Origin of the sequence: Umbribacter vaginalis (genome assembly GCA_001552935.1) — a bacterium.
Classification (GTDB): Bacteria; Actinomycetota; Coriobacteriia; order Coriobacteriales; family Eggerthellaceae; genus Berryella; species Berryella vaginalis.
In genome coordinates this window covers 1-57,671 of sequence record KQ959685.1, presented here as the reverse complement: position 1 = coordinate 57,671, position 57,671 = coordinate 1, and the positions used below count along the sequence as shown (strand labels likewise).

General features: G+C 46.0%; 43 protein-coding genes and 1 tRNA gene (1 of these 44 running past the window's edge). 19 read left to right on the top strand and 25 right to left on the bottom strand.

The genetic code is table 11. The features are described from left to right. Positions 1-31, top strand: partial view of an aldolase gene (locus HMPREF3190_RS03440; protein ID WP_066780414.1) — the 3' portion only. The gene continues 914 nt to the left of window position 1, outside the view; 31 of the gene's 945 nt are visible here — the last part of the coding sequence; its start codon lies beyond the left edge, outside the window; the stop codon is at positions 29-31. Positions 32-94: 63 nt separating this feature from the next. Here HMPREF3190_RS03440 and HMPREF3190_RS03435 read toward each other — a convergent pair. Both HMPREF3190_RS03435 and HMPREF3190_RS03430 read right to left on the bottom strand, forming a co-directional pair. Next, positions 95-178, bottom strand: a tRNA-Leu gene (locus tag HMPREF3190_RS03435). A 55-nt stretch (positions 179-233) separates the two neighbouring features. After that, positions 234-1,211: a 3'-5' exonuclease gene (locus tag HMPREF3190_RS03430; RefSeq protein WP_066780412.1), complete on the bottom strand. Its 978-nt coding sequence runs from the start codon at positions 1,209-1,211 to the stop codon at positions 234-236. Positions 1,212-1,681: 470 nt separating this feature from the next. Between HMPREF3190_RS03430 and HMPREF3190_RS03425 the strand changes: the two genes are divergently transcribed. The 6 genes from HMPREF3190_RS03425 (at position 1,682) to hypD (ending at position 10,246) form a co-directional block, all read left to right on the top strand. Continuing rightward, positions 1,682-3,118, top strand: a complete 1,437-nt coding sequence (locus HMPREF3190_RS03425; RefSeq protein WP_066780409.1) for a Sapep family Mn(2+)-dependent dipeptidase — start codon at positions 1,682-1,684, stop codon at positions 3,116-3,118. A 201-nt stretch (positions 3,119-3,319) separates the two neighbouring features. Then, positions 3,320-4,033: a LytR/AlgR family response regulator transcription factor gene (locus HMPREF3190_RS03420; RefSeq protein WP_066780407.1), complete on the top strand. Its 714-nt coding sequence runs from the start codon at positions 3,320-3,322 to the stop codon at positions 4,031-4,033. Between the two features lie 42 nt (positions 4,034-4,075). Beyond that, positions 4,076-6,079 (top strand): glucose-6-phosphate isomerase, encoded by a 2,004-nt coding sequence (locus HMPREF3190_RS03415; RefSeq protein ID WP_082715127.1) that lies wholly within the window; start codon positions 4,076-4,078, stop codon positions 6,077-6,079. Positions 6,080-6,097: 18 nt separating this feature from the next. Beyond that, positions 6,098-8,806, top strand: coding sequence for a carbamoyltransferase HypF (locus tag HMPREF3190_RS07585; RefSeq protein ID WP_066780405.1), 2,709 nt, complete (start codon positions 6,098-6,100; stop codon positions 8,804-8,806). Positions 8,807-8,855: 49 nt separating this feature from the next. Beyond that, positions 8,856-9,116 (top strand): HypC/HybG/HupF family hydrogenase formation chaperone, encoded by a 261-nt coding sequence (locus HMPREF3190_RS03405; RefSeq protein WP_066780403.1) that lies wholly within the window; start codon positions 8,856-8,858, stop codon positions 9,114-9,116. Further along, positions 9,116-10,246, top strand: a complete 1,131-nt coding sequence (gene hypD / locus HMPREF3190_RS03400; protein WP_066780401.1) for a hydrogenase formation protein HypD — start codon at positions 9,116-9,118, stop codon at positions 10,244-10,246. Before HMPREF3190_RS03405 ends, hypD begins: the two co-directional genes overlap by 1 nt. A gap of 258 nt (positions 10,247-10,504) precedes the next feature. Here the strand turns inward: hypD and HMPREF3190_RS07580 are convergent, their stop codons facing one another. Continuing rightward, entirely contained in the window at positions 10,505-10,708 is a 204-nt protein-coding gene (locus HMPREF3190_RS07580; protein WP_449676121.1) for a hypothetical protein, read from the bottom strand. Positions 10,709-10,935: 227 nt separating this feature from the next. Continuing rightward, the gene (pdxR, locus tag HMPREF3190_RS03390; protein ID WP_066780396.1) at positions 10,936-12,570 is read right to left on the bottom strand and encodes a MocR-like pyridoxine biosynthesis transcription factor PdxR; all 1,635 of its coding nucleotides are present in this window, start codon (positions 12,568-12,570) and stop codon (positions 10,936-10,938) included. 341 nt (positions 12,571-12,911) lie between these two features. On the opposite strand from pdxR, the gene HMPREF3190_RS07575 reads away from it, so the two are divergent. The 6 genes from HMPREF3190_RS07575 (at position 12,912) to HMPREF3190_RS03360 (ending at position 24,491) form a co-directional block, all read left to right on the top strand. After that, entirely contained in the window at positions 12,912-13,718 is an 807-nt protein-coding gene (locus HMPREF3190_RS07575) for a response regulator transcription factor (protein WP_066780394.1), read from the top strand. A gap of 205 nt (positions 13,719-13,923) precedes the next feature. Continuing rightward, the gene (locus tag HMPREF3190_RS03380; protein WP_066780393.1) at positions 13,924-15,072 is read left to right on the top strand and encodes a sensor histidine kinase; all 1,149 of its coding nucleotides are present in this window, start codon (positions 13,924-13,926) and stop codon (positions 15,070-15,072) included. 273 nt (positions 15,073-15,345) lie between these two features. Further along, the gene (locus HMPREF3190_RS03375) at positions 15,346-16,161 is read left to right on the top strand and encodes an ABC transporter ATP-binding protein (RefSeq protein ID WP_066780392.1); all 816 of its coding nucleotides are present in this window, start codon (positions 15,346-15,348) and stop codon (positions 16,159-16,161) included. Then, a complete protein-coding gene (locus HMPREF3190_RS03370) occupies positions 16,151-18,388 on the top strand; it encodes an ABC transporter permease (protein ID WP_066780391.1) in 2,238 nt (745 codons plus the stop codon). Before HMPREF3190_RS03375 ends, HMPREF3190_RS03370 begins: the two co-directional genes overlap by 11 nt. 402 nt (positions 18,389-18,790) lie before the next feature. Continuing rightward, positions 18,791-23,452: a GA module-containing protein gene (locus HMPREF3190_RS03365; RefSeq protein ID WP_156425703.1), complete on the top strand. Its 4,662-nt coding sequence runs from the start codon at positions 18,791-18,793 to the stop codon at positions 23,450-23,452. A gap of 244 nt (positions 23,453-23,696) precedes the next feature. Further along, on the top strand, positions 23,697-24,491 hold the full coding sequence (locus tag HMPREF3190_RS03360; protein WP_066780387.1) for an IMPACT family protein: 795 nt from the start codon (positions 23,697-23,699) through the stop codon (positions 24,489-24,491). 97 nt (positions 24,492-24,588) lie between these two features. On the opposite strand, the gene HMPREF3190_RS03355 is transcribed toward HMPREF3190_RS03360, so the two are convergent. From HMPREF3190_RS03355 to HMPREF3190_RS03295, 11 genes are all read right to left on the bottom strand, one after another. After that, the gene (locus HMPREF3190_RS03355) at positions 24,589-25,140 is read right to left on the bottom strand and encodes a glutathione peroxidase (protein WP_066780385.1); all 552 of its coding nucleotides are present in this window, start codon (positions 25,138-25,140) and stop codon (positions 24,589-24,591) included. Positions 25,141-25,194: 54 nt separating this feature from the next. Next, positions 25,195-26,694, bottom strand: a complete 1,500-nt coding sequence (locus tag HMPREF3190_RS03350; protein WP_066780383.1) for an ABC transporter ATP-binding protein — start codon at positions 26,692-26,694, stop codon at positions 25,195-25,197. Continuing rightward, positions 26,673-27,512: an energy-coupling factor transporter transmembrane component T gene (locus HMPREF3190_RS03345; RefSeq protein WP_082715143.1), complete on the bottom strand. Its 840-nt coding sequence runs from the start codon at positions 27,510-27,512 to the stop codon at positions 26,673-26,675. The genes HMPREF3190_RS03350 and HMPREF3190_RS03345 overlap by 22 nt, the downstream gene beginning before the upstream one ends. Before the next feature lie 14 nt (positions 27,513-27,526). After that, complete coding sequence (locus HMPREF3190_RS03340) at positions 27,527-28,135, bottom strand: MptD family putative ECF transporter S component (RefSeq protein ID WP_066780381.1); 609 nt, start codon at positions 28,133-28,135, stop codon at positions 27,527-27,529. A 218-nt stretch (positions 28,136-28,353) separates the two neighbouring features. Continuing rightward, on the bottom strand, positions 28,354-30,072 hold the full coding sequence (locus tag HMPREF3190_RS03330; protein ID WP_066780377.1) for an ABC transporter ATP-binding protein: 1,719 nt from the start codon (positions 30,070-30,072) through the stop codon (positions 28,354-28,356). Continuing rightward, positions 30,065-31,810, bottom strand: a complete 1,746-nt coding sequence (locus HMPREF3190_RS03325) for an ABC transporter ATP-binding protein (RefSeq protein WP_066780375.1) — start codon at positions 31,808-31,810, stop codon at positions 30,065-30,067. Before HMPREF3190_RS03325 ends, HMPREF3190_RS03330 begins: the two co-directional genes overlap by 8 nt. After that, positions 31,807-32,589, bottom strand: a complete 783-nt coding sequence (locus tag HMPREF3190_RS03320) for a TetR/AcrR family transcriptional regulator (protein WP_082715124.1) — start codon at positions 32,587-32,589, stop codon at positions 31,807-31,809. The genes HMPREF3190_RS03325 and HMPREF3190_RS03320 overlap by 4 nt, the downstream gene beginning before the upstream one ends. Positions 32,590-33,042: 453 nt before the next feature. Further along, on the bottom strand, positions 33,043-33,753 hold the full coding sequence (locus tag HMPREF3190_RS03310; protein WP_055348290.1) for an SWIM zinc finger family protein: 711 nt from the start codon (positions 33,751-33,753) through the stop codon (positions 33,043-33,045). A gap of 5 nt (positions 33,754-33,758) precedes the next feature. Next, positions 33,759-36,083 (bottom strand): DEAD/DEAH box helicase, encoded by a 2,325-nt coding sequence (locus HMPREF3190_RS03305; RefSeq protein ID WP_449676114.1) that lies wholly within the window; start codon positions 36,081-36,083, stop codon positions 33,759-33,761. Between the two features lie 290 nt (positions 36,084-36,373). Beyond that, a complete protein-coding gene (locus HMPREF3190_RS03300; protein WP_066780369.1) occupies positions 36,374-37,690 on the bottom strand; it encodes an ATP-binding protein in 1,317 nt (438 codons plus the stop codon). A gap of 274 nt (positions 37,691-37,964) precedes the next feature. After that, positions 37,965-40,283 carry an SHIRT domain-containing protein gene (locus tag HMPREF3190_RS03295; RefSeq protein ID WP_156425702.1) on the bottom strand — a complete coding sequence of 773 codons (2,319 nt, stop codon included), beginning with the start codon at positions 40,281-40,283 and terminating at the stop codon, positions 37,965-37,967. A gap of 885 nt (positions 40,284-41,168) precedes the next feature. Between HMPREF3190_RS03295 and HMPREF3190_RS03290 the strand changes: the two genes are divergently transcribed. Further along, entirely contained in the window at positions 41,169-42,113 is a 945-nt protein-coding gene (locus HMPREF3190_RS03290) for a D-alanyl-D-alanine carboxypeptidase family protein (RefSeq protein WP_066780365.1), read from the top strand. Between the two features lie 163 nt (positions 42,114-42,276). Here the strand turns inward: HMPREF3190_RS03290 and HMPREF3190_RS03285 are convergent, their stop codons facing one another. Next, entirely contained in the window at positions 42,277-43,488 is a 1,212-nt protein-coding gene (locus HMPREF3190_RS03285) for a sensor histidine kinase (RefSeq protein ID WP_449676111.1), read from the bottom strand. A gap of 24 nt (positions 43,489-43,512) precedes the next feature. Here HMPREF3190_RS03285 and HMPREF3190_RS07570 point away from each other — a divergent pair, with 24 nt between their 5' ends. After that, the gene (locus tag HMPREF3190_RS07570) at positions 43,513-43,734 is read left to right on the top strand and encodes a hypothetical protein (RefSeq protein WP_449676109.1); all 222 of its coding nucleotides are present in this window, start codon (positions 43,513-43,515) and stop codon (positions 43,732-43,734) included. Here the strand turns inward: HMPREF3190_RS07570 and HMPREF3190_RS03280 are convergent. Further along, positions 43,715-44,422, bottom strand: a complete 708-nt coding sequence (locus HMPREF3190_RS03280) for a response regulator transcription factor (protein ID WP_066780363.1) — start codon at positions 44,420-44,422, stop codon at positions 43,715-43,717. The two genes, HMPREF3190_RS07570 and HMPREF3190_RS03280, sit on opposite strands and share 20 nt — an antisense overlap. Before the next feature lie 142 nt (positions 44,423-44,564). On the opposite strand from HMPREF3190_RS03280, the gene HMPREF3190_RS03275 reads away from it, so the two are divergent. The 3 genes from HMPREF3190_RS03275 to HMPREF3190_RS03265 all read left to right on the top strand — a co-directional run bounded on the left by HMPREF3190_RS03275 (position 44,565) and on the right by HMPREF3190_RS03265 (position 46,977). Next, positions 44,565-45,329, top strand: coding sequence for an ABC transporter ATP-binding protein (locus HMPREF3190_RS03275; protein ID WP_066780359.1), 765 nt, complete (start codon positions 44,565-44,567; stop codon positions 45,327-45,329). Further along, positions 45,326-46,051 carry an ABC transporter permease gene (locus HMPREF3190_RS03270; protein WP_066780355.1) on the top strand — a complete coding sequence of 242 codons (726 nt, stop codon included), beginning with the start codon at positions 45,326-45,328 and terminating at the stop codon, positions 46,049-46,051. The genes HMPREF3190_RS03275 and HMPREF3190_RS03270 overlap by 4 nt, the downstream gene beginning before the upstream one ends. Before the next feature lie 161 nt (positions 46,052-46,212). Next, positions 46,213-46,977: an ABC transporter permease gene (locus HMPREF3190_RS03265; protein WP_066780354.1), complete on the top strand. Its 765-nt coding sequence runs from the start codon at positions 46,213-46,215 to the stop codon at positions 46,975-46,977. Positions 46,978-47,211: 234 nt separating this feature from the next. On the opposite strand, the gene HMPREF3190_RS03255 is transcribed toward HMPREF3190_RS03265, so the two are convergent. From HMPREF3190_RS03255 to HMPREF3190_RS03230, 5 genes are all read right to left on the bottom strand, one after another. Next, positions 47,212-47,895, bottom strand: coding sequence for a DNA alkylation repair protein (locus tag HMPREF3190_RS03255; protein ID WP_066780350.1), 684 nt, complete (start codon positions 47,893-47,895; stop codon positions 47,212-47,214). Between the two features lie 597 nt (positions 47,896-48,492). Beyond that, the gene (locus HMPREF3190_RS03250) at positions 48,493-49,173 is read right to left on the bottom strand and encodes a tetratricopeptide repeat protein (RefSeq protein WP_066780348.1); all 681 of its coding nucleotides are present in this window, start codon (positions 49,171-49,173) and stop codon (positions 48,493-48,495) included. Between the two features lie 567 nt (positions 49,174-49,740). After that, a complete protein-coding gene (locus tag HMPREF3190_RS03240; RefSeq protein WP_449674626.1) occupies positions 49,741-50,139 on the bottom strand; it encodes a hypothetical protein in 399 nt (132 codons plus the stop codon). Between the two features lie 17 nt (positions 50,140-50,156). After that, positions 50,157-50,375: a helix-turn-helix transcriptional regulator gene (locus HMPREF3190_RS03235; RefSeq protein ID WP_055348202.1), complete on the bottom strand. Its 219-nt coding sequence runs from the start codon at positions 50,373-50,375 to the stop codon at positions 50,157-50,159. 430 nt (positions 50,376-50,805) lie between these two features. Next, a complete protein-coding gene (locus HMPREF3190_RS03230) occupies positions 50,806-54,246 on the bottom strand; it encodes a G5 domain-containing protein (RefSeq protein ID WP_066780339.1) in 3,441 nt (1,146 codons plus the stop codon). Positions 54,247-55,080: 834 nt separating this feature from the next. Between HMPREF3190_RS03230 and HMPREF3190_RS03220 the strand changes: the two genes are divergently transcribed. Continuing rightward, on the top strand, positions 55,081-56,403 hold the full coding sequence (locus HMPREF3190_RS03220; protein WP_449676105.1) for a hypothetical protein: 1,323 nt from the start codon (positions 55,081-55,083) through the stop codon (positions 56,401-56,403). 70 nt (positions 56,404-56,473) lie between these two features. On the opposite strand, the gene HMPREF3190_RS03215 is transcribed toward HMPREF3190_RS03220, so the two are convergent. The 3 genes from HMPREF3190_RS03215 to HMPREF3190_RS03210 form a co-directional block, all read right to left on the bottom strand. Further along, the gene (locus HMPREF3190_RS03215) at positions 56,474-56,635 is read right to left on the bottom strand and encodes a hypothetical protein (RefSeq protein WP_156425700.1); all 162 of its coding nucleotides are present in this window, start codon (positions 56,633-56,635) and stop codon (positions 56,474-56,476) included. Between the two features lie 82 nt (positions 56,636-56,717). Further along, on the bottom strand, positions 56,718-56,999 hold the full coding sequence (locus tag HMPREF3190_RS07260) for a type II toxin-antitoxin system YafQ family toxin (protein WP_082715142.1): 282 nt from the start codon (positions 56,997-56,999) through the stop codon (positions 56,718-56,720). Continuing rightward, entirely contained in the window at positions 56,996-57,268 is a 273-nt protein-coding gene (locus HMPREF3190_RS03210; RefSeq protein WP_066780333.1) for a type II toxin-antitoxin system RelB/DinJ family antitoxin, read from the bottom strand. The genes HMPREF3190_RS07260 and HMPREF3190_RS03210 overlap by 4 nt, the downstream gene beginning before the upstream one ends. Positions 57,269-57,671 lie beyond the last annotated feature (403 nt).

Here is a 57,671-nt window from a genome sequence, read left to right as displayed (position 1 = left end):
TGAAGGAAGAAAAGAATTTAGCATTGAATAGATAGTGATGTAAGGGAGATGTGCAGTTCATAAGAGCTGTACATCACTTATATCAGCATAAAAGTGGTGCCCGAGGCGAGAGTCGAACTCGCACGAGTTTCCTCAACGGTTTTTGAGACCGCCGCGTCTGCCATTTCGCCACTCGGGCACGATCGAATTGCAATTATAACCTATCAGCGTGTGCGTGTATAGGTAGGAACACGTTATTTTTCTTTGAAAAGGTCGCACACTGCTAATTGTGCCTGAACGCACCGCAGCATTAAATCGGTATCGTCTAATCCTTGGTGCACTTCATTTTCATGTTCAGCAAGCACGCCACGTCTGCGCGCCCAATTTTCAAGTGCTGCTGGCTTATCGCGATACGACATACGCGCTACTTCTGAATCGAGTGCACGGCATATATCACGCGTATCAATGATGATAATCTTGCCCTTAAGACGCTCTTCTAAATACCCTGGTAAATGAAGAGAAAACCACGAATCTTCAAAAGCAGCATTGTGCGCTAATACGGGATATTTCTTGAACAGCGAAAGCAAGGTTTTGTGAAGCGCAGTATTTTCGCGAAATGGAAGTGTACCATTAAGATTTTGCCACGTAATATGGTGGATATGTGATAATGGCACAGGACGATTGCGATAGCATGCTGGCAAGTTACAAAATTCGGTACAACCATCAAAGGGTGTAGCGGTGGGCGTTAGTTCCATAAGCTCCCAACCCACATTAAGAATGTAGCCGCGTTCAGGGCGAAGTGAGCTTGTTTCAATGTCGATACCAAGCACACATCCTTTCATCGGCGCAAGTGAAAATCCTGATGCCGCTGAGCGGCTACGTTCGATAGTTTCTTTGTGAATTGTTTCTTTACGTCTGTTCTGCAGTTTTGCTACACCAGCAATGACATCGTTTTCAGTAAGCCATTCAAGGCGCTTAGGAAGCAGTTTTCGCAGTTCAAATTCGGGAACACTATCGCAATCTGCTCGGTTGCGGTCGCATAAATCAAGGAGATCGCGTGTTGCTTCGTTTACAGGAACAGGTAATTCAGCACCTACTTTCATCGCATGAATAATTTCAAACAGTGCATTTTCGTTTTGTACAATTTGCCCCATAAAATGCGATGGATTGTTGATAAACATTGACGGGAGAGGAATAGAATGTGCGTGATTGAGTGCTTCTACAAGATTCATTGCTTGTTCCTTTTCTTACGATGTATGCGGTATATCTGCTATGTATGTACCGTGTACGTGCGTAATGTTCGCGTGCTACAGAAACTTTGATAGGTGTCAGGATGATTATAGTGCATTCTCGTATGAAAGTGATGAACTTTGCGCACGGTGGCTGTATGCACAATGAATCGTGAACGACATATACCCATGCATACGGCGCCTTCATACGGTATACATGACACGAAAAGCTTATATGACATACATTCATGTACACGGCGCCTCCATACCGCATTTATCGCTCAATACTTACTTCTTTACATTTTTTAGTAGCAGATTTTTTCAATTTCATTACAATGGAACATGTTAGGTTGTAGGAGCTGAAGGGGAAAACGTTTCTGCAACGTATATGTTTTTGTTCTCTTTTTGCAAGAACATAAGGGTTATTCGGGTGATCGTGCTTTCTGTTACAGGAGCACAGTGGAGGAGTAACAATGGCAGATTTTTGTATCAACGAACGTAAATTAGCATTTCAGCTGCGTAAATTTATCGATCGAAATTGGGAATCAATGCTTGATGAGGTAGCTGCACTTGTCGCTATTCCCAGTTATGCTGAGCCTGACAAAGCAGCGCCAGGTGCGCCGTTTGGCCCTGGTCCTGCTCGTGCGCTCGATTATGTGCTAAAGCTTGCGTATAAGTTTGGTATGGAGCCGCACAATTGTAACGGCTATATTGGGTATGCTGATTTATACGGAGCACAAGCTGAGGATAGTTTTCATACTAAAGAAGTAGGAATTATAGCTCATCTTGATGTTGTGCCTGCTGGTTCAGGTTGGGATTTCCCTCCGTATGAAATGACGCGCAAGGAAGGTTATCTGGTTGGTCGCGGTGTTGCTGACGATAAAGGGCCGCTTGTTATGGCGTTGTTTGCTATGAAATTTTGGCGCGAATTTACACCTACGCTTCCATTCCGCACTCGTTTTATCTTCGGCTGTGATGAGGAAACAAAAATGCGCGATGTCGATTATTATCGTAAGCGCTTCTCTGATCCGCTGTTTTTATTTACACCCGATGCTGCGTTTCCTGTTGCATACGGTGAGGCGGGTATTCTATCGGCATCATTTGCACTACCTGCGCAAACAGGGAGCGTTGTGCAATCCATTGAGGCAGGGGTTGCAAGCAATGCCGTTCCTGCGTCTGCGTGTGCACGCATTCTCGATTTAGGGCAAGAATTTGAGGCTGCTGAGGGCATTAGCGTTACGCGTGATGGCGGTTGCTTCCTCATTCAAGCACAGGGCAAAAGTGCGCATGCATCTCAGCCTGAACAGGGAGTAAACGCGTTGGGTATCCTTGTGCGTTACTTGCTTGATAATGAAGTGGGAAGCAAAGCTGAAAGCGCGTTTTTTGAGCTTATTGAAAAACTTACCGAGTCGACTGATGGAGCAGCTGTTGGTATTGCTGCAAGCGACGAAAGCTTTGGCTCGTTGGTAAGTAGTGCAACCTTATTACGCAAGGAAGATAATGCGCTTAAAGTATACGTTGACGTGCGCTATCCTTCATCAACGAATGCTGAGGCTATCAGCAAGACGTTTGAAGCGCTTGCCGAGAAATTTGGCGCGCATTTTACGCTTGAACAAAATAAAAATCCTTATCGCATCGACCCTGATTCTCCGTATGTAAAAGCACTGAACGATGCGTATAAAAAAGCTGCTGAATTGGAAGACACTCCTAAACCTTTCACTATTAAAGGTGGTACGTATGCACGTAAGTTCCCACGTGCTGTTAGCTTTGGTGCGGAAGTTGAAGGCGAAGCATTGCCTGAATGGGCAGGTACAATGCATGGAGCTAATGAAGCAATTTCTGAAGAGTCGCTTAAGCGTGCATTTAAGGCGTACGTCTATGGCTTGTGCAATTTAGGCTCAGTTGTGTAGTGTATTTCCGCGAGGCGTGCATCGTATTTTTCATAAGGAGTGCGTCGTCTGTTTACGAGGAGTGCATCGTGTAATGGCGGCGCTCCTCATTGCAGTGCTGTCACAGCAGCGCGCAATGCTTTGTTATATAATAGAGAACACGTTGTTAGTGCTACCTTGCGTGCTACGTGTACGTTTTGTAGGCTTTAAAAGGAGTTTTGTGTGTTAAAGGCTATGATCGTTGATGACGAGGCACCTGCGCGCTCTGAACTGCGGTTTCTTCTTGATGAAGAAGGAAATACTGAGGTTGTTGCTGAAGCAGCAAGTGTGAGCGAAGCTATTGAGAAATTGAAGGAATATCCGTGTGATGTGGTATTTCTTGATATCAATATGCCAGAGGTTAATGGTTTGAAATTTGCTGCTGGTTTGCAGTGCCTTACCAGCCCGCCTGCGGTGGTTTTTGTAAGTGCATACAGCGAATATGCTCTCGAAGCGTTTCAGGTGAAAGCCGTTGATTACCTGGTAAAACCTGTTGAAACCGATCGTCTTGCTCAGGCGCTTACTCACGTGCGTGATAATGTAAATTTGCGTATAGCGGCACAAAAATCACAGCGCATTGCTGTTGAAAAAAATGGTGGCAAGATTTTTATTCCCATTGATAGTATTCGCTACGTAATGGCACGAGATGATTATTCGCTGCTTCAAACTGAAACCGAGCGTTTCTATTCGCCTATGAGTTTAACGCTGTTTGAAAAACGCTACGAATCACATGGATTTTTTCGCGTGCATCGTGGCTATTTAATTAACGTTTCGCATGTAGAGTCGGTTTCCACGCAGCAAGGTGGTACGCTTCTTGTAAACATGCGTGGCTTTGATGAGCCTATTCCTGTTTCACGACGTCGAGCGTCTGCCCTCAAACGCGCCCTTGGTATGTAATGCTATGACGTGCGTTTTTCTTTAGAGAGGAATTTCGTATACATGATTTCAGTAGAAATGGAGAAGTTATATCCTTCGGGCAAGCTTCTCGTAAAAGAACATATTGCAAGTCGCATACATGCTCAAGATGCAACAGTATATAATTTCTCCCCTGAAGCGCAAGCAATCGCGCAGGAATATATGGGTTGGACGACGCTTGCATCAAATCCACCGTATCCTCTTGAGCGCATTATGGCGTTTGCGCAGGAAGCACGCCGCAGTAACGTAACTGACGTGGTGCTTATTGGCCAGGGTGGTTCTACACAGGCATCGATGACAATCACCAAATACAATAAACCCAATTCTGGCTCCATACGGTTTCGTACGCTCGATTCCGATTCTCCCGTGCGCTTGCGTGAAGTGATGGGTAGTATTAAACCTGCCTCTACGCTGGTAATTATCTCGTCAAAAAGCGGTGGAACGATCGAGCCGCGTCTTATGTTGCAGGCATTTCGTGAAGCGCTGAAAGAGTTTTTGCCTGAAGAAGATATTGTGCGGCATTTAGTAGCTATTACCGATCCAGGCTCAGAATTAGAAGCGCAAGCACAACGCGAGGGGTGGCTTGCTATTTTCCCAGGAGAACCAAGTGTTGGTGGGCGGTATTCTGCACTTTCAATCTTTGGTTTATTGCCTGCTGCGCTTGTGGGAATTGACATTGCGGAACTGATGGAACGCGCTGCGCAGGCTGAACGTGCATGCAGCGAAGATTCCATTGATAATCCCGCTATCGGCTTAGCGTCGTTTCTCTTTGACAATTATCTGGCAAATCGCAATAAGTTTTCTCTGCTTACACAAAAGCGTGGACGTGTGTTGGGCTTGTGGATCGAGCAACTTGTTGCTGAAAGTTTAGGTAAAGAAGGCAAGGGAATTTTGCCAAATATCGAGGTTGATTCCTTGTTGTTGTCGCGCGACCCAGGCGATCGTTGCGTTGTGATGTATAAAACAAAAAACGATTCGTGGGATGAAACATGCAATTTTGAGATGAGCTTGTCGTATGTTGATCCCAATATTCCGCGTTCAATTTTTCGCATTGATACGGTACAAGATTTGGCTGAGCACTTTGTGATGTGGGAATACGCCATTGCTATGTGCGGTTACCTTATGAAAATTTGTCCGTTTGATCAGCCTGATGTCGCATCTGCAAAAGCTGAAGTGTTAGAAATTCTTCACAAGGGTGCTCCTGCCCCCGACCTTGTTGACTCGTATATTGGGCCGTGGAATATGGGCGAAGTTGAAGTGCGTATGGGTTCTACCTTTCAGCAGCAAACATCCGTTATTGAAGCTCTAAAAGCGCTGTTTGGAAGCATTCAGCAAGGAGATTTCTTTGCGCTGAACGCGTTTTTGCCGTTTACAGGTGAAGGACGTCGCGAAGCGCTTGAAAGCATTCGTTTTTTTGTAGCGCAAACCTTTGATATTGCTTCGTGTTTGGAAGTAGGGCCACGTTATTTGCATTCAACAGGTCAGTTGCAAAAAGGTGGTCAGAACAACGGCGTGTTCCTTATTTTATCGGCTGACGAGCTGAAGGATATTCCGCTGAAAGAAGGCGCACCGAGTTTAGGCGAGCTTGCAAAAGCGCAAGCTATGGGCGATTTAGTAACGCTGTCTGCACGTGGACGACGCGTTATGCATCTGCATTTACCCGATAATTCTGGCGTTACCTTAGGTGCGCTTGCAAAAGTAATTCAACAGAATGTTGTGAAACACGCTACCGATGCTGCGACTGGGGTTGCGGTTGGAGCTGCGACTGATACGGCACATGATGCTGCATCTGGAGTTGTACCTGTTTCCGCGCCAGCGCACAACGCTGAATCAGCAGTTGTCGCTGATATGGTACGTGACAACGTATGTGACGTTACCTGTTCTGCCGACGTATCTTCGCCCGCACCTGTTCCCGTGCAAGCAGTTGTATCTGAACCTGCACCTGTTCTCGCGCAAGAGGCTACCACCAACGTTCCAGCTGCCATACCCGTTTCCGCTTCTGCACTTGAACATGAAGCCAAAAACTAGGCATGTAGTGGGGTTTTTATGATCGAGGCACAGCGCGTTAAAGTAACAGGAGTGGTACAAGGTGTCGGTTTTCGACCATTTATTTATCGCCTTGCACACACCTACCAACTTACAGGTTGGGTTTTGAACGCGATTGATGGCGTGACGATTCACTGTGAGGGAAGTGCTGAGCATCTTGATGCGTTCGTGCTAGCGATTGCAAATGAAGCGCCACCTGCGGCTTTGGTGCAACATATTACTATCGAGCCGTGTGCGCTTCAGCATTTTACGAGCTTTGAGATTCGTCATTCCGATAAAGAAGACGCACGTGAAACGACACTTGTTTCACCTGATCTTGCAACGTGTGACGATTGCACGCGTGAGTTGTTTGACCCTATGAACAGGCGCTATCGCTACCCCTTTATTAACTGCACCAATTGCGGGCCGCGTTATACCATTATTGAGAAGCTGCCTTACGACAGGCCGAATACCTCGATGAAGGTGTTTCCGCTGTGTGATGCGTGCGAGTATGAGTACGAAAACCCTCTTGACAGGCGCTTTCATGCGCAGCCAAACGCATGCTTCGAGTGTGGGCCGCATATCAGTTGGTATGAAGTGCCTCGCGTCACTTCCGCATCATCTTCCGCACATGAGCCCACCACCAGTGCATCCGTTTCCTGGAGTTGGGGAACAACGCGCGAAGAAAGCGACGCTATTCTTGCACGTGCTGTGCAGCTGCTTGCTGCGGGCGGTATTGTAGCTGTTAAGGGTTTAGGTGGCTTTCATTTGGCAGTTGATGCGTTGAATGCACGTGCTCTTGCAACTTTGCGTGCGCGTAAACATCGCAAGGGGAAAGCATTTGCGGTGATGATGCCGTCGCTTGAAAGCGTTCAGCGTGTGTGCGACGTAAGCGCTGAAGAGGCGAAAGTGCTTTTGTCGCCGGCGCGCCCTATTGTGCTTCTGAAAAAAAAGCCGCACGTGCAATTTGCTCAAGGACTTGCCGATGCATTGCCTGAACTGGGTGTTATGCTTCCGCAAACACCACTTCACCATTTGCTGCTGCATGATTTTTGTGCGGTATCGGGGCGTGATATGTTGGTTATGACGTCGGGAAATGTGCACAATAATCCGCTTGTTATTACCGATGAAGAAGCATTGCGCGAACTTGGAGTCATTGCTGATGCGTTTGTGAGCAACAATCGTGACATTCGCGTTCGTATTGACGATTCGGTGGTGCGCGTTTTATCGTTTACGCACGTCACACCCTCTGAATGTGCCCCCACAGTCACTGCGTCTGCGGCGTCCACGGGGTCTGCGGCATCGATTGCCGATGAAGGGGAGGAAGCTGCTTCGCTTCCCAATGCAGAAGAAGAAACGGCGTCGCGTGCGTCAACTGCGCCTGTTTCCGAACCCGCAACCGCAAACGCCACTGCGCCTGCGTCCGTGTCCGCCAAACCCGAGCCCGCAATCGCCAACGCCACCGCGCCTGCGCCTGTTCCCGAACCAGAACCCGCGCAATCTGCCTATTCACCAGCGCAAACAACCACCGCCGTGCAGTTCATCCGCCGCGCACGCGGGTACGCGCCACTGCCCCTTTCTCTTAAACACGAGCATCACGCCAACGAAACACTCTTGGCGCTGGGAGCTGAGCAGAAAAACACCATCACATTGGTTAGCGGCACGCGCGCATTCGTATCGCAGCACATTGGAGATGTTGAAAACGCAGCAACATACGATTCATGGCTTGCGGCTTCTTCGCGCTATGAACAGCTATTTTCCATGCACCCCACCGCTTTCGCCTGCGACAAACACCCCGAGTATCTTCCCTCGAAATGGGCGCGCGATGAACACCGCGCAAGCCAGCTTCCGCTTGTTGAGGTTCAGCATCACCACGCGCATATAGCCTCTGTACTGGGAGAACACAACATCACGCACGCGGTGTGCGGCATCGCGTACGACGGTACAGGCTACGGTACCGATGGCCGCATTTGGGGTGGCGAAATTTTGGTAGCAACACAGCAGGCCTTCGAGCGCTTTGCCAACTTCGCGTACGTTCCGCTGCCTGGTGGCGCCAAGGCCATTCGCGAACCGCTGCGCTGTGCCTATGGTGTATTGTGGGCATTTGACTTGCTTGAACATCCAGCAGCCAAGCGCATCGTGCAAGCGATGGGTGCGCAATCGCGCATTTGTGCAGAAATGATAGAGAAAGACATCAACTGTCCGTATACGTCATCAGTTGGACGGCTTTTTGACGCTGCAGCTGCGATAACAGGAGTTTGTTGCCACCCCTCGTATGAGGGCGAGCCAGCTATTTTGTTTGACGCTGCACGCGGTACCCTTGAACCTGATTTCGATAAGCGGTATCGTATGGAAGTAGTAAAAAATACCGCTTCAGCGCAAGCAACCGCGCAGGATACCTCGGTTGTGGTAATCGATGCTGCTCCTGCATTTCGTGCTTTGCTCGACGATATGGAAGCTGGGGTTGAGCTTTCCGTTATCGCAACGCGTTTCCACACGGCGCTTCTTGAGGTAAGTGTGCTGATTGCACGTATGGTAGCAAATGTGTATCAGCTTTCAACAGTGGCGTTATCAGGTGGCGTGTTTATGAATCGCTTTCTGGTGGAATACCTGGTTGAATATCTCAATAATGCAGGGCTTACGGTTGCGCTTAATGCAAATCTTCCACCAAATGACGGCTGTATTTCATTTGGACAGGCGGTTGTTGCATTACGTAAACAGAAGTGGTAATACAAACATAGTTGCAGCACGTTTGCACTCGCCGGGAGGGGGCTTAATTATGTGCTTAGCAATTCCAGCAAAGATTCTAGAACTTCTAGATGATCACATGGCGCAAGTTTCCATTATGGGTACTACGCGCGAAATTTCGCTTGATTTAACACCAAGCGCTCATCAGGGCGATTATGTGTTAGTACATGCAGGCTTTGCCATCGAGATTGTCGATGAGCAGTATGCGCGTGAAACTTTGGCAGTTATTCAAGAAATGGGCGATGTGGTTGATACTGAAGAGCTTATGAGTGCGTCAGGGGTGGCGCTGTAATGAGCATTTTGGTTGAACCGAAAATACAGCCTGTTCAGCAACTTTCGATGGAAAGTGAACTGGCGCAGTTTAAGAATCCGCAGCTTGCAAAAAAAGAGCTTGAGATTATTCGTTATTATGCGCCACCTGAGGCTGTGCTGATGGAAGTATGTGGAACGCATACCGTATCCATCGCGCGTAACGGCATTCGTGATCTTATGCCGAAAGGTATTCGCTTGGCGTCTGGACCAGGGTGTCCAGTATGTGTTACCGCTAATAAAGACATCGATACTGTTATTGCGCTTGCGCGTATACCAGAAGTGACAATTGCTACCTTTGGCGATATGACACGTGTACCTGGTTCAACGTCAAGTTTGTTGAAAGAACAAGCGAAGGGCAAGTCGGTTCGCATTGTGTATTCGCCGCTTGACGCGCTTACGCTTGCTCGTAAAAATCCTGATAGACAGATTGTTTTCGTGGGTGTTGGTTTTGAAACTACCACACCGCTTGTTGCAATGGCCGTGAAACGCGCCGCCGACATGAAACTGAAAAACTTCAGCGTATTTGCCGCTCATAAGAACATGCCCGGCGCGCTTGAAGCGATTATCTCCGACCCGCGCCTGAAGGTGTCGGCACTTATTTTGCCTGGTCATGTAAGCACGATCATCGGTGCGCAGCCGTATCAGTTCCTTGCGAAGAAATACGGCATTCCTGGCGTTATTACAGGGTTCGAGCCTGTTGACATGCTGCAAGGCATTGCCATGATCATGAAGCAGCTGCACGATAAAACGGCGTCTATCGAAATTGCGTATGCGCGTGGCGTTATGCCTGAGGGAAATCCTGTTGCGCGTGCTGCGATTGACGAAGTGTTTGAAACCTGCACGTCAACGTGGCGTGGACTAGGACCTATTCCTGGTTCGGGCTATAAGTTGCGCGAAAAGTACGCGGCTTTCGATGCATTGAAGCGCTTTCATCCTGATGTTGAACCCACGCAAAATCCGCACGGGTGCCGCTGCGGCGATGTGTTACGCGGTATTATGGCACCTAATCAGTGTCCGCATTTTAGACGCCTGTGCACGCCGGAAAATCCTGTTGGTCCGTGCATGGTTTCCAGCGAAGGCAGTTGCGCTGCGTATTATCGCTACTATTAGACGCAGCGTTGCGATTGGACGCAGTGGACACAGTGCCGCGCATGGGTACAGCGTTACTATCAGGAACAATGTTGCTCGTGCGTGTAACGGTATCGCTCTTATACACAGCATCGTTACTATGGGATGCGTTCCTAGCTGGTTTTATGTTTCCATTGAATGCGGTATTGCGATTGGACGCAGCATAGCGATGAGGGATAAGGTTGCTAAAAGGCGCGGTGTTTCTATTTCGCGCCCCGTTCTTGCATACTAGCGTTACCATCAGGCATTACGCTTATACCTTGTTCCGCGTCCATTTCCAAATTTAGTGATGTAGCCTTTTTCTGTAAGCTGCCCAAGTAGTTTCAGCGTTTTATTTTTGCCAAAAAAAAACGAAAAAGAATACGTTTGCTTTTGCGTTTGTTTTCGTTTGCTGTTCGCTTGTTTGCAGTGCGTGCCATGCTCGTTTTCGCAGGTAATTTGCATGGTGACGTAAAAATTTGCGTTTGCTTTTGCGTTTGTTTTCGTTTGCTTTTCGTTTGCTTTTCGTGGATGTTTCGTACCTTGCGTGTGATGCTACACGTATTTTCGTTCTCGTTTCTGCGTATTGTTCCGCTACATGCTACATGATATTCCGTTATTGCCAGTATTATTCCGCTAAAATGAAGCCTCATGCACGCTGCACGTTGCACGACATATGCAACACACGCGCCTTACGTAGTGTGCAAAAATATCTGCTCAAGTGCGGAAATGTAATTTTGTATCCCTTGTGTTGGGATGCTTGCAAAGTTAATCACAATGTTGCAATATCCGTTTGCGTCAGAGCTTGCGCCGCGCTCATCTGCCATGTAGTCTTCCAGAAAAACAAGTGGCACGCCGTAGCTTCGCGCGTGCAGTTTTGCATTTTCTACCTGCTGTTTTGTATGGATGCGTACCAGCAGATGCGTTCCTGCTTCACACGGTTCAACGCGCATGACGCTCGCCAACGCCGAGTGATGCAACGCGTATTCCCATTGCTCGTACACTTTGCGATAGTATTTGCGCAGGCGAAACACGTGGCGTTCGAAAAACCCCTGTTCAATGAAGCGCGCCAGAGCATATTGCTCGAAACTCGACACTGTGCTGGAAAATTCCGCAAATAAGCATTCGTAGCGTTTAAGCAAATCATCAGGCAAAATCATATAGCTAATGCGAAACGACGGCGCCAGCGTTTTGCTGAACGTGTTCATGTACACCACGCGCCCGCGCACATCTTCGGCAAACAGCGGCGCAAAGGGTTTTGAGCCGTAACGCAGTTCACTGTCGTAGTCGTCTTCGATAATGATGCGTGATGGCTGCTTATTTGCCCAGTTGAACAGCTTAATTCTCTCCTTGATGGGCATCACGGCACCGCTGGGGAACAAATTGGCGGGCGTTACGCGCACCGCGTTTGCGTGCATGCGTTCCAGTTGCTCGATGTCAAGCGCATTTTCTCGCGCCTCGATACCTTCCCACGACACGCCGCGCCCGCGCGCAATGGCGGCAAGTTTGGTGTAGCCCGGCTTTTGAAACACCAGGCGCGTGTTTGCTCCAAGAACCCATAACAGCTGGTCAAACTGCAATTCGCTGCCCGCGCCGATGACGATATTGTGCGGCGATACGCTTAGCGCGCGCGTTTCATACAGCGAACGTGCCAGCGCTTCTCGCAGCGCAAGCAGGCCCTTGAAGGGAAGCGCTTGCAGCAATTTATTGTTCGGAAGCATAAGCGCCTCGCGCATGCATTTGTGCCAAACGCTTACGGGGAACAGTTCCAAGCTGGTTTTTTGCTGCTGTTGCTGCTTGTGTGGAACGGGTGCGTGCGTCGTTGCGCGTGGCGTTTCGCGCGGTGTGTGGAGCGCGGGTGCACACGCGGCTGTGTGCGGCGTGTGGAGTGCGGTTGCGAGCGGTTTGTCTGTTGTTTGTGCCCGTTGCGCTGTTTGTGCTGCTACCTGCGATGACGCGTGCGTGTGCGCTTCCAGAGGTGTCAGCTTCGTTGCGTTGCGTGCGGCTCGTGCGTCGCGTGTAGCCAATGCGTCATATGCGTCAAGTGCGTCATGTTCCCCGCGTATATCAGGCTTTATGTGGTAATCGAGCGCCTCTACAAAATACCCTTTGCGCTCTGAGGAATAGACGAAGCCTTCCGCAAGCAACAGCTCAAGCGCGCGCTGCACCGTGTTCACGCTCACGCCCAAATTCGCAGCTAAACGGCGCTTTCCGGGAAGGCGCGTGTGCGCAGGAAGCACGCCGTGCGCAATGTCGCGGCGGATACAGTGGTACAAGTATTCGTATAAGGGCAGTTTGCCTGCGTTATGTAAGTCGTACGTTAGCACTGCATATCCCTTTTGCTGGTGAAACGCGCGTATCAAGGCTCACGTTTTTTGCTGAGGCATGCCTCATGGCTGATTGATGCGGTGAACTGGGGGAACGTTCATGTTGCTCGCGCTTATTCCATGCTCGCGCGCATACAACCACGCTGCTCGCACGCGTTCCGCATCCAAACCCGCCACCAACGGCGCTGCTCGCTTGCGTTCCCGTGGGGAATTTGACCTTGCGCGTTTATCATTCGTACCTGTATACTCCCACATATAAGTGCGTATGTCGATACTTTTATGCGCTGGTCGCGAAGACGTTTCGTACGCGAACGGCAAATTCCCTGTTGAACGGTGGTGTTATGTATAAGCTGTGCATCGTTGAGGACAATTCAGAAGTTGCGTTTCAGTTGCAGCATTTGCTTGTTTCGCAAGGTTATCAGGCGTATGTAGTGCGCGCGTTGCATAGCTTGGATGCGGCGCTCGATGAAATTTTTGCACAGCAACCGCATTTATTGCTGCTTGACTTAGGGCTTCCTGGTGTTGATGGGCAGGTGCTCTGCCGTGCCCTGCGCGAAAAGTCGAGCGTACCTATTATTGTGGTTACCAGCAGAAACTCTCAACTTGACGAGCTCATGTTGCTTACGATGGGGGCGGATGATTTTGTTGCCAAACCTTACAATCCGCAGTTGTTGCTTGCGCGTATCGAACGCGTCTTAAATCGCGTGTATGCCAATTCATCAGGTACTTCATCGATTCTGCGTCATAAATCGCTGGTGTTGAATTTAAGTACCTGCACTATTTCGCATCATGAAAACGCGCCCGTGACCAGCCCAACTGCGCTCTCTGCCACTTCGGCATTGACATCTGCGAACGGTGGCGCTTCGGAGTTGGCATCGGCATCCGCCGCCAACACGTCCGAGCGCAACGCGGCGTGTTCTACGGCAACGCTCACCAAAAACGAGATGAAAATTCTTGCCTTACTGATGCGCAATGCAGGGGTTGTTGTCCCACGTCAGCGCATACAAGAGGAGCTGTGGCAAACCGACGAGTTCATCGACGACAACACGCTAACGGTTAATATCAGCCACGTTCGCCAGATACTCGATCGCATCGGAGCGCAGGGAGCAATTGTGACGCATCGCGGTATTGGCTATTGTCTGGTGTAGCGTTGGCATGCAGAAATGATGGATCAAGGAACCATGGCGGCGTAGTTTTGGTATAAGGTAATGCGGTAATGTAGGAACGCAGCAATGTGATGGCGCTTGAACGCGAGCGCACTTCATGTGCAAACGCTTTCGTTCAGCGCGAAGTGAACACTCTTGTTTGTTAGCACGCTTCTCATCTGCACGTATTGGTTCAAAGGAGTACCGTATGACGTTTGCAAACTACGTCATTGATCGCTTAGCATGGCTGTTGCTGCTGTGTTTTGCGCTGCTGTTATCGGTGCTGGGGATGCTTATTGCCCGCGTGGCGCTTGGCGTGCTGATTTTGATTCTTGGAGTAATTGCACTGGTAACAGTGCTGGTGCTTGTGGCCGATTACCTGCGCATTCGTTCTTTTTATCGCGAACTAAGCGACCTTTCGCGCTCACTGAGTTCGCAGGCGTATTTGTGCAGTACGCTTACATCAAGTCCACACACGCGTGAGCAGGCTTTTGTGCTTTCCCTTATGAAAACGATGACGCAAGCGATGGTTTCTCAAATTGAAAAAACCAAGCAAGAACAGGGTGATTATCGTCAATATACGGAACTGTGGGTGCACGAAATTAAAACTCCGCTTGCTGCGTGTGAATTGTTGTTACGCAACAGCGACGTGCCGCTGCAAGCAGGGGAAATGTCTTTGCAAACAGGGGATTGTATGCCAGCTGGAGAACGTGCGCAAGCAGGGGAATGTAAACAAGCAGGCGATTTCTCCTTTTCTGCTACTGCATCAGTGAATCAGCGTCTTGGATTACAAATCAAACGCATCGAAGAGCTGGTTGACCAAACACTGTATTATGCGCGCAGCGGCAATCTTGAAAACGACTTCATTATCAAAAATATTCAACTTGACCAGGTTGTTAAAGCCGCCATTCACCGGTATAGCCGCCACATGATTCTTGCGAAAGTGTACCCGCGCTTAAGCAATTTGAACGTGAACGTGCGCGGCGATGCGAAATGGGTGCAGTTTATGATAGAGCAAATTATTTCGAATGCCATCAAATACAGAAAACCGCAGGCAGAAGCTTCATACATCGACATTAGTGCCACTCAGCAGACCAATGATTTTGGTGTGAAAACAACCGTCCTGTCGATACGTGACGAAGGCATTGGCATTCCTGCAAGCGATTGTTCTCGTGTGTTTGAACAGGCATTTACAGGTGAAAATGGCCGCGCATATGCGAAGTCAACAGGCATTGGATTGTTTTTGGTTGACAAGTTAGCGCGCAAGATGAACATGTCGGTTCGATTATCATCGCAGGTAGGGAAGGGAACTACCGTGTGCTTGTGCTTTAGTTCGGCGCTTCATGACGTAATGTAGTGTTGCTCCGTTGCTGAACAGCAGCGCCACACGTTCGCAAGCCTCTTTTGCAACGTTGCATCTTTGCACTGCGTCACTGCATCTTCGTACTGCTGCATGTTCGCAATGTGACAAAAACGTAAGGTTTTAGTTAGCTAAATCAATGGTTGAAATTCGATATTTTCGGCACAATAAACCTAGGCACAATAAACACAAGTTAGGTAAAACACAAGCTAGCTACCATGCCTCACGACTCTTGATAGCGCGTGTTCGCCTTACCATCAAGGAGGAAATATGTCACTGGTTGACACTGAACGTGCTGATAACCAGCACACCGATTCTGAACCATGTATTCTCGAATGCTCGCACGTGAAAAAATATTTTGGTTCACGCAAAAGCATCACCAAGGCATTAAACGGCATTGATTTACGCGTTAAACAGGGCGAATTCGTAAGCATCATGGGTCCTTCAGGATCAGGTAAAACAACCTTACTGAACTGCATTTCAACCATTGACAAACCAACTGCCGGCTCAATTAGCATCAACAACACGCCCGTTGATGCGCTGAAAGGCAAAAAACTCGCGCGTTTTCGCCATGATGAACTGGGATTTATATTCCAAGATGCCAATCTTATTGAGTCGCTTACCGCTTATGAGAACATTGCATTGCCGCTGACGATTGCAAAATTCCGCACGTCAGATATTAAAGGGCGTGTTACGCAAATTGCGCTGCGCCTTAATATAAGCGACGTGTTGCATAAGTTTCCCCAGCAAATGAGCGGTGGTCAGCGCCAGCGCGTGGCGGCGGCGCGTGCCATTATTATGCGTCCTGCTCTTATTTTGGCTGACGAGCCAACAGGAGCGCTCGATTCCAAAAATTCGCGCAATCTGCTAGAGGCATTTGTGCAGCTTAACCAGGCGGAAGCAGCAACCATTATCATGGTCACTCACGATTCAGTTGCCTCATCATATTCATCGCGTGTGGTGTTTATCAAAGACGGCCTTATATTTTCGCAGATGGAGCGCGGCACTCAAAGCCGCAAAGAATTCTTCGCCAGTATCATGGACGTTGTAAGCTACCTTGGGGGTGAAGACGCCGATGTTCATTAAAATTGCTTTTGGAAATGTGCGGCGCTCCCTGCGCGATTTTTCCATTTATTTTGTAACGCTCAGCCTTTCCATCATGATGTTTTACAGCTTCAACGCGCTGCTCAGCCAGGGGTTTTACACCGATCTTTCCCCCGATATGGGTCGCATGTATCAGCTGATGAAGATGTTTATTCAGGCGCTTTCTGTTCTGATTGGCGTTATTGTGATGTTTTTGGTGGTGTCGTCAAATTTATTTTTTATGAAGCGTCGCCGGCGAGAATTTGCAACTTATATCCTGCTTGGCATGAAAAAAATGCACCTGGCGCTTATCATTCTTATTGAAAACGTGCTGTGTGCCGTGGTGTCGCTGATTGTTGGCTTGGGCCTGGGCATTCTTGTATCGCAGTTCACATCGCCGTACATTTCCTCGCTGTTCGACTTTCCGCCCGACATGTTCACGTTTAGCATTTCACAGGAAGCGCTGCTGTTTACAACGGAGCTGTTCTGCGTAATTTTTGCTGTGTCATCGCTGATAACGTCGCTGTGCATTTCACGCGTTCGCTTAGCGATATTGTTCAAGTCGTCGCTGGTTAGCGATCGCTTCAAATTGCGAAACCCCTACGTGCTGTTTGCGCTGTTTGTGGTGTCGTTGGTGTGCATTGGCTACTCGTATTCGTTGCTGAAATTTTGGCTGAGCACCCATGCAGATAGTTCCGTTTTTGCGCAGGCAACGCTGTTTGTAACACTCGGGACAGCGCTCTTTTTCTTTTCGCTTTCGGGCTTTATTGTGGTGATTACCAAATCGATAAAGCCGCTCTATTTGCGCGGGCTGAACTGCTACGTTGTGCGTCAATTTGCAAAATCTGTGAACAGCGCGTGGGCATCGCTTACGCTGGTGTGTGCAACGGTATTTGTTGCTTTGTGCGGCCTATCACTTGGTTTTGCTGTGGTAAGTAGTATCGACGGGCAGCTAAAAGATATCGATACTTCGCGCGTTATGGTAATGGCTGATACCGTAGATAACGACAAGCTTAGTGCTGGCGAAGGCGCGCTTGCTGCTGATAGTACCTCAGCAGCCGATTACGATATTGCACGCTATGTATCAACTCATGTTGACCATTGGAACGACTATGTTGCGTATACAGCAGGTTTTCGGTTTTACTCAACGCTTGGAAAGGAGTTTGAAAACAGCGATGCTAAGGATGCCGCAAAAACGCTGTTCAAGCAAATCATTGCACATCACAGTGAAACGGCAGCTCCTACGGTACGTCCAGCACATAACACCGATGCATCTGCACAAAATCAGTCTGAACATGGTTTTTCCATTTTTTCAACACCCGCAGATAGCAGCAACGATAATGATGCAGAAAGCGCTGCCATCCCCAGCGAATTAAAAGGGTACACAAACATTTTGTATATGAAAGTTTCTGAAGTGAATGCCCTGCTCCAGCACTTAGGAAAGCCTACCGTATCGCTTGCGGATAATCAGGTTGCCTTGCTTGCGTTGATGGAGCCAAGCTATAAGGCGCTTGCCCCTTACGTTACCGGCGATATTCCTGTTGGGGTTGGTGGGCACAACATAACACTTACGACGCTGCTGGACTATAACGATTTTGTAGGAATTTTTACAGGATACCCAATAACCCTTGTTGTGCCTGATAGTTTTATCGATAATAGCTCGCAATTGTATGGATGTAGTGCGATTGGCTTTTTGAAAGATACATCACGCGAAGCACAGCAGAGCTTTATTCGCGATGTTCTTGGCACCAGTAAACATCCGGCCACCTGGGAAAATAATATTCAAGCACCGTGGAACAAAATATCTATTGTCAACTTGTATCAGGTTGTTGTTATGGGAAGTGTTTTGAAGGGTATTGGCTCGTTTATGGCGATATACCTGGGGCTTATTTTGTTGGTTGCAGCTGCGTGTTTGCTTGCAATACAACAGCTCACGCAAGCCCTTGACACGCGCCATGATTATACAAAACTGCTGCAGCTTGGTGCTACAACGGGCATGGCAAGCCGCGCGCTGTTTGCGCAGGTATGCTTCTATTTCTTTGTTCCTGCTGCGCTTGCGTTGGTGCACGCCTTGCAATTTATTACTGCTATCAAAGTAGAAATTGGTTCACTTTCCCAGGCAGGTGGTATTCTTGCTCAGATTTTAGCTGTGGTACTCGTAGGCTATATTGGGTATTTCGTTATCTGCTATATTATTTCGCGGAGCATTTGTCTTAAGCAAGCCTCTTAGCGTGCTGCAAGAAGTGTGTGCGTGTGCTGTCGGACGCGTTGCAAGAAGAAGCTGCATGTGGTGCCGCACGTGGTGCGAGAGCTTGCCGCACGTGGTGTATACCTTGGTGCGTGCTGCGTAGTTGGCGATGACAAATGCTGCGCATAGTAAAAGAAGTGATTATAAAAAGTGTAAAGCACCTGATGTGTCTTATCAGGTGCTTCTTAGTTTTGTTGAAGCTTTGATGCGTTTTTTGGTTCAGTTCATTTGGAACTTGTATGCTTATACATTTACAATATTGATTATCAACAAAAGTGGCGTACAATCGAAATACACTCTCATAAGGCGTAATACATGTATAGCCTACGTAAAATACATATACGATAGACGTATGATATCGACGTAGCGGATAGGATACGAAATATGAGCAAAAGGTTGCCAAAGCATGCTTCTTACAATGTTCGCACTGTTCATACACATAATTCCTTGTCGCAAGGAGCATACGCAGCTTTATTAGCGAGTTCAATGCTGTGCGGAGGCGGATTGCTTGCATCACAAGCATTTGCTGATGGTTATGTAAGTAACGATGGGCATGCGGTCTATTATGGTTTTAAGACGAATGCCGATTACAGTAAAGATAACTTTCACGTTTACGTAAAGTATTACAAAACGGCTGATGACGCAATTAAACAACAAAACGAAGATCCGCTTGGACGGTATGTTCGTATAGAATTTGTGTCGAATAATCCTTTTGTACAAAAAGATCCTGCCGATTGGTCGGGGCGTCCACAATGGTGGTATGGCGTTCCACACGGCATAGACCCAACAACAATCACGGGAATTACCCTTCAACGCAACGAAGAAGGTGCGTGTGATGGTGCGCCAGCTGCAGCTGTTGCATCAGCATCATCTGGAACTACCCATACGCTTGCCGGCAATACAACAACGCCGTCATCAGGTACAACAAAGCCACCAACAACATTGTCGGGTGCTGCAACAGCATCAGGTACAACAACACCAAGCGTATCGCCGCGCACGTCAACAGTCCATGTTGCTGCACCAGCATCATCAAGCGCTGTGCCCAAGAAATGCGCTGACAGACCTCATTATGTGGTTGCAAGTGAGCACGTCTATGACAATCCTCAGCAATGGAACGGTATTTCGACACGTTACGTATCAAATAACGATTCCAAGTTACAGCAAAAGTTGTGGAACGATTTTATTGGTGAGGGCGATAATTATGACAATAAAGGTGATACGGCACAGCAATGGGACGCCTATAAGCCTCAAGCAGCTTCAGCTGGAACAGCGTCTCGTGGCTTGCAAGGAATGTTTATAGATCAGGAAACTGCAGGTAAACGGTATTATCGCTTCTCATATGTTGCGCAGCTTACAGAAGAAGCATGGAAAAAGCGCGATAAACATCCTTTGTTGTTGGCTTCAGGAATGTATCGTTCTACAGGTGCAATTCGCTATGCAACTGCGCAAACGGTGTATGCTTCGCGTATTACAGACCATATAAGCGTGCAGTGCCCACAAGCAATTGAAGTTGCTGATATAACTCACGTGTCGACAACAGAAAAACAGCACATTATTGCTGCTATTAAAAAAGCCAATAGTACACAATCGCCCGATGCGCCCACTGCATTTGAAACCTTTATAAAACCAGGTGATGCAGGTATACAGATTGCTGACGATGGGAGCGCGACAATTACGTATCAAGATAATTCGATTGATACTATTATTGCTGTGCGTTTAGTAACACAAAAACAGACCATGAATAAGCGTTTTACACCGCGTATTCCTGAACGGCAGATTGTTAAGAGTGTTCAATGGCTTACTGATACCGAGAAAACACAGCTTGTTCAAGCTATTATTGCCGCTAATACACCAGGTGGCAAGAAAAATGACGTATTGCAACACCTGAAAAAATCTGATGGCACGCACTACGATATTGCTGTTAGTAATACGGGCGATGTCACATTTACCTTTTTAGATAATACAAGCAGCACGACACCTGCCGAGCGTCTTATTCAGTTAGATTCTAACCTTGCAATTGCCGGATGGGCGCCCTATACTGCGCCGTCTGTTTATGTCGATCAGCCTGATCATCTTACGCCAGCTGATGTTGTTGCTATTCAGCGTGAATTTGATAAGGCAAATGCTTCACTTGGTATTTATCAGGAAGCAAGGGCGCATGCTGGAAATAAAAGCCCTGTTAGTGTTACACGCAATGGAAATGTCAAAATACAATGGAGCGATGGTTCTGTAAGCTTTATATGGTCAAGCGAGTTCTTACATCCAAAGAAAACCTTTGATGTAGCGCTGCCGGAAACCTTACCTGAAGTGGATTTTGATCCTACTAACGCATCAAGCGAAGATTTTGCAAGAAATAAGCAGCAACTCGATGCTATAAAACAGCAGTTTAAATTGTTGAAGGCGCGTGATACAAAAGATCCTTCTGTATCGCTTTCTCTTGGCAGTGTCGATTTTCAGCTCTATCAAGATAGAATTGAATTTAATATAGATGGGTACCAAAAGCGCTTATACCCTATGGCGGCATTTCTGAAGCAAAAACACAGTGCAACAGTGCGCACATCACTGCAAAAACTGGTAAAGAGTCTGCTTATGCAGAAACGAGCTGAAGGAATAACACCAAGCGAATATAAAGCGTGTGGCATACGAGACGTTAGTGAAGCTGCTGTTAACGCAATGGATGAAGCACAGTTGCAGCAGATGATTTATACGCTCAGTAATATGCACCATAGCGTGAAGTGGAACTCTCAACCATTGAGTTTACCAAGTGTATGGCCATCTCATGATGAAGCTCTTCAATACGAAAATGATAACGATAAACTTTCCGACATTCAAACTAAGAAATCAAAGCTCAATTATACGCAGGCATTAGTAAACTTTATACTGCAAAATTATGATGGAGTAACAAAAGAGCAGCTTGAAGCGCTTCTTGCTACGAATAATGATCTTGTATTAGTGACTAAAGCGGGCAATACTTATACGCACGCTATTCCAACTCTTAAGCCAAAAGTAGGAACGGTAGGGCTCGATTTAGCAGATCAAGATAATCCAGCTGGCATTATGAAATTCGCATGTAATGGAAATGGCTTAGACATCGATGTGTATGGTGAGAGCATGCCGCATGATTATAAGCCTCTCTTCACTATTCCTCAAGAAGATCTTTGGACGCAAGCGCCATCAACCGATCCGTATGATATTGCGAAACAAAAAAGTGACACGGCGTTTCTTGAAGAAAAGGCGCGCATTGTAACAGCTATCAATGCGATGGCTCATCTGAGCGAATCGGATCGCACGCAATTGTTTCAGCGTTTGGATGGAAATGAGTTTGCGAATATAGAAACGCCACATAGTTGTGCTGATCTTGCGGCTATTCTTGCCGACGCACAGGCACTTGAACAGGCTAAACAGTTGTCTAGCGAGCCTTTTAGTTTTTCGTTTGTCGATCATGGTATGGGTGCTGCAAACCATGCGCAAAACAAACACCATACAAACGATGCAGTGCTTAATACGCTGTTACATTCTCAGCCAAACGCAAGTGAGCGCCTGTCAGCTTTTAATGATGCACTGAATGCTTCATCATACGATTATGCAGCGCTTACGCTTGCATTACGTGCTTTGCAAGATGAAAATACCGCCAATATGCACACTGCCCAACAGCATGCTCTTGATGCTCTTTCCCATTTGCACTATCTTTCAGTAGAAAAACGTGAAACAGCGCAGAAAGCGATTATGAACGCTGCGACACCTGTTGAAATTCTTACTGCGTTGCAAAGTGCACAACACGATAATGTTGCGCCCTCAATCCCTCCAGCACCACGCGATACAGCGTCCAATACCCATGACGATCCTGCTGTTTTGGCACGCGAGAAACAAGCTGCTCTTGAGCGTATCAAAAAGCTTACGTTACCAGACGCTGAAAAAGAGAAGCTGGAACAGGCCATTAACGCTACACACCAGGTGGGTGATCCAACGGCCATCGCCAATCGTGCTGAAAAAGCGCAGAAATTAAACGATGCGTATGCAGAATTGACCCAGCTAAGCTATTTGAACAATGCGCAACGCAGCGCCTATAAACGTATCCTTGATTCAACGCAGGTCGACCTTGTGGCTGATAAGCAAAGTGGTAATCCTGAAACAGACGAAATTGATCTAACGCTGTTAGATGCGCGTGTTACTAATCAGGCTATGAGAAGTTTGCTATCGCTTGATGCAAAAGCGCAGCAATTGCTAACGCAGCCTGCTTATACCACTGCTCTTGCAGATAAAAAAGCTACCTTTGACACGTGTAAAGCTCAAGCAGACGCGCTGTTGAATAAAGAAACAGGCGCAGATAAGAGCCACGAACAAGTAAATGATGTGTATACGAGCTTGCTTAAGTCAATGCAGGCGCTTGATGCTACGATAAGCGGCGCTTCGGTTGACACACAGCAGCTCAGTGAAGAAATTCAGCGTGATGTGCTTCTTGTTCCAAGTGAAACAGATCCCGTACGAGCTGGAGATGTTGTGTATCGTAATGCGACACCACAAAAAAAGGAAGCGTTCGATAGGGCACTTGCTCAAGCGCAACAAAGTTTACAAGCTGCATTAGCAGCGCATCCGCAGACGATGGAAGACGTGGAAAAAGAGCAGATTAAAGTTGACAGTATGCTAGAAGTACTAAAACACGCACGAGGCGCTTTAGATGGTGTGGCGCATAAAACGCCCCCGTCACATACTACGATAACACCCAGCGTACAGCATAATGAAACGCCGATAACGCCACATCAGCATACTGTTCATCCACAGCATGTAGTGCCTGAATACAACGCTCAGAGTAGCGCTGATCAAAGTGTAGTGCAGCACTCCGATGAAGCTTCGTATATATCTACCCACGAACCTCGCATAACAACGCCGTCTGTGTATGCTCATGCACGCCATGCATCGTTACCATCAACAGCCGATACGTCTTTGTGGGTGGTATTCTTCTCACAGATAGGGCTGTTAGCAGGATTACTACTGTGCAGATCGGTAAAACATCGCCGTGCTTCTTTACCACGTCATCGTAAGTAACTGTCCATCGTAAGCAACCGAACAGTCTGAAGTATATTGTTGCTGTTCAGCATTGCTGCGCAAACGTGTAGTGATGCTGGATAGTATTATGCTTTGGTAGAAAAGCTGTATAGTATCGTACTCTTTTATAGTATCTTTAGTTTAGTGCCTTTGGTATGGTACCTGTAATGCGGCATGTTTAAGGTGATACGTTTGATGGGGTACGTTTTTAATGTGTGCCCTTACGATGATGAAATGAGAGTTTATGCAGCGCAATCCCCATTCAAGCATTCAAGAATATCGCAGCATTGCAACGCAGCACGACGCACGCGAACTTATTAGCAAGCTTGATGTGAAGAAAAGTAGCTTTTTAGCGTATGGGGCGCATGTGACCAGCAAAGATGAAGCTCGTGCATTTTGTGCACAGGTTGCGAAAAAGCATCACGATGCACGCCACGTTTGCTTTGCGTGGGTACTTGCTGACGGTGCGTATCAGTTCTCCGATGATGGTGAACCTGCTCAAACGGCAGGCTTGCCGCTTTATACACTTTTGCAGCATCAACATATGAAAGATGTTGCGTTGTGTGTTGTTCGCTATTTTGGGGGCATCCTGCTGGGAACAGGTGGTCTTACCAGGGCCTATACCGAGGCTGCACAGCTTGCGTTGCGTACGCTGGAACAAGCGGGAGCGTTAAGTGAGTGGCGCTTGGTACAACGGCTGCACATTGTGTGCTCGTATGCGCTGTATAACCAGGTGCGTTATTGTATATGCAGCAATAAAGGCAGCATCGAACACGCTGAATTTCTGCAAGACGTGCACGTTACAGCGCGTTTTGCGTGCACCAAGTTAAGCGCTCAGGCATCTTGTGCTGCCGATGAGGCTCAGGAAACGCGTTGCGAAGCCGGTGAGGCGCAGCCTTGCGTTATCGACGAAACGGTGAGTGCTGTTCAGCGTGCCTTGCGTGAGCTTGCGGGTGGAAACATTACCGTTAGCTGCGATAATCCAAGCTTTGCCGAGTGTGTTGCTTTGCGTGAAGAAAACGACGCGCCTGGCGTGTAACCACACGCTCAGGCGCTCAATATCGTAACATCTCATCATCGTTCAGAACAGCTGCGAGGGCAGACTGCGTGCGAAACGCGCACGAGTTGTAAGAACGCTATTCTTGCAAGGCTTTTATAACGGCGTTGCGAACTTCATCCATGCTGGCAGTAGGCTCAAAACGCGCAATTACGTGCCCTTTGCGATCAACCAAAAACTTCGTGAAATTCCACTTAATGTAAGCGCGATCGCCAAATGTTTTATTGTTCTTTTTTGCAAAAACGTTCAGAGCTGCACTCTTTAAGCCCTTACCAAAGCCGCTAAACGGTTTTTCGCTTGCCAGATATACAAACAGCGGGTCGGCGTTTTCTCCGTTGACGTCAATTTTTGCAAATTGCGGAAACTCGGTGCCATATTTAAGCGTGCAAAACGAGTGAATTTCGCTCTCTGATCCGGGCGCTTGGTTTGCAAACTGGTTGCAAGGAAAATCGAGGATTTCAAAATTTTTGTCATGAAACTCTTTATACATTGCCTCAAGCGGTTCGTAATGCGGCGTAAAACCGCAGCCTGTAGCCGTATTTACAATCAGCAAAACCTTGCCTTTATACCTATCAAGCGCAACATCGTTTCCCGCCTGATCGCGCACGGTAAAGTCGTAAATGCTTGCCATGGTGCATACTTCCTTTCTGATTCATGCACCGTCATTGTATCAGATACATGAGCTTTACTGCACCGCCGCGAAGCGTTCTATATTTAAGGCATAATCGCACGTGAGATTTAGAAATTCCACATCATGCGAAACGATGAAAATGATGCGCTTACGGGTTTTAAGTGCTTGAATGCAGCGCGAAATGGCAAGCATGTTTTTGTAATCCATGCCGCTGGTTGGCTCATCGAAAAACATCAGCGCCGCGCCATCAACGACGCTGGTGGCAATGGCAACGCGCTGCTTTTGGCCTCCCGACAAACTCATGGGGTGCGCCTGCTTAAATGCGCGGATGTTCAACTGTTCTAAAAGCGCATCAAGGGAAGCCTCCGTCATGTTTGTGTGAGTAAGCGTAAGCTCGTGTTCAACCGACTCGCTAAAAAGCTGGCTATTCACATCTTGCATTACCAGCGACGACAGTGCAACCCGCCTTCGTTTGTTGCATTGTTTTCCCTGGTAGAAGACGGTTTCTTTGGAGCGCTTCATAACGCCTATCAGACTTTTGATGAAGCTCGATTTGCCGCAGCCGTTTTTTCCAACAATGCCATAAATGTTGTTCGTTTGGAACGTAAGGCCGCTTATGAACAGGCCGTTTGCGCGAACGTTACGCTGCGTTGAGAAGCTCAGCGCAAGCTTCTCTATGCGAAGCTCCGTACCAGCTTCCGCACCAGGCTCCGTACCAGCTTCCGTACCAGGCTCCGAGTGTAGCTCCGTACCAGCTTCCGTACCAGGCTCGGCGCTCGTGTTTGCCGCGTACGGCAGCAATTCAGGTACCGTAAGCGCGTTGTCGCTATTGCTCCTAAGCCCGCGCGCATGCAGCTCATCGCAGGTTAAGTGGGCAAATTCCTCTTGTGTATAGCAGCGTTGTATTTCCCCTTTCTGAATGTGAATAAGCCGATCCAGTATGTCGCGCAGGTAATACAAGCGATGCTCGGCAATAAGCAAAGTAATGCCCTGCTGTTTTAAGCATTTGAGCATGTCAGTAAGCAGCGCAATTGAGATGTGATCCAAATTCGAGGTAGGCTCATCAAGCAGTATCAGTTTACAACCTGAAATATAAGCGCTGGCCAAGCATAGAATTTGCTTTTCGCCGCCCGACAGCTCAAAAATGCTTCTGTTAAGCAAGTGAGCAATCGGAAACAAGGAAAGTAAGTCTTGCAAGCGCTTTTGCATGTTCTGTTTAGGCACCCCAGTATTTTCTAGGAAGAATAGCAGCTCTTGCGTTGTATCAACATTAAAAAAATGCGTTTTGGGATTTTGAAACACCGACGAGGCAAGCATTGCAATTTCGTAGATTTGCTTTTGAGTAAGTTCGTCGCCATCAAGGGCGATGGTGCCTTCGATGCGCGCATTATCGTAGCGTGCGCCCAATCCGTTCACGGCATTTATGATGCTCGATTTGCCGCTTCCGCTTTCGCCCGTCAAAACAACGCATTCACCTGGCGATACGTTAAGGTTGATAGAATGAACCACCTGGTTTTCATCGTAAAACACGCTTAGATTGCGTAGTGTAAGCATGCAATTCCTCCTGCAAATAGTGCCGCAACAATGCCCATATACAAAAAATCAACCACGCGAAAGCGAATGGTGGTGTAGCGCGTTTTGGTACCGGGGTTGGATATAGCTTTGCACTCTGCGGCTTTGGTAATGTCGTCAGCAAGATTGCACGACACAATCATCAGCGGCACGAATACGTATTCTAAGTAGCGGGCTGGGTGGCGTTTAGAAATGTTGCGAATGCGCATAGCGGTGGTAATGGCGGCGCTTTCTTCTTTGAACGCTGGGAAAAAGCGAAACATCACCGCCAGGGGAATTGAGACGCATTGCGGTACTTTCAACAGGTAAAGTGAGGAAAGGATGGCGCTCACGCTTGAGCCTTTCACCAGGAACTTTCCTGCTAAATACGGCAGTATGAACAATTTTATCATGAAGGCGAAACACAAGAACATCTTCGCCACATCAGGCAGACTCGAAAGCGCGTCAAAATTCGGCACAAACCAGAGCACCGTGTACACAATGAGCGCTTTTAGCACGGTTGCGCGGTAGTCGTTCAAATACAGAAATACCAGCAGCGTAATAACCAGTGGAGTGTCAGTAGGAAGGTGCTTAAAGATGCACAGACCTGCAAGCACTAGTACCACGAATTTGCTGATGGGGTTCGGGTTGAACGGGTGCGCGTGCGAGTCGCAGAACGAACGGACGATTTCTGCGGCTGATTGCGCGGTTTCATGTGCGGCTGCTGGTATATTCGCGCGTTCGGTATCATTTGCGGCTGCTTGCGCGTTAGCTTCGCACGACGTGGCGCTGGTGCTTTCGTTCTTGGTTGATATATGCATTTGAGCAGGCATTTTTACGCAACAATTCCGGCTTTTACAAAGTGCTTCTTTAAGAGCTTTTTACCGATAAGCGCCCCGATAATCGCACCCACCATTGCCCCGATAGCTACTAAAATCATGCTTTGCCATGTAAGAATTTGAACAAGCTGCGCTATATAAGCGTCTCCCATCGGCTGACACAGTTCAAGAAAACGCTCGCGCATGAAAATCATCTGGCTTAATACGCCAGGCATCCATAGCGAATGCACTGCATATGCCAGCGTATTCCAGGTGAAGCTTGAGTAGTTGCCAATTTTGCGCAGCACTTCGGCAAGCAGGGTCGTGATAATGCCAATCACCAAAACAACGTACGTGCAACCCAGCAAGAACATGAGAGCGGGCGGTATGATGCCAAAAATTGCAAACGCAAATGCCTTTTGTTCTTTCGCCATAAATAGCAGCACCAATGGCCCAGCAATAATGGCGGCAATGGTGGGGTAGATCAAATACATAATCGGCACAATCCCCATACAGCCGCATGCCATGGTAATGACAAGGTAAAGCACATCGAAAATGCCGATAAGAACTAAATCTTTCAACATAAGTGAGGAACGCTGATTTGACGTGGCGTTTTGTTGTTTCATACTAATCTCCTTACTTTATGGATAACGCGAACTTATCTGTCGCGTGTGGTGCCGCGATGCATGGTGCTTTGTGTCGCTGTGCAGCCGTGCGTGGTGCGCGCCGCTGTGAAACCGTGGTGCCGTTGTGCCGCGATGCATGGTGCGGTGATGCGTGCAGCTCGCGTGGTGCCGCGTGTGGTGGTGCCGTGACGCCGTTTTCGCCCAGGCTTCGCGCTGCCTCAGTACACAAACTCATCTGCTGCCTGTGTTTTCTCGATCAGCTTTTGGTAGCTTGAACTGGAACGGAGCAGCTCGCTATGCGTGCCGCACGCTTCAACGTGACCCTCTTTCAGCACCACAATGCGCGCTGCGTTCTGAATCGACTTCATGCGGTGCGAAATGATGATGACGGTCTTGTTTTTCATTAGTTCATTCAGGGATTCTTGAATTTTTCGCTCGTTGTCAACATCTAAGCTTGATGCAATTTCGTCCAAAATCAGAATTGGTGCATTTTTCAAAAACGCGCGTGCAATGGAGATACGCTGGCGTTCACCGCCCGAAAGCTGCTGGCCATTTTCCCCGATGAGCGTATCAAAACCCTCGGGCAACTTGTCAATAAAGTCGCACTGCGCAAGCTGCGCGGCGCGCTTCACTTCATCATCGCTTGCACCTTCGCGCCCAATGCGAATATTTTCAAGAACGCTTGTGTTGAACAGCACAACATCTTGAAACACAATTGATACGTTGCGATACAAACTTTCAGCCGACGCGTCTTTAATGTTCACACCGCCAATGGAAATGCTGCCCGAATCGAAGTCGTACAGGCGCGCTATCAGGTGCAACAGCGTCGTTTTGCCGCAGCCCGACTCACCCACCAACGCGCATACGCTGCCTTGCGGCACCGTAAAGCTAACGTCTTTGAGCACCGGTTTGTCTGAATCGTAGGAAAAATTCAGGTGCTCGATGCTCATGTCGAAGGACGAAAAGCTTACATCGCGCCCACTGAGCGCCTTTGCGTTGCGGATTTCGTTGATACGTTCCACTGCCGAATTGATGTAGAAAATTTCCATGAAAAACTCTATGTTCGCATCGACTGCTTCTTTGATTTTCATGGCAGCAAGCACGTAGCCTATCAGGTGCAATATCGAAATTTCTCCCGTTTGCATAAGGAAAATGCCGCCCACAATCGTAAATGCAAGCGAGAAGTGGTCAAAAATTCCCGAGCCCATTATCAGGAACGCCGCATTGCGTTCGGTTTTCCAATGTACGCGCTGCGTATCTTCAAGTCGTGCGTATAAACTGCTTTTGACGTGCTCTGTTAAGTTGAACGCGGTAATTTCTTTCGACATCTCGATGCGCTCTTGAAACGCTTGCGAATTTTCGCGCAGGCGCACGTAATGTTTGTTGAACTGCGCGCGTGCGTAGTTTTTTCCCAGCACAATCAGACCAAACGACACCAAGGTTGGCACAATAGCAAGCAGCGCCATTTTCCAGTTGCCGATAAGCATCAGTATCGTAATTACGGGTAAGAACAGGCAAAACCCAAGCGCTTTGGGGATGGCGTGACTGCCTGCGTGCTCGATTGCCGCTACGTCGGCCATAATGCTTTGCGCAAGATCGGCAAGGTCGTGCTTCGAGAAATACGACATCTCAAGCTGCGAGAGCTTCTGCGCAATTTCGATGCGCAAGTTCGCCGCTTCCTTGTAGGTTTCGTTGTATTGCGATTCATATTCAAAGCTTAGCAACACTGCCATTACGATAAGCGTGACCAGCGAAAATAGCACGTAGGTAAGCGTGTCGTGCATGTGTTGCAGCAGCAGTTGATCAACCAACAGCAACAGTAACATTGCCGGGCACATCGTTATAACAAATACCAAGAAGCTGAACATGCCTGCCTTCAGAGCGCCGTGAACTCCCTGGTCAGTTAGGGCGAAGCTGCGTTTCAGAAACTTATTCATTGCTTACTCTCCATTCGTTCGCCTGAGTATAGAGCGCGTAAAGCCGTTTATACTTTCCGTTTTGCGCGATAAGCTGCGCGTGCGAGCCGCGTTCGACGATTTTTCCCTTTTCAGCAAGCAAAATTTCGTCAACGCCCGTGATGGACGACAAGCGATGCGCAATCATGATTACCGTTTTGTCGCGCATCAGCTGCTTGAACGCTTTTTGCAGTTCGTATTCGTTATCGGCGTCAACAGAAGCCGATGCTTCATCCATAATGACGATGGGCGCGTTTTTCAAGATGGCGCGCGCAATAGCAACGCGCTGCGTTTCGCCACCCGACAGGTACACGCCTTTCGTTCCAATAAGCGTATTTTCGCGTTTCTCCTGCTTGTTGATGACGCTATCAAGCCCTGCTGCCGACAGCGCCGCCATCACTTCTTCATGCGATGCATCGGGCTTAGCGCAGTGAACGTTGTTGAACAGCGTGTCATTGAACAGTTTGGCGTCCTGAAACACGAAGGCGATTTCACGAATGAGTGCCTCTTGCGTGTAGGAGGAAAGTGGTTTTCCGCCAATCAGCACCGCGCCCGAATCAAGCGGGTAGTACGCGCAAATAAGCTTCGCAATGGTCGATTTGCCCGAGCCCGACTCACCTACCAGCGCATATATCTTGTTTTCTTTAAGCGTGAACGACAAATTTTGAAGAACGTGTTTGTCGCCGTAGGAAAATGACACGTCCTTAAACTCGATGGAGTGGTGCTCAAAATGCGTTTCGTTTCCAAAATGCATAGATTCATCAGCCATTTGTTTGTACAGCGCTTCAAGCGAATCAACCGCGTAGTTGCCTTGGAACGCAAACATGCCAATGTACATAACGCCCATGAATGCAGCAAACATCACGCCCGACAAGAACAGCACCATTATTAAATCGAGCGCAAGGATGGAAGGACTTCCCAGTTCAGGTAGGAAAAATACAATCGGGAGAACAAGAATTGCCGCCACGCCAAAGAACAGCCACTGATATAAAACATAACTTTTTTTACAATGCCTCGAGTACTGGTACGCGTAGTCGGAGTAGGTGTGAATAAGCGTAAACAGCTTTTTCATCGAACTAATTGACACGCCGAAAATTTTAATGACGGCAATTCCGCGAATGTATTCAACCGTTTCCGCTGATAGCTTGTCAAGGGCGTCCTGATATACTTTCATAAATTGGTTGCCGCCCATCATGCTTGCCAGGATGCCTCCCGTAACAAGCGTAAGGATGGTAACGCATAATCCAACACGTATGCTTACCAAGAAACTTACAACAATGATAAAAATGGGCATAAGGAATGCCCTGGTGGCATCGGGGATGATGTGCGCTACAATCGTGTGTGTCAGCGCTGCGTTGTCGTCGATGGTTTTACGAATTGTGCCTGATGAATGGGTATCAAAAAACCTGAAGCTTGCTGTGTTCAGCCCTTCAACGCCGCGTTTGCGCAGCGCGGTTTCTAAGCTGAAGCCCACGTGATGCGCTATGAGCGCCGAAATTCCTAGAAATATGCTTCCTGCCAGCAATAACAGCACAATCACGAACGCAAAACTTTGCGCGCGCTGCAGGTTGCTGTCAACGATAAGCGCGTCCAAAAAACGATAGATGGTATAGTATCCGCCCGTAATAAGGATGCACGATACGCACGATATAATAACTGCCAGTATGGCTAAGCCTTTAAGCTGGGGAATGTAGGCGAACAGTTTTCGGTAGGTGTTCATAAGCGTTCCTTTGTTGATGGGGAAGGTGTTGCGTGGTGCTGCTTGCGCTGGTGCGGTTGCGGCGGGTGCGGTTGGGGCTTGCTTGCATGTTGGTGCGGTTGCTGCGGGTGTGGATCAAGCGGCTTGCTTTCGTCCGCGCGCGGCTCGCACGGTTCCTGTGCGTGCGCACGTTCTGCTTGTGACGTGATGTTTTCAGAATCACTTTGCTCCAGAATACGTAAAATGATGTCTTTTATAAGGTCTTGATTGTCTTGTACAAGCTCGTGTGCTTTCAATACGTTTGCAGAAAGAATAATTGCATTTAAAAAAAATGCCATAAACGCAACTCGATTTGGGGCGATATTGAGCGTTTCTGTTTCGATGTTTTGGGTCTTAAACATTTCCAATGTTGTGCGCTCAAGTTGCTTATATACTTCGTCAAGCTGGGAGTTTCTTTTTTTAGCTAGCAGCAATTCAACGTAAACGGGCATAAGCTCATTTGTATCAACAGCCTTTTTTGCCATTTCATCAGCAAAAAATTCCACAGTCCATGTTTTACCGCTTGCAAGCGATTGAGCAATAATGGTATTGCGATAGATGATGCCGTCCAGCATGATGTCGTACAGCACGCTGGTTGTATTTTTGTAATAGTGATACAAACCACCTTTTGAAAGGCCGGTTTCTTTAACCAGATCTTCCATCGTCGTGTTGTCGAAGCCCTTTTCCACAAAAATACGTGCTGCTACACGCTTGATTTGCTGTTTGCGCTCGTCGAAGCTGAGGCGCTTATTGCGAACCATAGGCTGCTCCCTTGCTGTTGGAACGTGTGGTGCGTTGTGCGTGGATGCTTATATCGACGGTTGCGTCGATATAAGCAGTATAAATTAGCTTATACTTACTTTCAAGAACTTTTTTGTGTGGGAACGGGTGCGGCAACGAACGCGGGAACGCACGCAGGAACGGGCGTTGGAACGGGTGCGGGGACGAACGCTGCAACGAACGCGGAAACGGGTGCGGAGCACTAAGTGCCAAGCGATACGCGAGCCTGTGCGACAACTGAGCGCCAAGTGCGTGCTTGCTTAGGCTTGCCCGTGCGCCTCGCTCGTGCGGTTGGTCGAAGCCGTGCGTCCGCACGCTTCGCCCTTACAGCCCGCCGGTACCGTTCGCTGGTACCGTTCGCCCTTATCGTGCGCCTTTTGCGCCATCACACGTCCGCACGCTTCGCCCTTACAGCCCGCCGGTACCGTTCGCCCTTACAGTTCGCCAAATATGCTGGTGATGGCGTTTTCGTCAATATGCCGCGTGCTTTTGAGTGCTGCTTTTTCCAGATAGAAATCAAGATGTTCGTCAATGGTTGATTGCATAAGGTTTGAAAGCTTTAAGTCGCGCAAGGTAAAAAACATACTGGGATTACTGTCAAACACGACTCCTATACCATACAATACTGCCCCAACGTGTTTGCACAAACATGCCCAATCGGGGCAGGTACATTGTAAGTGCAGTTCTGTATCGGTAGGGAACAGCGGATGCGCTCCACCTAGGAGTTCATCGGCAAAGCTTTTCGGAAACGCACCTGTTAATAATTCGTGCATTGAGCTTATATGTTCTGTAAATAAAGAAATAAGCTGCGATTTAGCCTCTTTGCTGAGCGGATCGATTGTGATAGTAACGTTGTAACTATGCTCGTGCGATCCTTTTACTTTTGCAGTTACGCAATTTGGCATAACAGTAAGCTCTTGTACTTTGCCTGTTCTCACATAGGAACGAGCACGTGGCAACCTATTTGCATAATCAGAGTAGCTTAAGATTTTATTTTGCCACGCCATACCCCACCAGTTTCGCGTAATTTTGTTTCCCGTTATAGCAATGGTGTAAACTTCAGATTGCTTGTTAGTAGGTGTTTTATCAGGTATTTTACCGAATTCATTATGGGTGTTCGTAGTATGGGTGTTCCTATGTACCATTATAGCTATCCTTTACGTAGAGCAAAAAACTCAAACAGCTCTTTATTGCTTAATGTGGTCAGGCTTGGTGCTTTATTTTCTGCAATTGCGCTGGCAGAAAGGTACTTTTTCTTTTCAAGAAGTTCATCGATACTCATATCCAGTGTCTGGCGGCAAATGAAATAATGCACCATTACATCTTTTGTTTGTCCAATGCGATACGCGCGGTCGCTGGCCTGCTTCTCAATTTGCGGATTCCACCATCTATCGAAGTGAATAACGTGGTTCGCGCCCGTTAAGTTAAGACCAACACCCCCAGCTCGCAGGCTTAATATCATGAAAGGATGGTAGCTATCTCCGTTGAACGCGTCCACTACCTTTTGGCGCTCTTTGGGGTTTATACCGCCGTGCAGCACCAGCGGTTGAACGGAATTTCCTAGCGTATCGCACAAAAACGCCGACAGATGTGGAATAATTTCTTTGTATTGTGTGAAAATAAGCACCCGTTCACGTGCGTTATAAATTTCTTCAACCAGCTGCGCCAGACGTATAAATTTGCCGCTTTCACTTGGTTTGTAAATGTCGTTTCCGCTGTACTGGCTGGGATGATTGGTAATTTGCTTCAGGTGCGTAAGTGTTGCAAAAATCATGCCGCGTCTATCGGTTTGGCTCGTGGTATCTTCAATAGCTTTTTTAAATGCCGCCAGCGTTTTTCGATAAAGCGCAGCTTGTTTGGGTGTTAGATCGATGTACTCCTTGTGCTCCAATTTTTTTGGCAGGTCGTGAATAATCGCCTTATCGGTTTTTACACGGCGCATGATAAAGGGTGATGTTGCTTGTTGCAGCTGTTGATAGCCATGGGTTTTGCTTTCAAGTGTGCGCGCATATTTTTGAAAGCTGTGCGCGGTGCCAAGATAACCAGGCAATATGAAGTCAAAAATCGAGAACAAATCCATCAGATCGTTTTCGATAGGCGTACCCGTGAGTGCAATTTTCATGCGACTGTGCAGCACTTTTACGGCTTTTGCTTGTTGTGAGCTGGTATTTTTTATTGCTTGCGCTTCGTCAAGAATAACAACATCCCATTGTTGTTGCAGTAATGCTGCTTCACGTTTGAGCATGCCATAACTGGTAAGTGTTATGAATGGTCCGATGGTTCTCGTTTTGCCATGATACGTAACAAAAGGAGTGTATGGCGCAAATTTCTTAAGCTCTTCTTCCCAATTTGCAAGCAGTGAACTAGGCATTACGATGAGCACGGTTCGTTGAGAACGCACCGTGGCCGTTTGCGCAGGTACGCCACATTGTTTCTGTGTTCGCAGCGCATCAAGGTATGCAATAATTTGCAGCGTTTTGCCAAGCCCCATGTCATCAGCTAAAATGACGCCTAAATTCAGCTCGTCCATCGCGCGCAACCACAGGTAGCCTTGCAGCTGATAGGTGCGCAAGTTCGCGTGCACGCTTGCCGGAAGCGTGTAGTTTTCGCACTTCGTAAGCTTGTGCAAGGCCTCTTTGAAATAGTTTAAAACGCAACTGATGTCCAGGAAGTCTTGGTTTTTAGTTGCCAGCTGCAACGAGTCAAGCAGGCTTAAGCCCTCACGTGTTTGCTTGCGCAGGTCGTTCGCTTTTGTTAGTAGCTCGGTGATGCGCTTGTGGTCAACGTCAATCCATGTGCCCCTAAACGCATGCAAGCCTTCACTCATGCGCAAGAATTCTTCCAGTTCATCAGGAGAAACAGTAATTCCATTGTACTCGATTTCAGGGCGAAACGACAGCAACTTGTCTTTGCTAAATGCGGCTCCTGTTTCAACTTTTAACTGCACTTTTGCCGGTTGATGCACACGCGTCCACCATCGCGGCACCTTTGCGCGAATGCCCACACGTTCATACAGGTCAAGCTCGTGTAAAAATTGGTTTGCTTCCTCGTCGGTAAAGTAAATGGGCTGGAAAAGCTCGCCTGTGCTCATCAGCTTGCGAATAAGGCTCGATTCTTTCTCAAGCGTTGAAAGCGAGCTTATCAGCTGCAAGATATATGACTGATCATCCTTGTATTTTTCCAGCGCATGAGCAAGCGCGTAATGTTGAACGTACCCGTTTTCAAGCTCGGTGTAGCTTGCCATAAACGCAAACGGATACTGCGCGCGCTTACTTTCTGCAAGGTGAAAAAATATCTGCCCCGATACTGCAAACGACAGGCCTTTTTCCTGGTAGTAGTCGGCAATCGTGTGCGGGTAGTGCGCAATTTCCTTCTTGAATAGCCGCGTTAGTTGCGCGAATTGCTCGTCCAGCCAATTGCTTGATAGCTCGTCTAAGTAAGAGGCAAGGGAAGCACGTTCCAGTTCTTGATTCACATGTTTGCGCTTGTACGTAAACACTACGTTCTCGCGCAGAAAGTTGATGTCGCGCGTTGCACTGATACGTTTGTGGAAGAATAGGCTGAGCGTTGCAAATAGGCGCTCTGAACTGCTTTTTGAGTTGACAGCTTTGCGCTCGCGCCATGGCATAGCATACCATGCTTGGTATTTGTTCTGTTCCCAAGGCTGTAATTCTTCTGCGGTGCCAAAATACTGAAAGCTGTGTTGTGTGAGAATGAACTCTATTACAATCTCCTTTGGTGTGGCGCGTCGTGTGGGCGGGCGCGTTAATGCAGCAACCACTGCATTATATCTTTTACCAAAATACCATCATAATCGTCATTCAGCGCAGTATCTAAGGTAACGACTATTTTTTTATAATTATCGGGAATTTTTTGAAGTGGCCGCAGCTCGCGCTTTCTAACGCTTTCTTCACGCATGCTTTCCGTCACTTGCACATAGAGCGTTTCTGTGGCGTTCGTGGCAACAAAGTCTACTTCGAAGCTATCAAATTTGCCAACCGACACATCGTAGCCACGACGAAGCAGTTCAAAATACATCACATTTTCTAGGGCGTGGCCTCGATCTCTGTCTCTAAATCCCAGTACATAATTTCTCAGTCCAATATCAACGATGTAGTATTTACCCAGTGTTTTTAAGTGCTCTTTACCTTTAATATCAAAGCGCTTTGCTTCGTAAAACAGATATGACTCTTGCAGTGCTCTTACATAGGACGCTATTGTCTGCGTTGCTGGCGTGCACCGTTTGTGCTGATTTTTGAGCATGTTTTCGGCTACAAGTGTATTACTGACAGAATTAAGTGATGTCGTGTTGCCAATATTATCTGCAAGAAACGAGATGATTTTTCGTAGCAATTCCGCATTGTTTATGCGCGCTTGTCCTCGTCGTTTTTCGCGTTCAAGAATGTCACGTACGACAACTGTTGAATAAATTCCATCGAGTAGTGTCATTACTTTATCCTGTTCAAGTGCTATATCTGCAATTCCTGGCATTCCTCCGTAGCGCATATACGCATCAAATAACTCACGAAGTTCAACGATATCGCCGTGTGTATTGATTACTCTTTTTTTTATTTCCCCTAAAGGGGTTTTGTAGTTCGTAAGGTGGTAGCCTAAAAAGGCAATAAATTCAGCAAATGACAAAGGATACATTTTAATTTCTACATACCGTCCCGATAAATAGGTGGAGTATTCAGACGATAAAAGGTATGAATTTGAACCTGTAATGTAGATATCGCAATCAAAATCAACTCGAAACGAATTAATTGCGTTTTCCCATCCAGCAATTCGTTGCAGTTCGTCAAAAAATAAATAGTAGTGCTTATGTGGGTGTATTTGCTTGCTTACGTATTCGTATAGATCGTTATAGCTCATGCGTTGGAATTGCAGCGACTCAAAATTCATTGCAATGATACATTCTTTACAGATGCCAGATTTCAACAAATATTCTTGCATAAGCACAAGAAGACTTGATTTACCACATCTGCGAATGCCAGTTATTACTTTAACAAGCGGAGTGTCTTGAAATGCAATTAAGCGTTCTAAGTATATCGAACGTGCTTTTAAAGTGTGTGACTGCACCATGGAGTGGTACCCCCTTTGGACGTGTATTGTGGTTGATCCTTGTTGTGGTGGCGCACTGCTTACGTGCTGTACTATGGGGTTTTGCAGTGTGACGAAGCAGAATAGGAGCGCGCAACGTTGTATCGGTATCTTTTAATGAAACTATACTCTAAATTTGTGATTTTGGAAAGTTTAAGTAGTTTACTCCCTAAACTTCTGATTTTGGAAAGTTTGGGTTATTCGTTCCCTAAACTTTTAGCCACTTCTAGAATCCTCTTGCAGTCTCTAGCAACTTCTAGCGTTTTGGCTGTTTGCTTGTCTTTTGCAGACCCTCTTTTCGCGAACGAAGCGCCTTGCGTGCAGCATAGATAGCACATGCAGAACATGCGGCGCATGTGGTAATCGCCACCGCACTTATGCTCGTCAGCGCACCAAAAGAGCTTGTATCTCCTGTATGGGGCAACGCTGTTCGCGCGCGATCGTAACTAAACGCCAGCGCCGACACCGTTGGAGATTGCAGCGTTGGATTATCCAGCGTTAGAGCTAGCGGCGTGACTGTCTGAGGTGTTGCGGTATGCGCAGGGGTTTGCGTGGGCAACGAAGTATGGGGCAGCGGATTTGGCTCGATAGAAGGCATTTCCGGCTGTTGAGGCTTAATGTTCGGTGGCGTTGGGATAAGCGGGCTTATCTGTGGAAGCTTGCCCGAGGTATCAACAGGCATAAACTTCCATGTTCCAACTAATGTGAGATTCTTGTTCACATTCCCAATTGTTGTTACAGCTTCGCCTTTTCCGTCGACTTTCCAACCAGCGGCACTATCAAAAACCCACGTTCCTGTTTGTTTTGTGCCATCACCAACTACCTCTGGATACGGCTCAAACGGTGCGTCATCTGTTGTGCGCAGGCTGGCGGTATCGATGGTGAAACTCTTGCCGTTATAAACGTTAATCGGTTTTAGCGCATATTGTTTGCTTATGTAATCGGGCAGTGTTTGACCAGGTGTACCGCTTATAAACTTAAACGTTATGTCGTAAGGAACTTCTGCGGGAACCTCTATTTTTTCTTCGCCAAAGGAAATGTTGAAAGGAATAAGCTTGTCGGTATCATTTCCTCCAAGCTGTCGATACACGTAATTCATCTTTCCCGAAAGCGTGCCTTGCGCCGAGCCTTCAATTTGGTACGTTTTACCAGCTTGCGCATCGGTGTTAAACCACACAGGAATAAACTTAATAGTAAGTTCATCAGCCAAAGCGTTTATGCGCTCCTTAATTTCGTCATATGAATAGGCATAGGGCCTCATCAGCTCATTGCCGCGATACCAATCTTTTAATGAAGCCGTTGCAGTTATCACATTGCCTTTTTCTTGAACATCTTTCAGTTCAAAACCGTCAAAGCTTCCCAAAAGTGACGTTGGATCGTTGCGAACACCGCCAATTTTCATGGGGTAGTGTTTGTGCGGTTCATCAGGTAATTCTCTGCTAGGCGATAAGGATATTTCTTGTGGAAGCGTAAAGGTAAGTTTGATCGAAAGGTTTAAGCCTGAAATATACACACGCGAAACGTCATTGATGTTAGTTTTGAGCCAATTTTCAATACTGACAAGGGACGATTTGAACGGTGCGGTGCTAATTTTGGAGTTTATTTCAAGGCCATCGCGCGTAAGGAGCGGTGCGCTGTAATCTTCGTAGACAACCTTTTGTGCTGTGCTGGAAAAGGTAAATTTCCCGATGGCTGGAATACTGGTGTTTTTGCTGTCGGCCGTTAGGGTGTTGCTGTGTATAAGCTGATGATAGTCGTTTTTAGTGGTATCAAGGGGATTGCTTATGCTCGATTTCCCACCAAGAAGCGGCATAGTAAGTTCGTGTGTAATATACGCGCCACCAAAACCGGGCACCCAGGAGCCATGATCATTTTTTTGTAAGTTTAAAATACCAGTTCCTGTAATTTTTTTGTTTTTAACCTGTTCAAGCTGGCTTTTTGTGAACGAAACGTGAGCAGTAAGCTTTACGGTGTTAGTATCGGTTGATCCGTAGAGCTCTTTCCAGGCAGCTTCCTTGAACTTCATGTTCAGCGTAATGGTGTTCGTATGCCGTTTAGAAATGTTCGCACGTGCCGATGTTACCAGCGACGATTGCTTGTCAACGCTGGCAGTGTTTTCCCAGCTAAGAGGCTCAGGCAACGAGATCGAATAGCTGAAATCAAGCTTGGCTGTTTCATCTTTATAATCACGCTCCATTGCTTCTTTAGTAGCTTTCAGCATTTCGCTGACTGGAATATCAAGCGTAAGTTTGCCTGAAAAATGTTGGGCTTCGTCGCTTGTAGCGCTTACCTCAGCTCCTGCTGCGTTTGTAGCGTTTACCTGGAGTGATGCATATTTTCCTACTTCTAAAAGCGGGCTATTTACATTAAGGCCGCCGTAAAAAGGGCCAGGTATACCGCTCAGGTCGATTGATGACGAGGTTCTCGCAGATGAAGCTGCGGTTGCAGGTGATGTGGCTGCAGGTGACTGGCTTGGAGATGCGTTTGAGAAAAAATCAAAAGCGCTTGCAACATTCCATGGATTAAAGAGGGATGCCGATATAAGCCCAGCTACGCTAAGTAATATGGGAAACATCCAACGCGCTTGCTTGCGGTGGCGTCGACGCAGTTTCTTTGTATGTGTGCTCATCAAACGGGAAATCCTCCCACATAATCTCAAAGCGCGGTGCGGTAAGCGCGCATGTTCGCCTGCAATTGCCGCTTGGCTGCTCGCCGACGCGCTGTCTTACGGTATCGCGTCCAGTTTCTGTTTGTGCAGTTGCAATGTGCAGTTACAACAGCATCGTTCAGTTACAACTTTGCTTTGCAACAGTATTGTGTTTTCTATTCATCATTTATAGTTTTGATGAAAGCGTGATAAACCATTATAAATAAAAAAGTATATATTGAAAACAACCCGCAAAGAAATTTTGCGCCTTCGTCGTGGACGCGCTGCATCTTCCATCGTGTGGTGAAGAACGTGTGCGTTGAAGAAAACTTCCGTATACGGCATTTTCTTCCATGAGATTGCGCACTACAATCGAAGTAGAGGCTTGCGTACAAGTCAATGAAGATTTTTCCGTTTGCGTCAATTTTCTTCAATACAGCTTGCTACGCGCCAACCTTCGGGTTGAAACTCCGCCAATCATCGGGTTAAACATCCGCCAATCATCGGAAAATCCTGATAAACGCATAGTTTTGAACATCCGATGTATGAGTACACTCATTCGTTTCTGCATTGGAAACGCTGCGTCCACCCTTAGTGCTTGTGACTGTTCCAGCGGTACACTACCAGTGCTCATACCGTCCTTACCGTTTAACGGTCTCTGGTTATAATGTGTTGCGTAAAATGTTTTATCTCATATATAATGTACCGTAAGTTATGTGTCTCATAGTAAATAGATCGCATGTAATGCAGTTATGTACATTAGATTAGTTAAACATATCGGATTAGTTCTGCGCATGAGATTGGAAGTGAGCAATGAAACGCAACCCTCGTAAGCGAACCGTGATGTTGATAGGCGCTATTGCTTGTTTGATAATTGTGTTTGCTTTTGTGGGCTTGTTTAAAGACAGAATTACGTATTCAAATATTTTTAGAACTTTCAGCGACAAAATTGATTTTGTTGTGAATGCCAACAAGCTTAAAATCCCTGAAGACGCTCTTTCTTTTTCAATATACGATATGGATAACAAGAAATATATATTCTATGAAGGTGGCGGCCAACTACCAACAATTGCAAGTTTAGCGAAGCTTTTTGCTATCGATTATGCGCTTACGGTAGTAAAGCTGGATGATGTTTTTGAAGCTAATGAGGAAACATTGAAGCTTGTTCCTGCTGGCTCATCGCTTGCGTATTTAAAACCTGGAACGTATACAGCTCGCCAGATTATGCAAGCGATGCTTGTGCCATCTGGTAATGACGCAGCGTATGTATTAGCATACAATATTGGAAAAAAGTATTTAGGCGCAGGTCATAGTGCAAAAGACTATGTAAATCATTTTGTGAAGAATCTGAGCTCGCATTTAGTGCATGAGGGGTACCGGAAAACAGAATTATTTGACCCAAGTGGTTTTTCAATGCAAGCGTCTACCAATTTAGACGACATCAACAAGGTAACGCTTAAGCTGCTTGACCATGATTTTGTCAAAGAGTGTATCGGGAAAAGTTCCTTCACCATTTACACAAAGCAGGGCAATTTTACGTGGAAAAACACAAACGAATTTTTAGACACAACATCGCTCTTTTACAATGAACACATTAAAGGCGTAAAAACAGGTACTATGGGATCGTCATATAATCTTATTGCGTTGTACGAGGATAATGGCAAGAACTATTTAATTACTTGCTTAGCATCGCACTCAAATAAAGATAGATATAAAGCAGTTCAGGCTGCTATAAATACCATTATCAATAAAAGGTAGCACGTTGAGCGGTGCTCGTTCTGCACGATGAGTGGTGCCTGCTCTGCACAGTGGGTGTTGCTTGCTCTGCACGGTGAGGTGCACTTCCACTGGCATGGTGATCCAGTTTGCTCACACAGGTTTAACCGCCGCGTTGTATCCATGGTATCTGACGGATTAGCTGTTAGTGCGGTAGTATCAGTGGCAGCTCTAATGTAGTCATAAAGCCGCCATGTTCGCTTTTACTTATCTCAACAGATCCGCTATGAGCGTCAATAATCTGCTCTACAATTAAAAGTCCCAAGCCATGACGCTGTTCGGAAGTACTGGTATCACAGATCATATAGTGCGGTGTATGGTTGAGCATTTCCAGCTGTTCATCTGAAACACCAACACCATTATCCTCAACGCGAATAATGCAATGAGTATCATCTTTGCAAACGGATGTATAAATCGTACACCCATACTCATTATGAACGATGCTGTTCCATATCAAATTTGAGATTGCTCGCTGCAACAATTCTTTATCGATAATACTGGTGCAAACACTGAGGCTTTCTTTTGTATCCCACGTAATGGAAAACCCAGATGGTAGCCCCATATTCATAAAATCAACCACAACATGTCGAACAACAGCAACCACATTTTCTTCTTTTTTCATAAGAGGCTGCATATTATATTCAAGCTTTGAAGCTAAATTAAGGTCGTTAATCAAATTTTTTATGCGTTCGCTTTGTGCCATAATTGTTGCTGCGCAGTTGCGTTCTTCTTGTAAAAGATGGCTCGAATTTTCTAACTGACCAGCGTATCCCATAACCATCGAAAGTGGCGTTCGTATATCGTGTGAAACTCCTGCTATCCAATTTGCACGCGCAGTTTCTTTACGTCTTAACTGTTCTTTTTGTTGCTGCAAAATATCGGACGTGGAATTAATGTGTGCTGCTATTTCTGAAAGTGCTCCTGTTTCTGGAATGTGTACGCGTTCTCCGTCTGATAAGCGCTGTATTCCTTTTGTAATGGGGTTGATTGATGTGAGAAGTTTCATGTTAGCTATTACATAAATCCCAAGAATAAGCACAATATTGATACAAAGAATACTAAGAATAATCTGCGGGAAATCTGAGATGAAGCGGTAATTCCAACTTGGCTGAGAGTGCTTCCAAAAGCTATCGCGTGGAAAGCCAAGAACAACAATGCCCTTGTCATGGGCGCCGACATACGTTGGATAGCTATCAAGATAGCCAGTGCTTATAGTTGCAATATCCGACAACGTGTAATGATATGGAATAGAAGCTGGTACATTGTGTGTTTTCCACACTACGCTACGCGAGCTGTTATCAATAAGCAGTGCCCATGCTCCAGACGTGTGTAATTGAGTAGCTGCGTTTTCTGACAATACGTATACTCCATCTGGACGTTCATGCAAAGCATTGGCCGTTTGTTGCGCTATTTTGTAGGGAGAAGTGTTGGTATCGGTAGCGTAATGAGCGATAAGCACGACACACGTTATAACGTTTATCAGCAGGATGAGTATAGAACTAAGCAGCAAAATGCCTATAAAACGCCGTATCAGTTTTGGCATGCTTTTTATATTAGTTCTCGTCACTTCTCGTCACTTCTCTTTAGTTTTCTTCCACAATAAGCTTGTAGCCTAGTCCTTTGGCTGTTATAAGTGAAACAGGTTGTGATGGGTTAAGCTCGATTTTTTCCCTAATGCGGCGTATATGTGCCATTAACGAATTTTCATATCCAAACGGATTGTCGCCCCACGCTGCTTCACATAAAGCGTCAATGGTTATAATACGCCCTGCATTTCTGTATAGCGCTGAAAGTAAATCGTATTCTTTTGCGGTGAGCGCAATATGTTCGCCGCCTTTTATTACTTCACCAGCCGAAAAGTTAATCTGGCTGTTTTTTAGCTGCACCACAGGGGTTTCATCTTTATAGCAGCGTCTTAAAATTGCTCTTATGCGAAATAGTAGCTCTTTTGGAAGAAAAGGTTTAACGATATAGTCATCCGCGCCCAAACCAAAGCCCTTGAGCTTATCGGCATCTTCCCCGCACGCCGTAAGAAACAAAACAGGACAATCGCTTGAGCGCTTTAATTGCTCCATTAAAGCAAATCCGTTTCCATCAGGAAGCATAACATCAAGAATTGCCAGGTCGGGAGAATGTTTTTCCGTTTCTACAAGAGCAGTTTTCACGTTTTGAGCAGTGCTGATATGGTGAAATCCATATTCATTCAAGATTGATACAACCATGCTAAGAAGTTCTGGCTCATCATCGACAAGTAGTATGTGCTTACATAATAAATAATTGTCCTGATTCATAGCGCTACCTCCTTTCGTTATAGTATGCCATGTAAAGCTGCGTTTTTTGTTTGCGTATGCCAATGTAAGGTAGATGTAAGGCGCACAGAATGTTGTTGCAAGGTTCACGCACTATCATCAAGTGAGGAAAGGAGATAGTGCTATGAACAATATTGTTACAACAGATCGATTAACAAAACAGTACAAATCGTTTATTGCTGTTAATAATGTTTCGCTTCATATTCGGAAAGGAAGTATCTACGGTTTTCTAGGGCCAAATGGAGCAGGAAAATCTACTACGATGAAAATGCTGTTAGGACTTACTGCTCCAACAAGCGGTAGTTTTACTATCGATGCAAAACAGTTTCCTGCTGATCGCATAGCAATTTTAAAGGAAATAGGTTCGTTTATTGAAAGTCCATCGTTTTATGCAAATTTAACAGGGAGAGAAAATCTTGATATTATTCGCCGCATTTTAGGGCTGCCGGGCAATGCAGTTGATGATGCGTTAGAGTTGGTTGGGCTTTCTGAATTTGGCGATCGGCTTGCAAAGAAATATTCACTTGGCATGAAACAACGCTTAGGGCTTGCAGGCGCGTTGCTGGGAAGGCCACCAATTCTAATTTTGGATGAGCCAACAAACGGACTTGATCCTTCGGGCATTCATGAAATTCGTAATTTGATTAAATCGCTACCTCATTTATATGATTGCACGGTGCTTATTTCTTCTCATATGCTATCTGAAATTGAGCTCATGGCAGACGATATTGGGATACTTAATCATGGACGCTTGTTGTTTGAAGGCAGCTTAGATGATCTGCGCCTGCATGCTTTGGCGTCTGGTTTTGCTGCGGATAATTTGGAAGATATGTTTCTATCGATGATTGAAAAAGACAATCTCAACAAAAAACAGAGGGCGCGATTATGAAAACATTAGTAATTGAGCTGCAGAAATGTAGGCGGGCGGGTTTTATTCCTCTTATGGTTGCTGTGGGCATTTTGGGTGCAGCGTATGCTTTTGTAAATTTCATCGTGCGAAAAGACACGTTATTAAACTTACCGTTAGCTCCTATGGACATTCTTTTAACGCAACTGTACGGCATGATTATGGTATTAAACATGTTCGGCATTATCGTTGCAGCTTGCATTATATATAACATGGAATTTAAAGGAAGCGCTGTAAAAAAGCTGTATACGCTGCCTATGAGTGTTCCTGCTATGTATTTTTGTAAATTTCTGCTGATGACAGCATTATTGCTGATTGCTATTTGTATTCAAAATGCCGCTCTTGCCATTATTGGTGTTACCGACTTACCGCATGGTAGTTTTGAGGTAACTACCTTTATATGTTTTGCGAGTTATTCGTTTGTGACTTCGATGCCCGTGTTGTCTTTTATGCTTTTTGTGGCGTCATGGTTTGAAAATATGTGGATTAACCTGGGGATTGGAGTTATTGGATTTCTGAGTGGTATGGCACTTGCTATGTCGAACAATCTGGTTTTTAATGTATCGCCTTTCGTACTTATGCTAAAACCAGCCGTTGCTATGAGTGCGCAACCCGATGGCACCGTTGTAGCAATTGCTCTTTTTGAAATACTTCTGTTTTTAGGTGCTGGATTGTGGGTAGCGCAACATCGTCGCTATGAATAAGTTTCGGGAACTGGCGGTTTGTGCTATCCGTTGCCGCCGTGAGCTGGTGGTTTGCGCATTATGGTGGCACCGTGAACTGGTGGTTTGCGCGATATGGCGTTGGTGTTATGAATAAGCCACGCAAGTGAGTTGAAGATGTTCTGAATAAGGAGAGCATGGACATGAGTTTTTTTGAACTACTTAAAATTGAAGTTCTGAAAGTAAAACGAAGTAAAATCTTTCTTTTAATTTTTATTGCTCCATTGTTAGTTGTTTTATCTGGTGTAGCAAGCCTTCATAGGTATTTCACTCCTGAATACACAAACGCATGGGCAGCTATGTTTATTCAAAGCGCATTGGTATATGCCTATTATCTTCTTCCTTTGAGCATGATTGTTGTGTGCGTGATGATTGCAGGACGGGAAACGGCGAATAATGGAATAGCAAAGATGTTGGCGCTTCCGTTAAGCCGCTATGCACTTTCTGCTGCAAAGTTTTGCGTATTGCTGTGGTATCTGTTTATGGAAATGGCTGTATTTTTCGTAGTATTTGTGCTAGCAGGATTATTTGCAACACAGAGCAGTGGCATTACAGAAACGCTTCCTTTGCCCTATGTGCTGCAATGGTGTTGCGCTTTGTTTTTAACGATGATTCCAAGCGTAGCAATTATGTGGGCAATTACGGTGCTGTTTGACAAGCCGCTGCTATCAGTTGGCTTAAACATACTGCTTGTTATCCCTGGAATTTTAGCAGCTAACACTCCATTGTGGGTAGCATATCCTCCTTGTTATAGCGGCTACTTGGTTTCTCGTTCTTTGCATGCTGTTTCGTCAATGAATGTAGGGGATGGGTTTGCGCTTTTCCCATTTCTGCCTTGCGCTGTTGCAATAGCTGCTTTGGTATTGTTGATAGCTATAACACGCTTTGGGAAAAAGGAGATGCAATAACGCATGCAGGTGTTGGAGACGCGCTGCTCCTGGGCGGTTACGGATAGCGAGGGAAACTCGGTGGGCGCCGGTGGAAACGCGAGCGGTGTGTATGATGTGGGGCTAGGAAAATGCGTCAGCGCTCAATCGGTGCGTGGTGAAACAGGGGGAACGCGGCGGGAGCCGGGAAGTGCCGATGGAAGAGCGGCACCGTTCCTCGCGCTAGTGAATGGCGGTGGTTGTTTGCACGCGCTTCTATTTAAGCGACTTTAAGTACTCTTTTTGCGCTGCTGAAATGCGATTACTTTCTCGCGCTTTCTGAATCGCTTTATTGTGCGTTTGCGCGTCAAGGCAGTGGTTTTCGATGTACGGTATGGTAGCGTCCCATTGTTTTGCCAGCGCCGTTGCAAAAAACCATGCAATCATCATGCGAACATAGTACTCATCACTCTGCGCAGAAACCGGTATGGCCAAATAATCAGGCTTAAACGCCTCATCAAGAAAATGCGTCATTAACATTTCAATACCGAAGCGGCGCGTATAGGTTTCTTCCGATGCCGTCCATGCCTTAATTTTTGCCAATAACGCCGCCTCGTTCGCCTGCTTATACGTCTTAAAGCTTTTGGGTGACAAGATATCGCACACAGCCCAGTTGTCGACGTAGGGCAAAAACGCGTCAATTGCTGCAACACATGCGTCATAGGTTTTCATTTCAGAAAGCAAAAGCGCGTGGAGGATGTTTTCGTCGTAGTAAGTATGCGGCAGATCTTTTAGAAAGTGCTGCTCATCGGTGGTATTGGCAAGCCGTTTTGCAAGCGCCCTGGCCTGTGGAACGCGCACTCCGATAACCGTTGCGCGCGGAATAGTCGGAACCAAACTCGCCTGAAAAGCGGCATATGACGTATCTTGCAGCGCAAATAGCGCTTCTGTGACGTTCATATGTGTACACTCCTATCTGCATAAATACTGTTCAGGTTAACACAACGTAACGCTAACTTACCTGATACAAGTGCAGTTCATTCAAAGATATCTGTTCAAGAACGTTTTTATCTGGCGCGCAATCATTGGGTAATCAACATTATAACGTTGGCATGAAATTCTTTGCGTAGCTTTGCTCTACCGTTTGTGTGTTTATATTTTTCCTGTTAAACGTTCAATTCGTGCACGTTCGTGTAGTTTGCCTGTCAGTGTTACTTGCGTTTGTGTTTATTTGCTTTTGTATGTTTTGTTCGACACGGGCATTAGTACCCATTATGGGCGTAATTTTCAAGTGCAACTTGAATTTAACGCCCAAACGAGGATGCATATCGTAGTGCATGTCGTAGTGTGTGTATGAAACCAGCCCATAGCACAGCTTATCGCACGAGGTACTACTCCCGAGAAATGCGTGTTGATAACTACGTAAAAAGGAAACCGTGCAATAAGGCTACCACGTAAAAAGATTCCCACGTAAAAGGGTATCACGCATCGTATTGAAAAGCACTTCTAGGGAATACACGTTAACAACCACGGCAAGGAGGTAATTTGAGCACTAAGTTATTCCTGTACGTCACTATACTTTTTACGAAAATCGTTAAATTGTGATTGCGCAAGAAGTTCTTGCACGTGCTTATAACTTTTTTCATACATCGTTTGACCATTTGTGATAAATGTTTGATATCCTTGTTCGGCATGCTTAAGAAAAAGATATGCCGCTTCAACGTTGGTGAAAAGCGTGCCTTTTGGTAGAAGCTCTCTTCCAAGTGCAAAACACAAGCTTGGGTAGTCTTGAAGTTCAGTGTATGCCAAGATAACTTCTGGATTGGTGCCCCAGTTTTGATCAACAATGAAATTTGCAGCTTTAAGATAATAATATGTTGATAGTTCCACATCTTTAGTGACCCAGGTATCCCTTGAGTAAATATCTCCCAATTTATAGAGCGCATCAATATGACCGTGAGAGGCAGCTATGCGGAAGTACGCCAAGGCAAGAGAGGTGTTTTGTTCCATATTTCTGCCATAAAGATAGCAGTAACCTAAGTTTGATATGGCATCACAGTTACCCATAGCCGCTGCAATATGATAGTACTGTACTGCGTCAGTATAATTTGACATGGTATAGTGGCGAGCACCCTTTTGATTAAAATATCCATCGTCCTTAGACGCGAGTGCAGCAAAATCTGCAGGTGTGAGCATGCAAGAGTTTTTGTTTTGAGAATTATGTTCCTGATCGGCCATTATGGTACCTCCAAGATCGAATGTCATGCCTGTTGCAAGCCACTACGCTGAGAGTATGTGTAGTGTGGGCGCCTGCGTGGTCGTGTGTGGTGGTCTGCATGGGCGCCTGCGTGGTCGTGTGCGGTGGCCTGCGTGGTCGTCTGCGCGAAAGCTTGCATTTATTATATAACCGCATCGTAGTTGCGCCTAATATCTATTGCAAACTTTTTCTTACATGTTTCGACTTATGGTGACAAACCCATGGTGGCAAACCCATGGTGGCAAAACGAACGTAATATCGGGCGATACGACGAACGTAACGGCGGGCGATGCGATGAGAGTGATTACGAGCGTTGGCCGGAAATAACCATCGGATTACGAAACGAAAGCTACTACAATTGATGAACAGCGAGCGTCATCGAGTTATGAAACGAAAGCAAGTGCATGCGCTGACCAGAAGTAACGTGCAGTGTTCACGTTCGTATTCACGTTTGATACCGCGTTCGCTATTCTCTTGTGATGTTCCCGTTCTTCTTCCCGTTCGTGTTCACGTTCGTACTCTTGTTCCCGTTCGCTTTGCGTAGGTTGTTAGAGATCTCTTCTCCAGTTCTTCGCCACCAAATTCTCCAAATTAGCTTTATTGTCTTTGTTGACTCTTCCCCAGAATCTCACGTCATAACCCATGTTTTTACCAAGATGCAAGAAACGGATAACCTTGTACGTCCACCATGGCTTAAGACTCAATTCCTCAATTTCATGCCACGGCATTAAAACAAAATCGCTCTTGAGCGGCGTGCCCAGTTCCTTTTCGTAAATACCTTTAGGGCTAAAATACACAATGAATTGGCGACTGCTGTCTGTTGCGTAGTACAGTGTATTGATGAAGAGTTTGATGATGTCGCTTTGCCAGTTGTTGTGCTTCACGACCACCAAATAATGTTCCGTGTCGCCAAAAGCCTCTTGTACCTGCGATCTAAGTTCGTCCATGTCATACATAAAAAGGCTCATAATTCACTCCAATCACTGAGTATGAATACTTCTTTGATGTCTTTTCCTAACACGAGAGAAATTTTGTACGCTGTTTCTAAGGTGGGGCTAATGATGTTGTTCTCGTACGCCATAATTGACCTGCGCTTTAGACCGACAGCTTTTGCCAGGCGGTGTTGCGACAGTCCTTTTTCTTTGCGGAATATCGCTATCCTATTTTTGATGACAACTTCCATGTGAACGCCTTTTGGTTACATTTATAGTACCTTGGTGCTATTTATAGTACCATTTTTGAAGTAACAGTCAACCGTTTTTTTGCTTGTCACGAAGAATTTGAAGAAGGGAAGGGGTATGGGGTTCTTGGATCTTTTGGCTCTTTTTGGCTCTTTTTGGCGCGGAATTTTACACCATTATAGGGGCATGACTGAAGGATCAACTTATGTAATTCAACTCTATTTAGAAATAATTCCATAACGGACATATTTCTAAGTTGGTTTCACATCACCAGATAAAACCGACTTATAACCATTTTTCCACTTATCATTCAATCCACTTTGAGTTAAGCCGTTCAATTTCTGGCCTCTTGTGCTTGCTTGTTCGTTTATACGATTCTGGCCTGTAACTGCGAGTTTTACAGGCCAGAATTCATTTACGCAAAGCTCCAGGCTATTCAGACAGATGCTTGCCTTTTCGCGGCGTTTTCTTCTTGTAAAGCACACCAAGCCCGGTAATTGAAAGGCCCAAAGCTGCTAACAGTGTGCCAAGTAAAGATGTTTCGCCTGTTTGGGGCAGCACGTCTGCGCGCATGTGTTTGGGTGCGTGCGTCTTGGCCAATGGATGTTCCGGCGCGAGTGTTTGTGCTGGTTGCATAGGCAGCGCGGGCACTGGCGTGGGCGCTGGCGCTGGTGGATTAGGGGTTGGCACTGGTGTGGGTGCTGGTGTAGGCTCGGGTGTGGGCGTTGGTGTGGGTGCTGGCGTGGGCGTTGGTAGCGGGCCTGGAGTTGGCGCTGGTGGCGTTACGGGGTTCTGCGTATACATCGCATACACGGTCAAATCATTATCTACGGTTGTTGTACCAGTAAACGCTGTACCTTGACCATCGGCTTTTGTGTTCCAACCTTTGAATGTGTAACCAGACTTTATAGGATCTTTTGGCATAGATTGGTCGGTCAAATTATCAGTTGCAATTGCTTGACCCTTTTCAACCTTAACACTTGCAACCTGCTTATCACCATCTTTGAAGGTTACTGTCTTTGGCAAATTCTTAGCCGGTGTCAAATTACCTGCTGGCATAGAGGTGTGCTTTTTCGGATTGGTTAATTTACCTGTATTCGGATCGACATCGTACGTAGTAGTAATAGTCTTATCGCCCTCATGCGTAACCTGCTTATTGCCGACTCTTACCACATGGTCTGTCGGATCGACCTTTTTTTCTTGAGTGTCTTCAACGTCTGCGCTAAGACCGGTAGTTTTATTCACTTTATACGTGGTTGTGACTGTCTTGGAACCGTCTTTACCGGCAGTTTTGTCTTCTTTTGCTTCATAAGCAAGCGTGTCATCCGCAATATAGATAGTCTTGCATTTAATAACTTCAGTTTCGGTTTTCACGTTGCCGACTTTGATGACTTTTTCTTTAGCGGGCGTTGTTGTTTTACTTTCACTAGACTGAACAGTATTCGTCAGTCCCGTATTCTCATCAACTTTATAAATTGTAGTTGTGGTTTTAGTTCCCTTGGCGCCTTCTGTCAGCTGCTCTTTCTTGTAATCAAGGGTGCTGTCGGCCTCATAGACTGTAGTCGGTTGAATATCCTCGGTTTCAACTTTCTTGTTGCCGACTTTGGTTACACCGTTTACGGCTGCCGTAATTTCGACTTTCGGTTCACCTTCGACCCATTTGCCGTTTTCCACTTTACCTGTCGGGGTTGTTATCTTCTCCCCGTCTTTAGGGTCACTTACTTTCTGCGTTTGGCCATAAGGCAGTGATTCATCGGCCACATAAGTCATTTTAGCCTTTAAAACTTCAGAGACTGCTGCTCCGCTGGCAATATCGGTCCACGGGCGCGAGGTTACCACCGTCGGATCACTTAAAGTGCCGTCATCCGGGTTGACTTTATAAGTCTTAGTCGTAGTTGAGCCGTCGTTGTTTTGAATAACTTCCTTATTGCCGACTTGTATAACTTCATTAACCGGTTCCGTGCACAAGCCTTTTTTCGCTTCAACTTCCGACGTTAAGCCAGTTTTAGCATCTACCTTGTAAGTCAAAGCAACTTCTTCTTTGCCGTTTTGTCCGACAGTTTTTGTTTCCTGTTTTTGATAAGTAAGATCCGGATTTCCTTCATAAGTTTTCTTGAAAGGAATCTTGCCGGTCTTTTTCTCTACGTTGCCGACTTTGATGACTTTGTCTATCGCGGCTGTTGTTGTTTTGCTTTCGCTAGACTGAACAGTATTTGTCAGTCCCGTATTCTCATCAACTTTATAAATTGTAGTTGTGGTCTTCGTGCCCTCGGTTCCTTCTGTCGTCTGCTCTTTTTTGTAATCAAGCGAGCTGTCGGCTTGATAGATTACGCCTGGCTGAATCTTCTCTCCTTCAACTTTTTTATTGCCTACGCGTGCTTTACCATCCACAGCCTTTGTTATTTCTTTTTCCGAAGTAGCATCAGGATCCCAAGCGCCGTTCTTAATTGCGCCAGTTATGACTTGCTTTTTACCGTCTTGAGGATTAGGGTCATATTCGACTTTTTTATATTCCAAGTTCGGATCAGCTGTGTACGTCGTCTTGGCTTTTGTTACCTCTTCTTTTATGGTTGCCAAATAATACGTTTGGAAAAGTGCGGTAGGCGAATCAGTATCCTTAACCTCATGCACAGGTACAGGAATAACGTTTTCAGGCAAGTTAAGCGCAGGATTTTTCGTGCGCATTTCCTTAACGGCGTTTATAATCGCTTCGTCAATCTGCGGCTTAACAACCTTCATAGGATCGCTGCATGCTGGTTTTGAAGCGTCAAGTTTGCCGTTATCGTCGATACGCGAATCGTAGACGGCCGGAAGTTCGAGCTCTACCTGCTGTTCCTTGTCCTTGGTTTTGTAAATGACTTTGACTTTTTTATAGTACTTGTACTGTTTGGTTTTATTCTTTTCAAGGATTATTGGGTTATCCGTAATAAGTAGATGTGCGCTTTTGTCTATCCATTCATTATCTTTCTTATACGTAAGGAGAAAGTTTTGACCGTCCATCAACTCTCGAATAGGATTTTTCGGAGCATTTGAATCTTCAACTGTCCAATTATTCGCAATCAAAACACCGTGGAACGAACTGAACATATAATCAACATGTGTCTGATTCATAAACTTTTTATTACTGAAATTAAGGACAAAGCTATCATTATCATTGCCAACGAACGAAAACATATTATCAAAATGCCAGTTTTTTGACACATTCCATCTAGAGAGATCTAATTTACCCTCAAGTTGATGGGCGTCACTAAACATATTTTTCATGATGGTTACGTGAGCTGTATCCCACTTCTCTATTCCATTAATGTGATGTAATCCGTCTAGAATATGAGCTTGTGCAAAGAAGTTTTCCATATCTTTTATAAATTTAATGCTAACATTATCTCCCATATTAATGGTATCAGGTTGTATGCTCATAAACAGAGGCGAGTAATCGTAATCGCCTTTTACATGCATATAAAAATAAATACGCTTATCAAAACGAATTGGCCAATCACGTTTAAGAATAGTATTAGGATTATCCTGTCCGCTGAGCTTCTTTCGCATTCTCTTAAAATCTTCTGTCCAAATGTTGGATGAATCAGAAATGATGCCCTCGTTAGCACCATTTTTAGGACGAATGACATACTCTCGATTAGCTTCATCAATATAGACTTCGCAACCTGCCATTTGCTCAGCTTCCTCTTTCGTTAAGCTCGTGCGCACAGGCGGAAGCGGGTTTTCATTCGACCCTGCAGAAGACGGCAAAACGGCAGCTACTGCCGCATATGCAGGGGTAGGAGCTGCTGCTACTGCGCCAACGGTGGTTGCGCACATGCCAATACTTAAAATAACAGGTAAAACTGCACATGGTTTCTTTTTGTTGCGTTTCATTGTTTCTCCCAATACAGCATAGGAAGCGTATAAAGAATAAGGCGTCTTAAAAGTAGACTTTAATTTACACGTCCCTCGATCAGTAAACTGATCGCTATAATGTTCAATTTCTTTGGGCTTATTTTATGACAGGCAACCGGGCAGTGCAATATACTGTGTGAATTAAAGTATACATTCATTTATAAAACTTTTCGATATGGCTTACATACACCTATGAAACTATCCACATACACCTATCGATATATCATTTCCGGATTCAGGAGGAAGCCAAGTAGCCCTGCAATCAGAATGCCTTCCTTCGTATGTCAGGGTTTTACACTACCACCAACGAGAATAATTTTAGCTAAGATAGCAAGGATATAGTAGCCATACGAGTCTCATTTGCACGTAATGGCCATTTCGCTATGAGCGATCCTGCAAGGAGTGCCGCTTCATGAGCACGTTACAGTGTGATCTCGTGCGCAATCTGCACAAACGTAGCTCATACATGTATAAGGAACGGGCAGGCAAGGAAAAGCACGGGAAGGAACGGGGAACGAACGGGCAGGAACGGAAAAGGAGCAGAAAGGCAAGGAAAGGAGTGTGCAGGAACAGGAACGGGCAGGCAAGGGAAGGAGCTGGTATGCGCCTCTTTTTGTTCCACATTGGCACAACGGCACAAGGACGAACTGACATTATTGTTCGCCATTGTGATTGTCAAATTCCCCCTTGTTCGATATACTCATACTTGCACATATAAATATGCGGACTGCTTAGTTCGGACCCAGAATGGGTCAGGCTCTGTGATGACACCCTCGCTTATGAAGGTGTCATCATTATATAGAGAGGACTACTGTGCACACGATCGCATTGTTATTTGAGGCGTCTCGACGCGATAATTCTTCTCCTGCAATGGCCTGGATGCGAGAGTGGAGTGTCGCGCGTCAAAATCCTTTTTTTGAAGTTCACTGTTTCAACTATGATAGCTTTCTCAAGGGTCACGCTCTCGAATGTGAGCAGGCTTCGCAGCATAATCTGCCAACCATTCTCCGTTGTCACTCAACGAGCGAGGAAAATTATAAGCGTCTTGCGCATGATCTGTCTTTGCACGGTTATAAACTCATAACAGACGTAAGCGCAGCCTTTTCTGGCAAATGGGAGTACAGGGTAGTGCATAATCCCAACTTATCAAAATACCTGCTTGATAGAACTACTGTCGGCGCGTTGGTCGGTTCATGCGGTGGTGAGTATGAGCCGGCAACGGTGTATGTCATTAGAGATGACAATGGACCATTACCCGATTTTAAGGGAGAGTATTTCATCATCAGCGAACATTCTTCCAGTACGTATGAGCAGCGCGTAAACGATTTCATACAAGAAAAGGGAAACGCGTTTACTGGGGAAGCGTTCTTTGAATTATATGCTCCGCGCGTATATTATAAGGGTTGTCCTGTGGTGTACCGCGTGTTTTATTATTACGGGGAGCCCTTTTTTCAATCCTCTACTGAGCCGTTGCGGGAGTATGAAGACGATAATAGCGAAGATAGAACAGAGCTTGCGCGGGAGTCTGCGCAGAAAGTGCCAACGCCGCCTCAGCAGATCATAGATGCCTTTAGAGATATAACGTATAACACATTTTATGCATGTGATTTCACTCTTATAGCTGGTGGAGGGTGGGTGTGTACCCGAATCTTCGACGGGCAAATGTCTGAGGTGCTCGGTTGCTCTCACGAAGAAGAGTTTTATACGGCGTTTTCCCAGTTGATTGCTACCGGGCCAAAAATTCCTGCGTGGATTTGGTGCTTGACCGCAACGGTGCGAGCTGAAAATGTTATAGGAGAAGACAAGCGGCGTGTCCATGGCACACGCCATTTTCGACCTGGCACAAAAGTATTTCTTCATCCACCCAACTGGGATGATCGAGTAGCGGCGATCGGTATTCCTCGCTACACCAACAAATATGTACGCATTGTTATGAGCACTCATAAACTGGAAAATTTCTTGTTAGAAAAAGTTTCTAATCCCGAATTGGTAGCGGCTCTCCAGCATCCCTATGGTAGTTGGCCGTTCGTTCGTATGGCACAAACTTATGTTGGGCGCGGTGTTTGGGACCAAAGCGACGAATGTAAGCAAAGAATTGAACATATGATATCGTATCTGACGCAGTCAACAAGCTAGTTTTGTAACTTATACTGTTGCCCTCAATAATCATCGTGCGCGTTTATGCTTCCAGCGCCATCGTGCTCGTTTAATGCCGCCAACAATATTCCCTCATAAACGAAGCAATCACCTGCAAATCTTCACCCTCATAATATTCAACAAGCAACTTCTTAAACTCAGGAACCTTATGTTCTGGAATAACCAACAAGCCCTTACCATGAGAAATCAAATAATGATTCGCAAAAATCACAGAAGCCCTCTTATTCCCATCTAAAAATATCTGCAACTTCATACAATAAACGCATAATTCAATTTCTTTAAAACGTATCAGTTTATTTGTTAAACAATTCTGAATGTGTACCCAGTCGATATAACATCAAAACAAGAACTTCATTCTTAATTTCATAAACTAAAAGCCAATCTGATTCAATATGACATTCTCTTGTGCCGCTATATTTTCCAGACAGACCGTGATCACAATATTTATTCTCTAACGTGCCCCCATTAGCTAAAATATCAATTATCTCTAAAAGGTTGTCTATATTTTTATTTTGTTTTCTAGCTAATTTAAGGTCTTTTTTGAATTGATTCGTGAATTTTACTTCGTATTTTATAAATCAAGTGCCGTCTTTAAATCTTCCATATTGCGATAACCCTTTACATGAGGATCAGATGCAATCCGTCGTCCCTCCTCAATAGCAGCAATAGTTATGTCATTGGGTGTCTCTAATTTAAGAGAAAAAGGAATCCCGTTCTCACGTATAGTTGTTCGCAAAAACATGTTAATTGCTGTTGTCATATTGAGCCCGAGTTCTGAAAAAATCTTATCAGCTTGTTCTTTAATTTCCTTATCTGTTCTAATATTTAAATTCGTAGTAGCCATATATGATACCTCTTTTTCCTTTTATAATAGACAAATATTAGTTTATATTCAACACATTGTCATTACAACACATAGAGTAATATTGGTCGGTCTTCCAACCAATATTACTACACAATTCTCAGCCCCAAAAAAGCTCAACTAGCACCATCAGCACTTTTACGATAATTATTTTTTAACTGAGTCATTATTTCCATGAGTCTACGTTTTTCTATTTAGAATTATTTTCGTTTCGGAACTTAATCTAAGTAAATTGCGAGGGATAAGCTTATGTGATTCAACTCTATTTAGAAATAATTCCATAACGGGCATATTTTGAAGTTGGATTTACAAAATGAATTCGCACCAACGTTAGATCTTGACCTAAGCTGAGATTCTCTATTCTTTGGTGTCCAAAAGAAATTTG

Coding starts and splice junctions, on each gene's coding strand:
- HMPREF3190_RS03230 (WP_066780339.1), bottom strand. CDS start 54,246: ATGAAACGCAACAAAAAGAAACCATGTGCAGTTTTACCTGTTATTTTA.
- HMPREF3190_RS07575 (WP_066780394.1), top strand. CDS start 12,912: ATGTATAAGCTGTGCATCGTTGAGGACAATTCAGAAGTTGCGTTTCAG.
- HMPREF3190_RS03250 (WP_066780348.1), bottom strand. CDS start 49,173: ATGGCCGATCAGGAACATAATTCTCAAAACAAAAACTCTTGCATGCTC.
- HMPREF3190_RS03355 (WP_066780385.1), bottom strand. CDS start 25,140: ATGGCAAGCATTTACGACTTTACCGTGCGCGATCAGGCGGGAAACGAT.
- HMPREF3190_RS03255 (WP_066780350.1), bottom strand. CDS start 47,895: ATGAACGTCACAGAAGCGCTATTTGCGCTGCAAGATACGTCATATGCC.
- HMPREF3190_RS03375 (WP_066780392.1), top strand. CDS start 15,346: ATGTCACTGGTTGACACTGAACGTGCTGATAACCAGCACACCGATTCT.
- HMPREF3190_RS03275 (WP_066780359.1), top strand. CDS start 44,565: ATGAACAATATTGTTACAACAGATCGATTAACAAAACAGTACAAATCG.
- HMPREF3190_RS07570 (WP_449676109.1), top strand. CDS start 43,513: ATGCAAAGCATTGGCCGTTTGTTGCGCTATTTTGTAGGGAGAAGTGTT.
- HMPREF3190_RS03310 (WP_055348290.1), bottom strand. CDS start 33,753: ATGGTACATAGGAACACCCATACTACGAACACCCATAATGAATTCGGT.
- HMPREF3190_RS03360 (WP_066780387.1), top strand. CDS start 23,697: ATGCAGCGCAATCCCCATTCAAGCATTCAAGAATATCGCAGCATTGCA.
- HMPREF3190_RS07585 (WP_066780405.1), top strand. CDS start 6,098: ATGATCGAGGCACAGCGCGTTAAAGTAACAGGAGTGGTACAAGGTGTC.
- HMPREF3190_RS03370 (WP_066780391.1), top strand. CDS start 16,151: ATGTTCATTAAAATTGCTTTTGGAAATGTGCGGCGCTCCCTGCGCGAT.
- HMPREF3190_RS03430 (WP_066780412.1), bottom strand. CDS start 1,211: ATGAATCTTGTAGAAGCACTCAATCACGCACATTCTATTCCTCTCCCG.
- HMPREF3190_RS03350 (WP_066780383.1), bottom strand. CDS start 26,694: ATGCTTACACTACGCAATCTAAGCGTGTTTTACGATGAAAACCAGGTG.
- HMPREF3190_RS03300 (WP_066780369.1), bottom strand. CDS start 37,690: ATGGTGCAGTCACACACTTTAAAAGCACGTTCGATATACTTAGAACGC.
- HMPREF3190_RS03235 (WP_055348202.1), bottom strand. CDS start 50,375: ATGGAAGTTGTCATCAAAAATAGGATAGCGATATTCCGCAAAGAAAAA.
- HMPREF3190_RS03290 (WP_066780365.1), top strand. CDS start 41,169: ATGAAACGCAACCCTCGTAAGCGAACCGTGATGTTGATAGGCGCTATT.
- HMPREF3190_RS03380 (WP_066780393.1), top strand. CDS start 13,924: ATGACGTTTGCAAACTACGTCATTGATCGCTTAGCATGGCTGTTGCTG.
- HMPREF3190_RS03295 (WP_156425702.1), bottom strand. CDS start 40,283: ATGTTTCCCATATTACTTAGCGTAGCTGGGCTTATATCGGCATCCCTC.
- HMPREF3190_RS03325 (WP_066780375.1), bottom strand. CDS start 31,810: ATGAACACCTACCGAAAACTGTTCGCCTACATTCCCCAGCTTAAAGGC.
- HMPREF3190_RS03270 (WP_066780355.1), top strand. CDS start 45,326: ATGAAAACATTAGTAATTGAGCTGCAGAAATGTAGGCGGGCGGGTTTT.
- HMPREF3190_RS03240 (WP_449674626.1), bottom strand. CDS start 50,139: ATGGACGAACTTAGATCGCAGGTACAAGAGGCTTTTGGCGACACGGAA.
- hypD (WP_066780401.1), top strand. CDS start 9,116: ATGAGCATTTTGGTTGAACCGAAAATACAGCCTGTTCAGCAACTTTCG.
- HMPREF3190_RS03265 (WP_066780354.1), top strand. CDS start 46,213: ATGAGTTTTTTTGAACTACTTAAAATTGAAGTTCTGAAAGTAAAACGA.
- HMPREF3190_RS03210 (WP_066780333.1), bottom strand. CDS start 57,268: ATGGCTACTACGAATTTAAATATTAGAACAGATAAGGAAATTAAAGAA.
- HMPREF3190_RS03345 (WP_082715143.1), bottom strand. CDS start 27,512: ATGCATATATCAACCAAGAACGAAAGCACCAGCGCCACGTCGTGCGAA.
- HMPREF3190_RS03320 (WP_082715124.1), bottom strand. CDS start 32,589: ATGGTTCGCAATAAGCGCCTCAGCTTCGACGAGCGCAAACAGCAAATC.
- HMPREF3190_RS03330 (WP_066780377.1), bottom strand. CDS start 30,072: ATGAATAAGTTTCTGAAACGCAGCTTCGCCCTAACTGACCAGGGAGTT.
- HMPREF3190_RS03415 (WP_082715127.1), top strand. CDS start 4,076: ATGATTTCAGTAGAAATGGAGAAGTTATATCCTTCGGGCAAGCTTCTC.
- HMPREF3190_RS03425 (WP_066780409.1), top strand. CDS start 1,682: ATGGCAGATTTTTGTATCAACGAACGTAAATTAGCATTTCAGCTGCGT.
- HMPREF3190_RS03280 (WP_066780363.1), bottom strand. CDS start 44,422: ATGAATCAGGACAATTATTTATTATGTAAGCACATACTACTTGTCGAT.
- HMPREF3190_RS03340 (WP_066780381.1), bottom strand. CDS start 28,135: ATGAAACAACAAAACGCCACGTCAAATCAGCGTTCCTCACTTATGTTG.
- HMPREF3190_RS07580 (WP_449676121.1), bottom strand. CDS start 10,708: ATGCAAATTACCTGCGAAAACGAGCATGGCACGCACTGCAAACAAGCG.
- HMPREF3190_RS03365 (WP_156425703.1), top strand. CDS start 18,791: ATGAGCAAAAGGTTGCCAAAGCATGCTTCTTACAATGTTCGCACTGTT.
- HMPREF3190_RS03405 (WP_066780403.1), top strand. CDS start 8,856: ATGTGCTTAGCAATTCCAGCAAAGATTCTAGAACTTCTAGATGATCAC.